The organism is Lactococcus nasutitermitis (assembly GCF_018403765.1).
Taxonomy (GTDB): Bacteria; Bacillota; Bacilli; order Lactobacillales; family Streptococcaceae; genus Lactococcus; species Lactococcus nasutitermitis.
Genome location: NZ_BOVQ01000004.1, coordinates 173,014 through 230,684, shown reverse-complemented (window position 1 = coordinate 230,684; position 57,671 = coordinate 173,014). Strand labels below are relative to the sequence as shown.

48 protein-coding genes (2 of these 48 only partly in view) are annotated in these 57,671 nt (G+C 38.5%); 41 read left to right on the top strand and 7 right to left on the bottom strand.

Features of this window, described 5'->3' with window-relative positions:
• From KJS36_RS05415 to KJS36_RS05330, 18 genes are all read left to right on the top strand, one after another.
• A protein-coding gene (locus tag KJS36_RS05415; protein ID WP_213535103.1) for an EF2685/EF0750 family sortase-dependent surface protein crosses the window boundary here: on the top strand, positions 1–130 show its 3' portion. Its footprint begins 227 nt before the window's first position; only the last 130 of its 357 coding nucleotides appear in the window; its start codon lies off the left edge, out of view; its stop codon occupies positions 128–130.
• Between the two features lie 35 nt (positions 131–165).
• Positions 166–1,014, top strand: a complete 849-nt coding sequence (locus KJS36_RS05410) for a WxL domain-containing protein (protein WP_213535101.1) — start codon at positions 166–168, stop codon at positions 1,012–1,014.
• Positions 1,015–1,041: 27 nt separating this feature from the next.
• The gene (locus KJS36_RS05405; protein WP_213535094.1) at positions 1,042–1,797 is read left to right on the top strand and encodes a WxL domain-containing protein; all 756 of its coding nucleotides are present in this window, start codon (positions 1,042–1,044) and stop codon (positions 1,795–1,797) included.
• A gap of 50 nt (positions 1,798–1,847) precedes the next feature.
• Positions 1,848–2,585 (top strand): WxL domain-containing protein, encoded by a 738-nt coding sequence (locus KJS36_RS05400; RefSeq protein WP_213535090.1) that lies wholly within the window; start codon positions 1,848–1,850, stop codon positions 2,583–2,585.
• A 39-nt stretch (positions 2,586–2,624) separates the two neighbouring features.
• Positions 2,625–7,490, top strand: coding sequence for a beta strand repeat-containing protein (locus KJS36_RS05395; RefSeq protein ID WP_213535088.1), 4,866 nt, complete (start codon positions 2,625–2,627; stop codon positions 7,488–7,490).
• Positions 7,491–7,692: 202 nt separating this feature from the next.
• The gene (locus KJS36_RS05390) at positions 7,693–9,027 is read left to right on the top strand and encodes a citrate/2-methylcitrate synthase (protein ID WP_244842720.1); all 1,335 of its coding nucleotides are present in this window, start codon (positions 7,693–7,695) and stop codon (positions 9,025–9,027) included.
• The gene (gene acnA, locus KJS36_RS05385; protein WP_213535084.1) at positions 9,024–11,573 is read left to right on the top strand and encodes an aconitate hydratase AcnA; all 2,550 of its coding nucleotides are present in this window, start codon (positions 9,024–9,026) and stop codon (positions 11,571–11,573) included. Before KJS36_RS05390 ends, acnA begins: the two co-directional genes overlap by 4 nt.
• 3 nt (positions 11,574–11,576) lie before the next feature.
• Positions 11,577–12,806, top strand: a complete 1,230-nt coding sequence (icd, locus tag KJS36_RS05380) for an NADP-dependent isocitrate dehydrogenase (protein WP_213535082.1) — start codon at positions 11,577–11,579, stop codon at positions 12,804–12,806.
• Positions 12,807–12,833: 27 nt separating this feature from the next.
• A complete protein-coding gene (locus KJS36_RS05375) occupies positions 12,834–13,367 on the top strand; it encodes an rRNA large subunit pseudouridine synthase E (RefSeq protein WP_213535079.1) in 534 nt (177 codons plus the stop codon).
• A 212-nt stretch (positions 13,368–13,579) separates the two neighbouring features.
• A complete protein-coding gene (locus KJS36_RS05370; protein ID WP_213535077.1) occupies positions 13,580–14,371 on the top strand; it encodes a dihydroorotate dehydrogenase electron transfer subunit in 792 nt (263 codons plus the stop codon).
• A complete protein-coding gene (locus KJS36_RS05365; protein WP_213535075.1) occupies positions 14,368–15,300 on the top strand; it encodes a dihydroorotate dehydrogenase in 933 nt (310 codons plus the stop codon). The genes KJS36_RS05370 and KJS36_RS05365 overlap by 4 nt, the downstream gene beginning before the upstream one ends.
• A gap of 138 nt (positions 15,301–15,438) precedes the next feature.
• Positions 15,439–16,242, top strand: coding sequence for a hypothetical protein (locus KJS36_RS05360; RefSeq protein WP_213535073.1), 804 nt, complete (start codon positions 15,439–15,441; stop codon positions 16,240–16,242).
• A gap of 111 nt (positions 16,243–16,353) precedes the next feature.
• On the top strand, positions 16,354–17,001 hold the full coding sequence (locus KJS36_RS05355) for an HAD hydrolase-like protein (RefSeq protein WP_213535622.1): 648 nt from the start codon (positions 16,354–16,356) through the stop codon (positions 16,999–17,001).
• A gap of 90 nt (positions 17,002–17,091) precedes the next feature.
• Entirely contained in the window at positions 17,092–17,592 is a 501-nt protein-coding gene (locus KJS36_RS05350) for a GNAT family N-acetyltransferase (protein ID WP_213535071.1), read from the top strand.
• An 8-nt stretch (positions 17,593–17,600) separates the two neighbouring features.
• Positions 17,601–18,176: a hypothetical protein gene (locus KJS36_RS05345; RefSeq protein WP_213535069.1), complete on the top strand. Its 576-nt coding sequence runs from the start codon at positions 17,601–17,603 to the stop codon at positions 18,174–18,176.
• A gap of 24 nt (positions 18,177–18,200) precedes the next feature.
• Complete coding sequence (gene pyrF, locus KJS36_RS05340) at positions 18,201–18,920, top strand: orotidine-5'-phosphate decarboxylase (protein ID WP_244842718.1); 720 nt, start codon at positions 18,201–18,203, stop codon at positions 18,918–18,920.
• A 195-nt stretch (positions 18,921–19,115) separates the two neighbouring features.
• Positions 19,116–19,733 carry a hypothetical protein gene (locus KJS36_RS05335; RefSeq protein WP_213535064.1) on the top strand — a complete coding sequence of 206 codons (618 nt, stop codon included), beginning with the start codon at positions 19,116–19,118 and terminating at the stop codon, positions 19,731–19,733.
• 213 nt (positions 19,734–19,946) lie between these two features.
• A complete protein-coding gene (locus tag KJS36_RS05330; protein ID WP_213535062.1) occupies positions 19,947–20,885 on the top strand; it encodes a Rossmann-fold NAD(P)-binding domain-containing protein in 939 nt (312 codons plus the stop codon).
• 1,029 nt (positions 20,886–21,914) lie between these two features.
• Here the strand turns inward: KJS36_RS05330 and rsmG are convergent.
• Genes rsmG through KJS36_RS05310 form a run of 4 tightly spaced genes read right to left on the bottom strand, consistent with a single transcriptional unit; the run spans position 21,915 to position 24,491 of the window.
• Complete coding sequence (rsmG, locus tag KJS36_RS05325) at positions 21,915–22,631, bottom strand: 16S rRNA (guanine(527)-N(7))-methyltransferase RsmG (protein WP_213535060.1); 717 nt, start codon at positions 22,629–22,631, stop codon at positions 21,915–21,917.
• Positions 22,628–23,587 carry a polyprenyl synthetase family protein gene (locus tag KJS36_RS05320; protein WP_213535058.1) on the bottom strand — a complete coding sequence of 320 codons (960 nt, stop codon included), beginning with the start codon at positions 23,585–23,587 and terminating at the stop codon, positions 22,628–22,630. The genes rsmG and KJS36_RS05320 overlap by 4 nt, the downstream gene beginning before the upstream one ends.
• A complete protein-coding gene (locus KJS36_RS05315) occupies positions 23,578–24,108 on the bottom strand; it encodes a Gx transporter family protein (protein WP_213535056.1) in 531 nt (176 codons plus the stop codon). The genes KJS36_RS05320 and KJS36_RS05315 overlap by 10 nt, the downstream gene beginning before the upstream one ends.
• On the bottom strand, positions 24,105–24,491 hold the full coding sequence (locus tag KJS36_RS05310) for a NusG domain II-containing protein (protein WP_244842710.1): 387 nt from the start codon (positions 24,489–24,491) through the stop codon (positions 24,105–24,107). The genes KJS36_RS05315 and KJS36_RS05310 overlap by 4 nt, the downstream gene beginning before the upstream one ends.
• A gap of 262 nt (positions 24,492–24,753) precedes the next feature.
• Here KJS36_RS05310 and KJS36_RS05305 point away from each other — a divergent pair, with 262 nt between their 5' ends.
• From KJS36_RS05305 to KJS36_RS05290, 4 genes are all read left to right on the top strand, one after another.
• Positions 24,754–25,119: an EF2685/EF0750 family sortase-dependent surface protein gene (locus KJS36_RS05305; RefSeq protein ID WP_213535054.1), complete on the top strand. Its 366-nt coding sequence runs from the start codon at positions 24,754–24,756 to the stop codon at positions 25,117–25,119.
• 35 nt (positions 25,120–25,154) lie between these two features.
• Complete coding sequence (locus KJS36_RS05300) at positions 25,155–25,967, top strand: WxL domain-containing protein (protein ID WP_213535052.1); 813 nt, start codon at positions 25,155–25,157, stop codon at positions 25,965–25,967.
• A 62-nt stretch (positions 25,968–26,029) separates the two neighbouring features.
• Positions 26,030–28,780 carry a MucBP domain-containing protein gene (locus KJS36_RS05295; protein ID WP_213535050.1) on the top strand — a complete coding sequence of 917 codons (2,751 nt, stop codon included), beginning with the start codon at positions 26,030–26,032 and terminating at the stop codon, positions 28,778–28,780.
• Positions 28,781–28,923: 143 nt separating this feature from the next.
• A complete protein-coding gene (locus KJS36_RS05290) occupies positions 28,924–30,093 on the top strand; it encodes a WxLIP family cell surface protein (RefSeq protein ID WP_213535049.1) in 1,170 nt (389 codons plus the stop codon).
• Between the two features lie 26 nt (positions 30,094–30,119).
• Here KJS36_RS05290 and galU read toward each other — a convergent pair whose 3' ends face one another.
• On the bottom strand, positions 30,120–31,034 hold the full coding sequence (gene galU, locus KJS36_RS05285) for a UTP--glucose-1-phosphate uridylyltransferase GalU (protein ID WP_213535048.1): 915 nt from the start codon (positions 31,032–31,034) through the stop codon (positions 30,120–30,122).
• 63 nt (positions 31,035–31,097) lie between these two features.
• Positions 31,098–32,117, bottom strand: coding sequence for an NAD(P)H-dependent glycerol-3-phosphate dehydrogenase (locus KJS36_RS05280; RefSeq protein ID WP_213535047.1), 1,020 nt, complete (start codon positions 32,115–32,117; stop codon positions 31,098–31,100).
• Positions 32,118–32,342: 225 nt separating this feature from the next.
• Here KJS36_RS05280 and KJS36_RS05275 point away from each other — a divergent pair, with 225 nt between their 5' ends.
• The 6 genes from KJS36_RS05275 to pyk all read left to right on the top strand — a co-directional run bounded on the left by KJS36_RS05275 (position 32,343) and on the right by pyk (position 39,312).
• On the top strand, positions 32,343–33,128 hold the full coding sequence (locus KJS36_RS05275) for a hypothetical protein (RefSeq protein WP_213535046.1): 786 nt from the start codon (positions 32,343–32,345) through the stop codon (positions 33,126–33,128).
• A gap of 192 nt (positions 33,129–33,320) precedes the next feature.
• Positions 33,321–33,923, top strand: a complete 603-nt coding sequence (locus KJS36_RS05270; protein ID WP_213535045.1) for a 5-bromo-4-chloroindolyl phosphate hydrolysis family protein — start codon at positions 33,321–33,323, stop codon at positions 33,921–33,923.
• A 39-nt stretch (positions 33,924–33,962) separates the two neighbouring features.
• Positions 33,963–35,132, top strand: a complete 1,170-nt coding sequence (locus tag KJS36_RS05265; protein ID WP_213535044.1) for a toxic anion resistance protein — start codon at positions 33,963–33,965, stop codon at positions 35,130–35,132.
• Positions 35,133–35,271: 139 nt separating this feature from the next.
• The gene (nagA, locus tag KJS36_RS05260; protein ID WP_213535043.1) at positions 35,272–36,423 is read left to right on the top strand and encodes an N-acetylglucosamine-6-phosphate deacetylase; all 1,152 of its coding nucleotides are present in this window, start codon (positions 35,272–35,274) and stop codon (positions 36,421–36,423) included.
• Positions 36,424–36,707: 284 nt separating this feature from the next.
• Entirely contained in the window at positions 36,708–37,724 is a 1,017-nt protein-coding gene (gene pfkA / locus KJS36_RS05255) for a 6-phosphofructokinase (RefSeq protein ID WP_213535040.1), read from the top strand.
• 82 nt (positions 37,725–37,806) lie between these two features.
• A complete protein-coding gene (gene pyk, locus KJS36_RS05250; protein WP_213535038.1) occupies positions 37,807–39,312 on the top strand; it encodes a pyruvate kinase in 1,506 nt (501 codons plus the stop codon).
• Positions 39,313–39,494: 182 nt separating this feature from the next.
• On the opposite strand, the gene KJS36_RS05245 is transcribed toward pyk, so the two are convergent.
• Positions 39,495–40,442: an AraC family transcriptional regulator gene (locus tag KJS36_RS05245; protein WP_213535036.1), complete on the bottom strand. Its 948-nt coding sequence runs from the start codon at positions 40,440–40,442 to the stop codon at positions 39,495–39,497.
• Positions 40,443–40,553: 111 nt separating this feature from the next.
• Here KJS36_RS05245 and xylA point away from each other — a divergent pair, with 111 nt between their 5' ends.
• The 13 genes from xylA to KJS36_RS05180 all read left to right on the top strand — a co-directional run.
• Complete coding sequence (gene xylA, locus KJS36_RS05240) at positions 40,554–41,870, top strand: xylose isomerase (protein WP_213535034.1); 1,317 nt, start codon at positions 40,554–40,556, stop codon at positions 41,868–41,870.
• Positions 41,871–42,075: 205 nt separating this feature from the next.
• Positions 42,076–43,380 (top strand): ABC transporter substrate-binding protein, encoded by a 1,305-nt coding sequence (locus KJS36_RS05235; RefSeq protein WP_213535033.1) that lies wholly within the window; start codon positions 42,076–42,078, stop codon positions 43,378–43,380.
• Positions 43,381–43,448: 68 nt separating this feature from the next.
• Positions 43,449–44,405: a carbohydrate ABC transporter permease gene (locus KJS36_RS05230; RefSeq protein ID WP_213535032.1), complete on the top strand. Its 957-nt coding sequence runs from the start codon at positions 43,449–43,451 to the stop codon at positions 44,403–44,405.
• An 11-nt stretch (positions 44,406–44,416) separates the two neighbouring features.
• Positions 44,417–45,259 carry a carbohydrate ABC transporter permease gene (locus tag KJS36_RS05225; protein WP_213535595.1) on the top strand — a complete coding sequence of 281 codons (843 nt, stop codon included), beginning with the start codon at positions 44,417–44,419 and terminating at the stop codon, positions 45,257–45,259.
• 50 nt (positions 45,260–45,309) lie between these two features.
• A complete protein-coding gene (locus KJS36_RS05220) occupies positions 45,310–45,954 on the top strand; it encodes a polysaccharide deacetylase family protein (RefSeq protein WP_244842696.1) in 645 nt (214 codons plus the stop codon).
• Positions 45,954–47,459, top strand: a complete 1,506-nt coding sequence (gene xylB, locus KJS36_RS05215) for a xylulokinase (RefSeq protein ID WP_213535031.1) — start codon at positions 45,954–45,956, stop codon at positions 47,457–47,459. The genes KJS36_RS05220 and xylB overlap by 1 nt, the downstream gene beginning before the upstream one ends.
• On the top strand, positions 47,446–48,468 hold the full coding sequence (locus KJS36_RS05210; protein WP_244842694.1) for an aldose epimerase family protein: 1,023 nt from the start codon (positions 47,446–47,448) through the stop codon (positions 48,466–48,468). Before xylB ends, KJS36_RS05210 begins: the two co-directional genes overlap by 14 nt.
• A gap of 103 nt (positions 48,469–48,571) precedes the next feature.
• The gene (locus KJS36_RS05205) at positions 48,572–50,254 is read left to right on the top strand and encodes a glycoside hydrolase family 43 protein (protein WP_213535029.1); all 1,683 of its coding nucleotides are present in this window, start codon (positions 48,572–48,574) and stop codon (positions 50,252–50,254) included.
• Between the two features lie 150 nt (positions 50,255–50,404).
• Positions 50,405–51,511, top strand: coding sequence for a substrate-binding domain-containing protein (locus KJS36_RS05200; protein ID WP_213535028.1), 1,107 nt, complete (start codon positions 50,405–50,407; stop codon positions 51,509–51,511).
• A 78-nt stretch (positions 51,512–51,589) separates the two neighbouring features.
• Positions 51,590–53,164: an ATP-binding cassette domain-containing protein gene (locus KJS36_RS05195; protein ID WP_213535026.1), complete on the top strand. Its 1,575-nt coding sequence runs from the start codon at positions 51,590–51,592 to the stop codon at positions 53,162–53,164.
• Between the two features lie 37 nt (positions 53,165–53,201).
• Positions 53,202–54,443 (top strand): multiple monosaccharide ABC transporter permease, encoded by a 1,242-nt coding sequence (gene mmsB / locus KJS36_RS05190; protein ID WP_213535024.1) that lies wholly within the window; start codon positions 53,202–53,204, stop codon positions 54,441–54,443.
• 179 nt (positions 54,444–54,622) lie between these two features.
• Positions 54,623–57,091, top strand: a complete 2,469-nt coding sequence (locus tag KJS36_RS05185; RefSeq protein ID WP_213535022.1) for a phosphoketolase family protein — start codon at positions 54,623–54,625, stop codon at positions 57,089–57,091.
• 160 nt (positions 57,092–57,251) lie between these two features.
• A protein-coding gene (locus KJS36_RS05180) for an L-lactate dehydrogenase (protein ID WP_213535020.1) crosses the window boundary here: on the top strand, positions 57,252–57,671 show its 5' end (the start). 555 nt of this gene lie beyond the right edge of the window; only the first 420 of its 975 coding nucleotides appear in the window; it begins with the start codon at positions 57,252–57,254; its stop codon lies beyond the right edge, outside the window.

Here is a 57,671-nt window from a genome sequence, read left to right as displayed (position 1 = left end):
CCCAGCCATTCCAAGTGCTGGCGACTCAAATAACACGATTTATCTTATTCTATCTAGCGGATTAGTTGTCTTAGCTTTACTAGTCACAGCGAAGTTTGTGAAAGATAAAAAAATGTTAAAAACTATCTAATCATATTGATTAAAAATCACTAAGGAGAAACACAAATGAACAAACTCATTTTGAAATCTGCTACAGTTTTGACAGCAGCACTCATCATTGCCCCAACTTTGGCAACAACAGTAAGCGCAGATACAGCAGCTAGCTATAATTCAAGCGCTAACGTTACATTTGCTGCAGGAACTGCAAGCACAACACCAGTTGACCCAACAGACCCATCAACACCAGCAACACCTACAAACCCTGATGGAACAGACCCAGAACCAGGTACTGCAGGTCCATTATCTATTGACTTTGCATCAAGCCTCAGCTTTGGTACACAAGTCATCTCAGCATCAGACCAAACTTATTATGCTCATGCTCAAACATTGACAGACAGCACAACAGGTCCAAACTATGTTCAAGTTACAGATACACGTGGTACACTTTCAGGTTGGTCATTATCTGTGAATACAGATGCACAACTCCATTTGGCTACAGTTGACCCTACATCAACACCAGAAACTAGTGATACAACACCAGGAGATTACTTGACAGGTGCAACAATTTCATTTAGTGGTGGTTATGTTGCTGGTACTGCAACAACTGGTACACCTACTGGAACAACAGGCACTTATACTGTTGGAGCAGATGCAACAACAATCATGAATGCAGCAGCTAATCAAGGTGCAGGAACATGGGTTTATGGTTTAGGTGCTGGTGTTAGCGGTACAACAAATGATGTACTTGGTGCAAATAATGCAGCTTATCAAGAAAATGGTGGCGCACCATTGGCAAATAGCGATGTTTCTACAGCTTCTCCAATTACATTGAGCGTCCCAGGAACAACAGCTAAAAAAGCTGCTGCTTACACAACAGACCTCATCTGGACACTTTCTGATACACCAGCTAACTAATAGAGGGTGATGATTAAGGAGAAAATAATGCGTAAACCATTGCTATTGAGCATGGCTTTCGTCTTGACAGCGTCCGTAGCTTTCCCAGTGATTGCTCATGCGGATACGACTTATGACTCCAACGGAACAATCGGTTTTGTTCCAGGAACAGGTGTCACTCCTCCGGTCAATCCAGAAAATCCAGATCCCAACTCACCTGTCAGTCCCATCAATCCTGATGGAACGACACCACAACCTGGAACACCAGGGCCACTTTCTATTGATTTTGCCTCAAGTTTTGACTTTGGAACACATCCAATTTCCAATAAAGACCAAACTTATAATGCGAAAGCACAAAGTTACTCAGGCACAACAGTAGAAACACCTAATTATGTTCAAGTCACAGATAATCGTGGCACAAACGCAGGTTGGATACTTAAAGTTGAAGAAAACGGACAATTCACAGAGACGACTAAAGGTGTGAATCCAGAATTAAAAGGGGCAATGATCTCATTGAAAAATCCCTTACCTAATTCTAACGGGGATGCGACAGCTCCTAATGCACAAGCTGCCTTCAATATAACACCAGGGCAAGAAACAGTCATAGCGACTGCAGCAGAAGGAACGGGAGCAGGCACTTGGACAATCCACTGGGGAACAACCTCAGATTTGACACAAGGAAGTGATAATGAAGGGACAGTCAGTCCTGACGTTCAACTCTTTGTACCGGGCAGCACTGTCAAAGACGCAGCTACTTATACAACAACACTTAATTGGATTTTAGCCCAATTACCAACAAATTAAAAAATAGAAATAAGAATGTGTCCACAGGACACAATTAAGGAGAATTACTCATGACTAAAGCAGCAATCAAATTGGTTTCATTTGCAACACTCGGCTTACTTGCAGCTTCTACAACTGCAACAATCGCTAACGCAGACGGTGCAACATACAATTCAACAGGTACAATTACTTATCAAGCATCTACAGCAGTTACTCCACCAGTTGACCCATCTGACCCAACAACACCAGTAACACCTACAAACCCAGATGGCAGTGATTTGACTCCAGACCAAGCTGGTACAGCAGGACCTTTATCTATTGACTTTGCATCAAGCTTCGACTTTGGTACACAAGATATCACTTCTTCAAATATGACTTACTATGCTGCTGCACAAAAACTTAGCGATGGCTCAACACGTGATAACTATGTCCAAGTGACAGATAACCGCGGAACACTTACAGGTTGGTCACTTTCAGTTGAACAAGGCGACTTTGAAACTTCAGCTGGAGATGTCTTGAAAGGTGCACAAATCACACTTGGAGATGGCGCTATCGCTTCAGCTTCAGAAACACCAGCAGACGTATCAGCAGCTACAACAACATTGACACCAGGAACAGCTTCAGGCACAATCCTTGGCGCAACAGATGGTAATGGCGCAGGTACTAACCTTCTTAACTTTGGGGATGCAGACGGTACAACTAACTCAGATACAGCTGTTTCTCTCTTTGTTCCAGGTTCATCAACAAAATTGGCACAAACATACACTGCAGACTTGACTTGGACACTTTCTGATACACCTGCTCAATAATAATTGAAAGTGGTGAAAAAAATATAGAAAGGGAGGCTCATGAAAAAAAAGTTTGGTTTTAAGGTCATGACGCTTGCAATGGTTGTTACTTTATTGCCCTTTGCGAACCTGGGCAGTTTAGTTCAGGCTGTTAGCACGGGGAATGTAACTTCTACGACCCTTAAGAAGACGTTATCACCTCAAACAATTTCGGCAGCAGATACAACACCAACAGACGGTTCAGCAGATATCACGCAAAGCGATGTCCCTACTGCTAGTGCTTTTTCAGGACAATCTATTGCACAGCCAAGTCGTCCTGACTTGCCTACAAAATCAGTAACGAATGCTACTAATCCAAGTACATTTGGCTATCAAGCTAGTATTGCTGGCTTGCCTAATGTTGCTTCAGGTCAGATTGCGGTTATTCAAGGAGGAAGTACAGTCTTTAATGCTTCAACTGTTTCTGATGCAAATGTTCAAGCAGCACTGAGCTGGATTAATAGCAATGGTAGTAGCTCTAATGACTATGTTCTCTTTATCGGAGGAACAGTCACACTAAGCACTACAACGACAGCAAATTCTGGCGCAGCAGGTTCATTCTCAGGATTATCTGGCAAGGCAAAGTCTTTAACTATTGTCTCTGCACCAACAGATAGTTTGACAAGTTCTAATACTGCAGCAGCTACTGGCGCAGCAACGATTACTACTCCAACAAATAATTATTTTACTATCCCTACGGTTTTTCGTAATATAACTGTAGCAGGAAGTAATGATAATTTCTACGCTCAAGGAAATGCTTTTGCGACAACTAATGGTTCTTGGGTAACTGGTGGTCCTAATATTTATGGCGGTACAGACTCAACGACTTTGTCAGTAGCAAGTACTAACATCTATATTGGTTCTGGAGGGACGGGAACATGGAATATCTATGGCGGTGACCCTTCAAGTAATCAAGGAACAATTTCTGGAGATACTCATGTAACGATTGCAGCAGGTCCTAATTCAGGAATGACAGTTGGTACTCTTTCAGCAGGTAATGCTGTAGGAGGTACAATTACTGGTAATACTAATCTTTCTGTTACAGGTTCCGGAGCTACTTTTAGCGATATATATGGTGGAGGAGTTGGAACAAGTGCTGCTCCTATCACTGTTGGCGGCGATGTTATCAATAACTTTAACGTAACAACTGCAGGTTCTATACCAAGTTATAATGCTATCTTTGGCGGTGCAGCTTATGGAACAATCAAAGGTGCAGTTTATAATACTCTTGCAGGAAATGGTCAATGGGCTGGAGGAGCATCTTATGCAGGAGCTGGTTTTCAAACGAATGTTGGTATATCTACTAACACAGGAATAGCAGTTTCTAATAGCTTTGATTGCTCACACTTCACTTCAGGAAATACCTATTTTGCTGGCGGAGTTGATAGTCGCAATATAACTGGCACAGCTTCTGGTAAAATTTACGGTAACATTATTAATTATGCTCGTGCAGGGTTCAATAATAATGGTTATATCAATACCTTTTCAGGTGCAAATGGTACAGGAACAGGTAATGTAAACGTTAGTGCAATCTCAAATATAAGTGGTACAGTAGATTCTACAACTGCTTCATCAATTAACAATACTCTATATTCAACAGCAGCTACGGCCGTCTTTGGTAATGTTTATAGTTGGGCGCAAGGTGGGATATTCAACTCAGCAAGTGCCAACAATAACTGGATGCGTGGTGGTGGTTACGGTTATATTGATGGGGACACAACTTTAGATATTGGTGATGCAAGTACTGCACCAGGTGGTACAACAACTGGCGAAAACAATGTTTCCGACGGTAGTCGTTCATCTTCTGGAAGAACTGGTATTGGTGGTGCTGGTATGGTAACTACAAGTGGTGCTGCAGGTCAAAGTGCTTCAGCAACTACTTCAATTTCTTATTCTAGCTCAACATCTGCCGCTTATAATACTGGCTTTGATATTGTTGGCGGTGGTGGTACTATTAGCTCAAACAATGATTATTGGCAAACTGGTAATAGTACAACTATCCAAAATAACGATTTGGCACGTTGGACATATGGTTCTAGTTTTGGTGGATATACCTATGGAAATTCTTATAATTTCCTAAATGGTGGTATGGTTGATACCCTAGAAGGTGCCGGATATAATGATGGAGCTGTTATTGGTAACTCTAACACTCAAGTTAATAACGGTCAAGTAAACTGGTTCCTGTCTGGAGGTGGTTGGAATACCGTTCTTATCACAGGTAGTATGACAACTGTTGTTTACAATGGTGTAATCAATGCAATTACTGGTGGAAACTATGGATTAGGTTCCAATGTAACGCAAGGAGACTCAAATGTCTATGTTTATGGAGGAGATTTCTCAGGAAGCCCACGTACAGGAACGAAACAACTTTGTGGTGGTAACTTTTATGACGGTCCTACTTCCATATATGGTAACAGCCAATTAACACTTGATTTAACCGGTCCAACAGGTTCGACCTTCAAGTTTCCAAAGGGAAATACTTACCTTTCTGGTGGTTCAGGATATGGTAATAGTTCCAACTATACTGGAAGTAGCGCAAGCAACACTATAGGTTTAACTATAAAAGCCAATGCTACAACCGCTACGATGCTATCTTCAGCAATCTTATATGGAGATGGAACAACTGGTTCTCGCACAAAAGCAGGGACAATAAATATTAATATTGATGCGGACGGAGCAACTGTTGGTAGTGTTTATGCAACAAATTATGCAAATGGCTCTACCTCAAATGGTTTGGCGCGCAATGTTAATATAAACGTTAGTGATGGTGTTACTATCGGAGGCTCTGTTTATGGTGGAGGTTCTTCTGATAATTATACTAATGCAATTACCAAAGTAGGAACTAATACTTCGAATGTGACATTAGGAGATAATAGTAGTGGTAATCCTATTCTGATTTCTGGAACATTGGGGAACTTTACAAGCGCTTATATCTCTAAAGGTGTTACTGTTAATGTTCAAGGTAAATTCTTGAATGGTGCCGGAGCTACAGCAGCTAACCATGCGGCGACTTATTCGACTTTTGGTAATCTCAAAATGGATGATGGCTCAACCTTACAAACAACAGGTTCAGCGTCTGGTACAGTCTCAATAGGTAAACTAACTGTTGGTAAAAATTGTCAAATTTCTACTCCATATCTTCAGACAGCGGGAGTTATTAACCTCTCAGATTTGGATATGAGTAATGGGAATTTGTTCTGGATACCAACTGGAACAGCAGTGAGTCCTACGACGAGCTACACAGGAGCATATTGGGGAACACAAAATGGCTTCCCAGTATTGACTTTCAATGGTGGTTCGGCAGCGACAGATTCAGGAGCTACAAATATCACGCCCGGTAATTTCACTGGTATAGATGCGACAAATAATTATGCTTTCTTGGGTGATTATACGATGGCTTCAGGTTCAACACCAACAAGCCCAACATGGGTAGGTTATGTTGTTCCTGGTCAAGTTCGTGTTTATAATGTTACTGGTGATTCAGGTTCTGGATACTGGCAACAACATTTGGCAGGTACAGGTATTTCAACTGGAACTCCTACACCAGGTACAGCAATGAGTGCTTGGGCTTCTGTTGATGCTGATACAAATGCGACAACAATTCAAGTTATGTACACGATGAGTTACAAGCCTACGACAACAAATCCGTTCTCTTTTGCAACAACGGGAGATTATTATGTTAAAAGTCGGACAGCTTCTGCCTATAATGGCAGTGTGTTGAATAACTATCCAACAACAAGTCCTAACTTTGATGTCAATGGTACTACAACAGGTGCAACGAGAAGCTTTGATACGAGTGACTACTTTACTGGTAATCAGCAAAATGGTAGTCAAAGTACAACAAATCCAACATTTGGCAGCTATATCATTCAAAATGTTGTCACTGATGACACACAAAGTTTGAATACAAACAACATTATCATTTCAAATAGTACTGCGCAAAGTTTAACACAAACACAACTGGAGCAGTTAGTTAAAATGACTGGTGTTGGTGTGTTGAGTGATGTTACTTTACCTTCTGATGTACTTACGGAAGCGAATGCTGGTTTGTCTTCTGGACAACAAGAACTCACAATTCCAATTACTTGGACAAATGGAAGTGCAACATCAAGCTCAACGTTGGTTATTGTTCCAGACCATGCAATGATTGCAAGTGATGGACAAACAGCTTTAGATGCTTATGATGCAACTTTAACTGGAGATGAAGCAAATGCGATTACATCTGATGAAAATTCAAACACACCAGATGAAGGAGCAACACCTCCAGTCTTTGCAAATGGTGTAAATTATTACACAAATCCTATGGCTGTTGATGCAGCAGGAAATGTGACAACACCAACGTTGACAAATGCAAGTACGTTGATTCCTACACTTCAAACAATGACAGATAGTGGTACACAAACAGCGAATTATTCTTATGGTTCATTGTCTATGAATGTGACACTTACAGTGAATGTTGGCTACTTAGACTTTACACAAGCACCAACGAATGCTGATTTTGGAACACTCAATGTGTCTGCTCAGACAGTTGTTGCTTACCCAACTTATGATAAGAATCTTGTTGTAACGGATTCACGTACAGGTTCACAAGCTTCACCTTGGCAGTTGACAGTGGCACAAAGTTCTCCACTTGTTAGTGGAAACGGAACGTCATTGGCAAACTATCTGATGTTTAGCGATGGAACAAATTCAACGGTTTTATCAAGTGCAGAAACAATTGTACACGATGAAACAAGTAATCAGGTTGGAACTTACACAATCAATCAAAATTGGGGTAACTCAAGCAAAGAAGGTGTTTATCTGGATGTTCCAGTAAGTGCTCAACGTGCAGGAAGTTATCAAGGTCAATTAACTTGGACACTTTCTGAAACACCAGGAAATGACTGAGAATAAGGACTAACATATTTTGAATAACTCTTTCTAAAATAGATATATTTTTAGAAAGAGTTTTTTTATATCTAATAAAAATTTGACAGAAGAATAATTTTCAAATATTAAACAATGAGAATAAAAATAATTGTAAGAAAAGATGACATTTTTCAGAAAATAATATATAATAAATACTATATAATTAAAAATGGAGGAAGATATGAAGCAAATCTTAGAAAAATATCAGAAAAAGATTATGAAAAATTCTGTGATTCCGACAGAATTTTATCAGCAGTACGATGTAAAAAAAGGGCTTCGGGATATCAATGGAAAAGGTGTACTTGCAGGATTAACAAATATTTCTGCTATTCATTCTTTTGATACTAATGGAAAGCAAATTCCGGGTATTCTTGAATATCGTGCTTATAATATCAAAGATATTGTGGGTAATTTGCGTGCTGAAAATCGTTTTGGTTTTGAAGAAAATGCTTATCTCTTACTCTTTGGAGAACTTCCAACAAGAAATGAACTTAAAGATTTTCAAGAACTTTTGGCAAAAAAGCGGACATTGCCAGAATATTTTGTACGGGAAAATGTTCTAGCAAATCCGACAAGTGATATTATTAATTCGATGAGTCGTTGTTTGCTGACCCTTGCTAGTTATGACCCGAAAGCAAGTGATATTTCGATTGAAAATGTGCTAGACCAGTCACTGAATATTATTGCTAATTTTCCGCTACTTGCGATTTATGCTTATCAAGCTTATAATCACTATCGACAAGGAGCAAGTCTTTATATTCATTATCCTGATACAAAGCTTACGACAGCAGAAAATATTTTAAGAATGCTTCGTCCAGATAAAAAATATACGGATACGGAAGCAAAAGTCCTTGATATTGCACTTATTTTGCATATGGAACATGGTGGTGGGAATAACTCGACTTTTACGACGCACGTTGTGACGTCTTCTGGAACGGATACTTATGCAACAATCGCAGCAGCATTATCAAGTCTTAAAGGGCCAAAACATGGTGGTGCTAATATTAAAGCGGCAAAAATGCTTGAAAATATCAAAGAGAATATTCAGAATTATGAAGATGAAGAAGAAATAGAAGCTTATCTTTATAAAATTTTGAATAAGGAAGCCTTTGACTGTCAAGGGCTGATTTATGGGATTGGACACGCAATTTATAGTGTGAGTGACCCACGTTTTGAAGTCTTTAAAGCTTATGTTGCCGCACTTGCTAAAGAAAAAGGACTTGAAGAAGAATTTGAACTCTATGAAAAAGTGACAAAGCTTGCGCCACAAGTGATTACAAACTATAGAAAGACTTATAAGACAATTTCTCCTAATATTGACTTTTATTCAGGATTTGTCTATCGGGTACTGGGGATTCCGCAAGAACTTTATACACCACTTTTTGCGATTGCACGTATTATTGGCTGGTCAGCACACCGTATTGAAGAACTAATCAATATGAATAAAATTATTCGTCCTGCCTATGAAAGTGTGTTGCCATCAAAAACTTATGAGAAAATTGAGGAGAGAAAATGAAAAATCTAACTGTCAATGATAAAAATTATCGCTATTATGATATTTCTGAGATAGCAGATATTGAAAAATATCCTTATAGTTTGAGAATGTTACTTGAAAGTTTGCTTCGTCAGACTAATGGAAAGACGATTACAGAGGAGCATATTGCAAATGTTCAGGCTTATTTACAAGGGAAAACAGGGACTGAAACAGTCTTCTTACCTAGTCGTGTCGTATTGCAAGATTTCACTGGTGTTCCTGCTTTGGTGGATTTGGCAGCTATGCGTGATGCGATGGTTAAACTGGGAAAAAATCCGAAGTTAATCAATCCGGAAATTCCTGTGGATTTGGTTATTGACCATTCTGTGCAAGTAGATGTACAGGGAAGTGAACAAGCGCTGATGTTGAATTCAGAAAAGGAATTTGAGAGAAATCGTGAGCGTTATGAATTTTTGAAATGGGCAGAGAGAAGTTTTGAAAATTTTCGAGTTGTACCGCCTGCTACAGGGATTATTCATCAAGTTAATATTGAATTTTTGAGTGATGTTATTCATGAAAAAGATGGACTTTTATATCCTGATAGTGTTTTTGGTACGGATAGTCATACGACGATGATTAATGGTTTAGGTGTTTTGGGCTGGGGAGTTGGTGGCATTGAAGCTGAGGCTGTCATGCTAGGAGAGCCAAGTTCTATTCCTGTCCCAGAGGTTATTGGAGTAAAATTTATCGGAAAACTAGGACTTTTTGCTACAGCTACAGACTTAGCATTAACGATTACAAAACGTTTGCGTGAAGCGAAAGTTGTTGGCAAATTTGTTGAATTTTTTGGTGAAGGTTTGGCTAAATTATCATTGGCAGATAGAGCAACTATTAGTAATATGGCGCCAGAATATGGGGCAACGTGTGGTTATTTTCCGATTGATGAAGAAAGTTTACATTATCTGAGAGCTACAAATCGCTCAGAAGAACAAGTGGCGCGCGTTGAAGCTTATACGAAAGCAAATAAATTGTTTTATGATAAGGAAAATGAACCCGAATATAGTCAAGTGATTACGATTGATTTGAGCAAGATTTCTACTCGTTTATCAGGACCTGCGCGTCCACAAGATAGTATTGAACTTGATGATATGTCTGAAAAATTTGAGGAATTTGTGGAAGATAAACGCCCACTCAAAACAGATGATGGAAAAATTGCGATTGCAGCTATTACGAGTTGTACAAATACGAGTAATCCTCATGTGATGATTATGGCTGGTCTTCTGGCAAAAAATGCTGTTGAACTTGGGTTGGAAGTTCCTACTTATGTGAAAACTTCCTTGGCTCCAGGTTCTAAAGTTGTCACAGCTTATCTTGAAAAAGCTGGATTGTTGCCTTATTTGGAGAAATTAGGATTTAATATCGTTGGTTATGGTTGTACGACTTGTATTGGAAATTCTGGTCCACTTTTGCCTGAGATGGAAGATGAAGTGACAGAAAAAGATTTACTTGTAACAAGTGTTTTGAGTGGAAATCGGAATTTTGAGGGACGCATTCATCCGCTTGTCAAGGCAAATTATCTAGCGAGTCCGCCATTAGTTGTGGCTTATGCTCTTGCAGGGACAGTGAGGAAAAATCTTGCAGAGCAGGCTTTAGGAAAAACTAAAGATGGGAAAGATGTTTATTTAAAAGATATTTTGCCTGATGCGAAAGCAGTAGATGCTATTGTTAAAGAAGTTGTGACAGCTGAGCTTTATGCAGAATGTTATAGTAAGGTTTTTGATGAAAATGAAGCTTGGAATGCGATTAAGACAAGTCAAAGTGAAGTTTATGATTGGAAAGATGATTCAACTTATATTTCCAATCCTCCTTATTTTGATAGCTTGACGGTTGATTTTCCAGAGCGGACAGGTTTGTCTAAATTACGTGTGTTGACAAAATTTGGACATTCTATAACGACAGATCACATCAGTCCTGCTGGTAATATTCCTTTGAAATCTCCTGCTGGAAAGTATTTGAGTGCGGCTGGAGTGGAATACAAGGATTTTAATTCCTATGGTTCACGACGGGGAAATGATAAGGTAATGACGCGCGGGACATTTGCAAATATTCGGATTAAAAATCAGTTGGCAGATGGGCAAGAAGGTGGTTATTCTAAGTTTCAGGATGAGATTTTGCCGATTTATGATGTTGCTTTGAAATATAAGGCGGAAAATACGGGATTGATTGTATTGGCTGGTAAGGATTACGGTATGGGGTCTAGTCGTGATTGGGCGGCGAAAGGAACGAAATTGCTTGGCGTTGAGGCGATTATTGCTGAGAGTTTTGAGCGTATTCATCGGAGTAATCTGGTAATGATGGGTGTTTTACCTTTGCAGTTTTTGGAGGGGGAAAGTGCGGAAAGTTTGGGTTTGACGGGCTACGAGACTTTTAGTATTGATTTGCCTGAAAAACCACAAAGTCATGAGAAGATTACTGTACATGCAGATGAGAAAACTTTTGAAGTGATTTTACGATTTGATTCGCAGGTGGATTTGGATTATTATGAAAATGATGGTATTATGCCTTATGTCATTCGTAAGAAAGGATAAAAAATGAAGAGTGAGATGATTGATGGGAAACTTTTTGTGCCAGATGAGCCAGTAATTTCCTATATTTCTGGAGATGGTGTGGGGCAAGATATTTTTCCAGTGGCAAAAAATATTTTTGATGTTGCTGTTGAGAAAATTTATAAAGGTCAGAAAAAAATTGTTTGGGAAAAGTTGCTGGCAGGTGGTGAAGCTTTTGAAAAAACGGGAGATTATTTACCTGAAGAAACCTTGAAGGCAATTTCGGAAAATTTGATTGCGATAAAAGGACCTTTGATGACTCCTATTGGAGAAGGCTTTCGCTCAATCAATGTGACATTGCGTCAAAAATTAGATTTGTATGCTTGCGTGCGACCTGTGGAATATTTTGCTGGGATTGAAGCACCTGTGAAACGTCCTGAAAAAGTTGATATGACGATATTTCGGGAGAATACGGAAGATATTTATGCTGGGATTGAATTTGCCAGTGGAACGGCGGAAGTTCGGAAATTGATTGATTTTTTGGAAAAGGAGCTGGATGTGCATAAAATTCGTTTTCCTGAGACGTCGGCGATTGGTGTGAAACCTGTTAGTTCTGAGGGGACAAAACGTTTGGTTAAATCGGCTTTTGACTATGCTCTAAGTCATGGGAAAAAACGGGTGACTTTCGTTCATAAAGGAAATATCATGAAGTTTACAGAAGGTGGTTTTCGGAAATGGGCTTATGAAGTCGCTAAGGATTATCCAACTTTTACGCAACTTGAGTATTTGAAAATTAAAGCTGAAGATGGTGCTGAGAAAGCTGAGGAAGCTAAAAAAAATGCTCTTTCAGATGGAAAAATCTTTGTGGATGATGTGATTGCGGATAATTTTTTGCAACAAATCGTTATAAATCCTCAGAATTTTGATGTGGTTGCGACTTTGAATTTGAATGGAGATTATGTGTCGGATGCACTGGCTGCGCAGGTTGGTGGAATTGGAATTGCACCAGGTGCAAATATTAATTATCAGACGGGGCATGCGATTTTTGAGGCAACACATGGAACGGCGCCTGATATTGCTGGGAAAAATCTGGCAAACCCATCGAGTTTGCTCTTGTCTGGCGTGATGATGTTTGAATATCTCGGTTGGCAGGAAGTAGCTGAGGCGATAAAAACTGCTTTGGCTAAGGCTTTGCGGGCTGGGAAATTTACTGCTGATTTGGGTGGGAAACTTTCTACGAGTGAATTTGCTGAGGAAATTATTAAAAATATTTGAGAAATTCTTTTGTGTTATAATTTAATTATGATTATTTTATTTAATAAGCCTTTTGGTGTTTTGACGAAGTTTACGGATGATGAGGGGCGAAAAACTCTGAAAGATTTTATTGATGTTCCTAATGTTTATGCGGCTGGACGGTTGGATAAGGATAGTGAAGGGCTACTTTTATTGACGGATGATGGCAAGCTTAATCATCGATTGACGGACCCAAAAACGAAGGAATTTAAGACTTATGTGGTGCAGGTAGAGGGTGAATTTTCTGAGGAGGCTATTCGTCAGCTGGAACAAGGTATTTTGCTGAAAGATGGAAAAACTTTGCCGGCTAAGGTTGCGAAAATTGCTGAGCCTGATTGGCTCTGGGAACGCACACCTGCGATACGTGTACGAAAAAATATTCCCACGAGCTGGGTTGAGATTTCAATTCGTGAGGGACGCAATCGGCAGGTAAGACGAATGACGGCTCATGTTGGTTTTCCTACTTTGCGTTTGATTCGGACAAGTATTGGGAAATATCATTTGGAAAATATAGTTTCTGGTCATTATGAGATTATAAAATAGTAAAATACGTCTTGAAATTTGTTCTAAAAAAAGTTATAATATAGAAAACCTTTAAACAGGTCCAGAGAGGCTTGCAAGGATACGAAAAATTGACTTTTGACGATTTTGTCATTTTTGACAGAACTGTCAAAAAACTTTGAGTACACTTGCGGTCTTCTGTAAGTGTTTTTTTGTCAAATTTGGAAGTTTCTTATCATTGAAAAGGAGAAAAGATGGCATTATTGCAAGAAGAGATGAGGATTGTTAGTCAACGTGAAGTGGCGCGTGACATTTTTGAGTTGGTATTGTCGGGAAAGCTTGTGCAAGATATGGCTGTGACTGGGCAATTTTTAAATATCAAAGTGCCATCAGAAAGTATGCTTTTACGTCGTCCAATTTCGATTTCTAGTTGGAACAAGGAAGATGAAACTTGTACACTGTTGTATCGGACTGGTGATGAAACGAGTGGTACAAGGATTTTGTCGGAATGTGTAGTTGGACAAAGTTTAGATGTGATGGGGCCGTTGGGAACGGGTTTTGATATTGAGAAAGTTCAAGCTGAGGAACATATTGTGCTTGTTGGTGGTGGAATTGGTGTGCCACCACTTTATGAACTAGCAAAGCAACTTAATAAAATAGACTGCCAAATCACGGTAATACTGGGATTTGCATCTGCTGATGTCAAGATTTTAGAGAGTGAATTTTCTGATTTGGAAAATGTTGAGTTACAGATTATGACAGATGATGGAAGTTATGGGAAAAGTGGTCATGTGGGATTGGCTATGGAAGTACTTGGTTTCATACCTGATGCTGTGTTTGCTTGTGGTCCTGCGGTCATGCTCAAGTCTGTCTATGCAAACTTTGCTGATTCTGTAGTTAATGTTCAGCTTTCGCTTGAAGCGCGCATGGCTTGTGGAATTGGTGCTTGTTACGCTTGTGTTGTTCCTGATAAAAATGATGAAAATCATGCTTACAAAGTTTGTGAAGATGGGCCTGTTTTTCAGGCGGAAAAGGTGGTACTATGAGTAATCGTTTAGCTGTTAGTCTTCCAGGTCTTGACCTGAAAAATCCAATTATTCCTGCGTCAGGTTGTTTTGGTTTTGGGCAGGAATATGCGAAGTATTTTGATTTGAATAAATTGGGTTCGATTATGATTAAAGCAACCACTGAGCAGCCGCGCTATGGCAATCCAACACCGCGTGTCGCTGAGACACCTAGTGGAATGCTGAATGCGATTGGCTTGCAAAATCCGGGCTTGGAGGCAGTTATGGCTGAGAAATTGCCTTGGCTGGCTGAGCATTTTCCAGACTTGCCAATTATTGCGAATGTTGCAGGTTCTGAGGAAGCGGATTATGTTGCAGTTTGTGCAAAAATTGGCGATGCACCCAATGTTAAAGCGATTGAGCTGAATATTTCTTGTCCAAATGTGAAACATGGTGGGCAGGCTTTTGGTACGGTGCCAGAAGTGGCTTATGAATTGGTGAAAGCGTGTAAGACGGTTTCGAGTGTACCTGTTTATCCAAAATTGTCCCCTAATGTGACGGATATTGTGCCGATTGCACAAGCAGTTGAGGCGGCAGGTGCGGATGGGATTACGATGATTAATACGCTGATGGGCGTGCGTTATGATTTGAAGACGCGCCAGCCGATTTTGGCGAATATTACTGGTGGTTTGTCTGGTCCTGCGATTAAGCCTGTGGCGCTGAAGCTCATTCATCAGGTGGCTGAGGTGGTTGATTTGCCGATTATTGGAATGGGTGGTGTGATGACAGCAGAAGATGTGCTGGAGTTTTATATGGCTGGTGCGAGTGCTGTGGCTGTTGGCACGGCGAATTTTGCTAATCCGCGTGTTTGTCCTGAAATTATTGAAAAATTACCAGAAGTCATGGACAGGTACGGAATTGAGAGCTTGGAGAAATTGAGAAATAGTGTCATTAGAGAAAAAAAGAGCTGAGATGCTCTTTTAATTTTTAAAGTTGTGTAAAAGTTTATTTTTTGTTACTATGATTACATAAGAATTTCTAAAAATTCTTTTATGCTAGTATAAAAGAGTCTTCCTTGACAGGAAGATTCAATATGGTAGGAGAAAACGATGAAAAAATTTTTAACTTTTACAGTCTTATTGTTGTCTGTAGCAACGTTGACAGCATGTAGTAGTAAGGCAAAAACGGCGCATCATGAATTATCAGGCGAATTTTACGGTTCAAAAACGGATACAACTTTGGATTTTGAAAAGGGGAAAGATTGGTTGATTTATCAAACGGAGCTTCCGACGGGAAATGGAACGGTTACCTTGACGGGAAATTTTGATTATACAATGTCTGGCGACAAGATTACCATCAAATGGGGCAATAAATACGATAAAAAATATGGTTTTAAGCCGGGGGAAGTGTTGGGCGAAGGCAGGATTTCAAAGGATAATCAGACCATCACAATCACGAAAGATAAGTCTGATAAAAATACGCGTCATGCACAATATTATGATTTTTTAGACCCAAGTTTTGGTAAAAACAATCAGGCGGCGAAAAAAGCAAAGACGGAATCTTCGTCAAGCAAGGCAGCGGAGAATAAATGGAAAACAGAGGCGCAAGATTTTATTGACAAAACGGTCAAAACGAATGAAAATGCGGCGTTTACCTTTAGCAAGGCGGATTATGATGCGCTGTTTGCGGATGATTATTATGGGGCGACAAAAGGAGCTAAGGGAACAAACATTACAGATGTGCTGGCAAAATATCCGACAGTAAATACAGCAATGCCGGGATTTTCTGAGGATGGACAACTGATTCTTGGCTATGGTAAAAGTGATTCTAGTCGTTTTGTGCAACTTGAATTTGTGCGGCAAAATAATGGGAGCTACACATTGGTTGAGAAAACTGAATCTGGCTTAAAATAAAAGGGCGGCTGTCTATCAAAAGTGGTTTTGTGACCGCTTTTTTGCTAAAATAAGATGAGAAAGTTTTTTGACAATTCTGTCAAAAAATTTGAAGATAAGAAGGGGCGGAAAATGGAATTTGACACGATTTTGTTTGATTTGGACGGGACGCTGACGGAGCCTAGCGAGGGAATTGTGAATGCGTTGTTGTTTGCGCTTGCAAAGTTTGATATTTCTGCGGAACGCCAGGACTTATTGAAATTTATTGGACCTCCTTTGGCGGATTCTTTTCGGGAATTTTATAGATTTTCAGAGGAGAAAACTGCGCTTGCGATTGGCTATTATCGGGACTATTTTTCTCGGAAAGGAATGTACGAAAATCAGCTTTATGACGGGATTTTTGAACTTCTTTCTGACTTAAAAAATGCTGGGAAATCCTTGATTGTGGCGACGTCAAAGCCTGAAACATTTGCAATTGAAATTTTGAAATATTTGCAGATTGCAGACTTTTTCGACTTTGTGGCAGGTGCGACGTTGAATGAATCACGCAGCCAAAAAGCGGATGTGATTGCTTATGCGCTGTGCTCTTGCAGAATTTCGCCTGCTCGTGCACTGATGGTTGGCGACCGAAAATTTGATGTTTTGGGAGCGCAGGAAAATGGTTTGGCAACGATTGGTGTGCTGTACGGATTTGGTGGATGCAAGGAACTTGAAAATGCAGGTGCCGACTGGATTGCGGAAGATGTGACGGCACTTCGTCAGTTACTTTTTAGTGAATAATGATTTTTGACAGAATTGTCAAAAAAATTGAAGTCTAAATAGGCTAGAAAAATTTTTGACAGAACTGTCAAAAATTTATGGGGATAAAAAATGAGGAAAATTGATTTACGGGAGATTACAGAAGCAGATGTGGCACTGCTTTACAGACTTTATCAGGATAAAAGTTCCATGCGCTATTTTGGACGTGCGCCGTCACAATCGGAACAGGAAGTTGCTGACGTGATTGCGGAAAATTTGAATTGGCGGACAGAAAAAATCGGCGTGCGTTATCTGGCTTTTGACGGCGTGCATTTTCTGGGATTTATTTCGCTGAAACGCTATGATACGCGATTCCAACGAGCAGAGATTGATTATATCATTGCACCTGAAGTGCGACAGCAGGGCTTTGGAACACGGATTTTACAGGCGTTTTTGCAAAGAGCTTTTGTAGAATGGCGCTTGGCACGATTGAGCGCTTATGTCAATCCTGAAAATCTGCCCTCGCAAAAGCTCTTGGAAAAATGTGGTTTTCAGCGTGAAGGATTGCTGAAAAACTGGGATGGGATTGATGGAGACTGCTATATTTATGGATTTACTAAAGAAAGTAAATGAGGTAGAAAATGACGAAAATAAAATTTGACAGCCCAATGTTTTACGCAGGATTTCCAGTATTTATTGCTTTGACAAAGCTGTCAAAAACGGGCGAAATCCTCGCGACGACTTACAGCTCGTCTTACATGCTGAATGACCGACTTGTCATGGGAATTGGCGCAGACGGACAAACGGCGTCAGAGCTGACAGAAGGGACGAAACTGTCTATCAATTATTTGTCAGAAAATGACGGACTTTTGTCTGATATTGCGGGGCTTGTGAGCCGTCGGACAAAGCTGTCAAATTTGACAGAGCAGGGGGCGATTTTGACAGAGATTGACGATGTGCCAATCCTTGAAAATGGCTTGCTGAGCATCATTGGCAAGATTGACAAAATCCTCGAAATAGACGGTGTGAAGCACCTTTTTGTCAAAATTACCGAGCGCTATATTTCTGACAGTCTTGTCAAAAATGATAACATTGACTGGGGGAATTTTGACAGCTTAGAGTACTTCGGTGCAGGCAAAGAACGGATTTACAAGTCTGTCAAATCAGATATTACAGCAAAAGGAGGCTTTTTGAAAGCCTCGCGAAAACGAAAATGAATGTTAAAAATAAAGGAGATTTATATGACTTATGAACCTAGACCAATCATCGCACTTGATTTTCCGACCTTTGATGATGTCAAAAATTTTCTTGCCAAATTTGACGAAAATGAAAAACTCTATGTAAAAATCGGAATGGAGTTGTATTATAGTGCAGGACCTGCCGTTGTTGAATACGTCAAAGCACAAGGACATAGTGTTTTCCTTGACCTGAAACTTCACGACATTCCAAATACTGTCCAGTCAGCGATGAAAGTGCTGGCAGATCTGGGTGTTGACATGACAAATGTGCATGCAGCAGGTGGACGCGAGATGATGGCAGCCGCGCGTGAAGGACTTACTATGGGAACTCCCGCAGGAAAAGCAGTTCCGAAGTTGATTGCCGTGACCCAACTTACCTCAACGAGCGAAGCAATCATGCAGCGTGACCAAAATATCCAGACGAGTTTGCAAGAATCCGTTGTTCATTATGCACAGCTGACGGCTGAAGCGGGACTTGACGGTGTCGTCTGTAGTGCACAAGAAGTGGCGCTCATCAAATCAGCGACCAATCAAGACTTTATCTGCTTAACACCAGGCATACGTCCAGCTGGAAGTGCCGTTGGCGACCAAAAACGCGTCATGACACCAAGCGCCGCACGAGAAATTGGCTCTGACTACATTGTTGTCGGACGTCCGATTACACAGGCAGAAAATCCAGTTATCGCCTATCAAAACATCAAAAATGAATGGCAAAGGAAATAAAAGAAAGCACATTATATTGTGACTTAATGAGTAAAAAAATAATCCGCAAAATTATTGCAGATTATTTTTTTATAATAGGCAAAGAGAAATAAATTTATAAAAGTTTCATTTATTAACAAAAAAGTATTATTTTGATATAATTTTGATATAAGCAAGTATCATTTTGCTTGAATATGAAAAAGTGAGAAGGCATAAATGAGTAATAAACAGGTAGATAATCCGATTATTATTAGTAAAAAACATAAAAAATCAAGAACTGGGAAAACGCATTCAGGACGTATTTCCGTAATTTTTATTTTTTTTATCCTTGTAATAAGTCTAATAATGGTAGGAGCTATTGAACTCGTTGCAGGACATTTTGGCTATGAATTAGGCGGGACTAGGCAAGGATTTGTAAAGATACCTGCAAGTAGTGCTGTTAGTCCTTTATTTGACGCACATCCTCATGCAGCTGGTAAGACCACGGTAAAATTGGGAACAATGGTGACCTTTAATAAGGGATATAAAGTAGGTGTTCTATCAATTACCCAAGGGAAAGCTGATAAATTTGGAGCGACTGAAAATGTCTCTATCAAAATAACTGCTTCAAAAAAACGAGCACTCGACTTTCAAAGTATGTATGACTTGTTTTCATTTTCAGATAAGTATGGAAACGAACTCAGCAATGGTGATAGCACAACACCTGATATCTTAACGAATGCTGAGCCAATTAAAGCAGGAGAAACAATTATTTATCATGTGAATTATCCCTCTTATGGAGGAGCACCTTATTTTTTGAAATATGGGAATGTAAAATGGGGGAATGTTAAATAATTAGACATAAATTAATGTCGTTCAACATATATTTATTTTTGGAGATATTTCGCCCTTCGGGGTGTTTTATTTTTATTCTATAAACGACAAACTCAACTATTTCAAGGGTGAATTTGCCTTATAGTTGGAAAAGTGTTATAACAAGGAAGGGAAAGCCTTTCATTATGTTAATGTTTGGTACTATATCCCAAATAAAAAAGGAGGATTATCAAAATGATTTTAGGATTCGTTAAATCTGATTTTCCAGATGAAAAACGTGTTGCGTTGCTACCTGAGGACATTAAAAACTTTGAAAATAAGTTGTATATTGAATCGGGCTTTGGAAAACAGTTGGATATTCCTGACAGTGATTATGAAAAAGCAGGCTGTCAGATTGTATCAAGGAAAGAAGTCTATGAACATTCTGAAGGTATTTTTTCGTTAAAGCTGATTCAGCCAGCTGATTATGATTTTATTCGACCAGGGCAGATGATTATTGGCTGGATTCATCCCTACGGTTCAGGAAAATCTTTCATGAAAACACAAGCTTATCCTAAAAATTTAATTGTTGTTGATTTAGATAGTCAATCTCCACAAGTATTTTACAAAAATAAGAATTTTCCTGCTAAAAATATTCCTAGAGATATGCTTTTTAGAAATAGCTTTTTTGCAGGACTTTCGGGTACATTCCACGCTTTTCAAAATTTTGGTATTATTCCTGATGATACTACGCACATTGCAGTCTTGGGCTCAGGGAATGTTTCTCAGGGAGCTTTTCAGGCAGTTTCAAAGTTTTCTTCAAATCTACGAATGTTTTATCGCCGAACATTACCATTGTTTAAGGAAACAATGGCGGATTATGATGTTATTATCAATGGTATAGAAGTAGGAGATAATGGAGAACCTATAATTTCTTTGATAGAGCAGAGTAAACTCAAAAAAGGGACTTTCATTATTGATATTGCGGCGGATGCAGGAAACGCCATCCAAGGAAATCATACGATGTCTATCAGTCATCCCATCTATCAAGAACATGGAGTTTACCATTATGTCGTTCCGAATACACCTTCTCTTGCTTATCGAAATGTTAGCAAAATACTAAGTAAACAGTTTAGTCAACACGTATTTAAGCAAGACATCACTATCTTTAAAGAAATGATAGAACCATCTTAATTATATTTACAATTTAATTTGACAAGTTATGTTATTAGTGTTAGGATAAGAATGTAGGTTTTGTCATGAGTTAACTGTTTTAGAGGAATACACTTTTCGCAAAATGAGATTTACAATTTTGTGAAAGGAAGAATAGAAATGTCTAAAAACACAGAAACGCTTATTAAAATTAATGGTTATCTTTTTCATCTTAATCAGAGAACAATGAAATTAACAATGATTTATAAAAAGTAAGATTATAATGCTCCCCATAACTTGGATTAAAATCCAGAAATATGGGGAGTTTTATTATGGTTAAATCAAAGTAACAGTTACTTAGATGGAAAAATTGAGAGAAGAGAAAATCAAATTTTAAAGTCTATCATTTAAAATAGAGTTGAATTATAAGCCAAAATAGGTAAAGACGTAGGTGAGATTTATCTTGACAGCGATACTTTCGACATCTACCAATGGGATGGTTCAAACTGGAATAAGATTGGTAACATCAAGGGTGCCACAGGCGCAACTGGAGCTACTGATTTAAGTAACAACCGTGGTAAAACTAATGTTTCTTTAAACACTCCGGCTACTTTTGGGGGAGATGCTTCTAAGAGTGCACTTCTGTACTATGTACCAGCAAATTCCAATGTTAGTAAAGTAAGTACAAATTTACCTGTTACTGGAGATTCTGAAAGTAATAATGAAGCAATAGAAGCAGGATTTGCTTTGATTGCTGGAGCTACACTTCTTGGAATCCTTACACTCAGTTTACGTAGACGTAAAGAATTTGAAGGCATTTAATTTTAGCCACTTGATTTGAAAAATAATACAAAAACCGTAAATATCACTTTACGGTTTTTGTTTGTGCTTTTTAAAGAGTTCTTTTTGATTTAAAAAAGAAAACTTTTAGATTCACTGTGATATGAAGGCTGTGATAAAAGAAGTAGTACAATCTGCTTTCCAGATTATATCGAACATTTATTCGATTTCTGTCCTTGTTTCCAATCTGACAAAAAAATGGCAAATAAAAAAACGATTTTTAAATCGTTTTTAATGAATTGGTTGTTTATTCGGTGTACCCGCTTTTCGCGGGTATTTTTTTGGTGTTTCTTTTTTCTTTGTGATGACGGCGATGTGTCGCTCGTCGCCATTTGGCAATTCGTAAGCAATTTCGCGGTCGAATTTTGCCCCGAGCACAGCAATCGCCCGTTTTGCATCTGACAATTCTTCCTCAAATTGACTGGCTTTGAGTGAGAGAAGTTGTCCATTTTTTTTCAAGAATGGAAGTGTCAATTCAGATAAAACAGAAAGTCGTGCCACAGCACGTGCCGTTACGAGGTCAAATTGTTCACGATAAAGTGGATTTTGACCAAAATCTTCCGCCCGTCCATGCAAAAGTGTCACATTTTCCAGCCCCAACATTTTTGACAGTTCTGTCAAAAAAATAATTCGCTTGTTGAGCGAGTCAATAATTGTCACCTGCAAATCCGGAAATAAAATTTTCATTGGCAAACTCGGAAAACCAGCACCGGCGCCGATATCAAGAATTTTGACAGAACTATCAAAAACACAACCATACAAAATCGGCGCCACAGAATCGTAAAAATGTTTCAAATAAACCTCAGATTTCTCCGTAATGGCTGTCAAATTTATCTTTTCATTCCAGTCAACCAACAGCTCAAAATAGCGCTCAAATTGAGCTTTTTGCAAGTCTGTTAAAAAAATATTAAAGCTCGCAAGCTCCTTGTAAAATTCCTCAGCTGTCATAAAGTTCGCTCCAAAAGTTGTCGGGTAATCTCAGAAATCATTTCTCTATTTTCACCCTTTGGTAATTTGTCAATTAAGCTTAAAGCCGTATCAGTATAGGATTTTGCCAGCTTTTTCGTCTCTGTCAAAGCCTCAGAATTTTTGACAAAACTGTAAAAATCATCAAAACGCTCTGTCAAAAGCATTTCGCTTACCAATTCTCGATTTTCCTGCAAAGCAAAGAGTACTGGTGCGGAATAAATTCCCTGACGTACATCTTCCAGCACAGGTTTTCCCAAAATTTCCGCATCACTTGCATAATCCAGATAATCGTCCATGATTTGAAAAGCAATCCCAATCGCCATTCCAATCTTATAGGCACTGTTCGCCAATCGTGGGTGATTGTCCACAAGAAGCGCTACACTTGAAGCCATCGCAAAAAGTTCGCCCGTTTTCCCAGAAATATTTTCAATGTAATCATCAAGTGTCTGCTCTAAGTCAAAATGCTTGTTCAGCTGCCCCAACTCACCACCGAGAAGTCGCTCAATTGAACCCAGATTTTTCGTCAAATTTTTCAACTCAACCGTATGTTTTGAGAGCAATTTAAAAACCGCAACAAACAAATAATCCCCAGCATAAACCGCAATTTCTGAACCATAGCGCGCCGACAAAGTTGCCACACCGCGTCTTGTATCCGCCTTGTCAATCACATCATCATGAATCAACGTCGCCGTATGTAACATTTCAACACTTGCCGCTAGCGCAATTTTTTCATTCTCAGAAAGACGAGTAAAACCAGCAAACAGCAACAAATAAGCAGGACGCAACATTTTACCACCTGCATCAAAAATATCAAAAATTGCTGATTTTATCTCATTATTTTTCACAGTAATCTGACTTTTCATCAGATGCTGTACTTTTTTCAAATTTTTATCGAGTTCTGGCACATCCGCCCAAATCATCTTTTTTACGTCCATTGTTTACTTTCTTTAATAAATAAATCGTGAATTGGTTTAATCCGTGTAATCAGCTGATTTCCCCCAATCCCAATCGCAAAACCAGCGAGCATACCGAAAAATGCCAACCAAGGCAAATAAAGCATGACCGAAGTCGCTTTCGCAAGAAGCGCTGCTACCGCAAGTTGCCCAAGATTATGGAAAAATCCCCCAACAATCGAAACACCAATCAATGAAACTAACTTTGGACCAAAGCGTTTCATCACATACATCATCAAAAGAGATAAAATTCCGCCCGCTGCCGAATAAATAAAAACAGAAAAACCTGTAAAAAGTGCCGTAATCAGCAAGCGTAAAATCTCCATTGCCCAAACTTTTCGCCAATTCAACGTAAAAATCGCAATCAGCATCACTAAATTTGCCAGTCCAATCTTCGCCCCCGGAGCAAAAGCAAAAAACGGTGGCAACCAACTCTCAAAAATCCCCATGACAACAGCAACAGCAGTCAAAAGCGAGACATACACATATTCTTTCACATTCATGCGTTGTAATCCACCTCATTATTTTTATGTCCGCTCATCACCTGAATGACTAAGCTATGTGGCAAGCACACGATTGTTTGACCAACCTTAGAAATAAAACCCTGCTTCACATCAATCTGGTCCCGACAATTCGCCTTAATCACCGCAATTTTGCCATTTCTCACTTCAATTTTATTATAATCGCCATCTTTTGCTCGATAAGTCCAAATCTGATTTTTATTCAAATCAAAATCGCGAACCACTTTACCATGTACCCGAAGTTGCGCCATCGCACCAGCTTTCTGACTTGGCAAAAAAGCCAGCACAGAAAAAGAAGCCAGAAAAAGCACAACAACAACCACAAAATCGAAAGGCTTAATTCTTATATCTCTAAGAAATTTCATTATTATCATCATAGCATATTTTGCGAAATTTTTCATATATATAGGCAATCAAAATGATTATCAGATAGATAATATAAAAAAACATTAATATTCTCACAAATTACTTTTATCTAACAATGTACTCTTTTAACTACAAATGTCTTGTAATAGCTTTCATGACGTGCTAAAATATATTGTGTGGAGAATGAGAACAGTTCTTATTTTTCACAAAATGAAAACAATTTTCATTTTTAATAAAAACTTAATAGAAAGGAAGACGCAGATGAAAAAAGCTTTCATTGTATTCGCTCTATTTTTTATCGTAGCTCCTCCAGTTCGAGCAGATGCCGAAGTATCAGGAGAAATATCTCATGGAAGCATTGGATTTGTTGGTAAATACGAACCAGTAAACCCACCCCAAAATTCACAAAATGATGATACGGACGAATCGCTCACAACAAAAAATCAAGAAAAAAATGTTTCACTCTCCAATTCACATGAAAGAATTTCAAACTCAAAAAAATTATTACCCAAGACAGGACAAACACCTTCCAGTTTTGAACAGTTTGGCATCCTTTCACTCTTAGCCGCACTTGCTTTATTAACTTTAAAAAGTAAGAAAAACAAAATATCATTTCTATTTTATTGATATTAGCACATTATTTTTTCTAGGAAAGGAAAAAAATGAAAAAAACAATCACAATCAGCTCAGCTCTACTTACAGCTCTCACATTCACGACAGCTCTTGCACCTCTCGCACACGCAGAAATCAATGACTCAACCCCAGCTGGAACATATGGTTCCACAGGCACGGTTAAATTTCAGTCAAGTGATACAACAACACCACCAGTAAATCCGGAAAATCCAGACCCATCAAATCCTGTACTTCCATCAAATCCAGATGGTACAGACCCACAACCTGGAACAAACGGTCCTCTCTCGATTGATTTTGCATCATCATTGACTTTTGGGACACAAGATATTTCAAGCTCTGATAAAACTTATTATGCAGCAGCTCAAGGATTAAAAAATGCAGACAATAGTCTTAGTTATGTTCCCGACTACGTACAAGTTTCTGATAATCGTGGAACATTTGCAGGTTGGAGTCTTTATGTAAATTGGGATGGACAATTCCGCCGTCAAGGTGCTGATGCTTCATCAACAAAAGCAGGAGATGTTCTAACAGGAGCAGAATTAACTTTCAATAGTGGCGCAGCAAATAATCTAGCAACGAGTATCACTCCGACAGCCGTATCAAGCTACACATTGGGAGAGACTACAGGTGCCAATGAACAACTTGTCATGAATGCAACCCAAGGGAGAGGAATGGGAACATCTGTTGTAGAATATGGTGCATCGAGTGACTATGATGGCACTTATACTTCAACTGGAAGTAAAAGTCCGATAACTTTGAGTGTACCGGGTTCTACAGTAAAAGCAGCAGATACTTATACCACCAATCTTACATGGACACTCTCAAGTACTCCTGACTTATAAAAATATATGTGGAGGGCAAAAATACAACTTGCCTTACTTATCCAACTTTAAAGGTACACAAGATGACAAAACAAAAAAACTTACTAAAAAAACTGAATAATTGTTGTGCAACAACCTTACTTTTAGTAAGCACCTTGTTGCCCACACTTGGAATACTCTCTATCTCAAATGTTATTGCTGATACAAAAGATAATGTAGGAACAAGTATAGATACGCCGGGAAATCAAACGGCAAATACTGCAAATACAGGAAACACCCCAGATTATGGCACAATTGGAAATGATAACGGTTATAATGGAGGTTTTCTTAGCGCTTCAACGAATTATATCTTTAATGCTGGAAAGACTAATGAATATACAACAGGAAATATTGCATATTCTACAGGAAGTGTTTGGGGATTAAAGCAACAAAAACCAAGCTTTTCTGGCAATACAGCAATTTTAGCAACGACAGATAATCCAGCAGGTTATACAATCAATTCATCGATTAATGATATCAATACATCCACGCAACCAACTTATGGTGGAGGAGCAGAAATTTTAGCATCTTCTATAGATTGGAAATCAAACTTTAGTATGTCGTATAGTATTGCTGGAGGAAATGCCTATGCCAATTCTGGTACAGGGCTGATGTTTACTCCCCTAGCACCAATGGACCTTGAGAGCTATATGAATGGTGAAGCTGTCAATTATCCTCTCAAGGGAGCGGGAGCAACAGTACAAGCAAATTATCCAAGTTATTTGCAAAATTTGCCAATTAATGGCTTGAATAATTCTTTCGGTATATTTGCTAAAGGTTCAAATATGGGATTGATTTATACAAATAGCTCAGGTGCGCTTAGTACATACAATAATACATCTATTACGATGACAAATCCAACAAGTGCTGGTTCGACATTCACTTGGAGTTCTGCTGCGAGTATTTATACACATATGGGAGCATTTACTGCCACTACAGCACCAGCTGACTTTACAAATGCTTATTACAAGTTAAGCTATACGGCAAGTACCCGAGCATTGACAGTCACGCGCTATACCAACAGTAGTTATACAACAGTCCTCCCTATAACGAGTGATGGAAATTATACCGTCTATTCTGGAACAACTAATACTCAACCTGCAAATGGAAGTACTTTTTTACCAAGCTTTACCACAACAATTCCAGCACAACTTGTAGGTCAAACATACTCACTTGCATTTTCTCGGACTCTTTATAATGCAGTCGCCATTGGAACAGGAACTTGGCTCAATAATAGCACATCCAGTCCTAACAATTATACGGGAATGCCGTTGACGACCTCTGTGACGATGAATGCTTATAGTTTTACAACACCAACGTCAAGCTTGACAATCAACTATCAAGACGAGGAAGGTAATACTGTCAAACCGTCTACAACTCTTGGAGCAAATGTTGGAGCAACAATTGGTATCAATGGTTTATCTCCTAATGCAATGGAAGATGCTTGGAGTTATGACCCAGCAAGTATAGCAGGTTATCAAGCAATAAGCGCCAATGACACAACGGTCACGTCTAACGCTTCTAATAATCAATTGACAATCATCTATAAACAAGCAGCGCTTCCTGCCGTTACAACTTTTCATTTTCAAAATGTTTTTGGAAACTCTATTAGTGGACTAAATGATATTTCACAATCTGGTTCTATAAACGTAACGACGATTGTTGACCCTTCAGATATGATTGTTTGGCCGAGTGGTTATGCCTTATCGAGTATTGCAAATGTTGTAGGACCAGATAATCAGTCCTATCCCACGATTGCAGCAGCAGTTACTGCCAATCCAATAATGAGTACTGTGAGTAGTAATTTTACTATAACAGTTAATCAAGAGGCAACAACAACATTTGCCTTTCAATATACGACAGATGCACAAAATACACCCGCTATTCCTCAAAGTCTTATACAAGAAGGAAACCTTGGAGCAACAATTACTAATCCTGATTTGTCCACTTTAATTCCAGCAGGTTATACGATTGAAAGTGTCATGACACCCAATAATCAACAAAATAATGATATTGCGGGTGCTTTGAGCAGTTATCCGACAATGGCGCAGACAGATAATCTTTTTCTGGTTACTTTAGCACCTGAGGATAGTACCGTTCATGTAAATTTTGCCTTATATGACGAAAGTCAAAGTATCGCTCTTCCGTCCTCTCTTTCTTATACGGGCTTAACAGGCGAAGGTATAGGAGCAGAGCTTTCAAGTGATGTTGAAAAGATATTGTCAGAAAATACAGTTGTAAAAGCTGTTACAGGACCAGATGGAAAATCATATGATACGATGTCTCAAGCACAAACAGCTTGTCCAAATTATGAAAGTGGAGCAAACTTTACCGTTTATTTATTAGATAAAGGGACTTTGACATTGCAAACACCGGATACCATAGATTTTGGAACAAACAATGTAAGCTCTCTCACTCAAAAATTATCAGGAAAACTTGACAAAACTTTGCAAGTGACAGATAGTCGAACAACAGATTATCTGACGGATTGGACACTATATGTTGCACAAACATCACCAATACAAGAAGTAGATTTACAAGGAAATCCAATGAGTGGTGGTATTTCTTTTGATGGGGATTTGATTTACAATGATGGAACAAATGATATAATACTATCAAATAATCAAGTAGGTATATTTAATCAAGAAAATCCAGTAAGTGGTGTAACCAATATTTCTAATGGTTGGACAGGAAAACAAGGTTTTTGGCTGAATACACCGATAACAACACAAAAAGTGGATACAACTTTTGAAGGGACTTTGACATGGACACTTGTCTTAGCTCCAACCACTTAAATAAAAAAATAAGGAAACGTCAGTCTATGCTGACTGACGCTTTTCTATTATTATGATGATGCGAAATACTCATTTGAGCAAAGAATCTTTGAAGTAAAGGTTCTTTGGTGAAATGAGAAAATAACATAAAAAAGGAATACATGATGGGCAAAATAAAAAAGATAGTTTTTATATTTATTCTAGTCTTTACGGTATGTTTAGGGACAAAAAAAGTAGCAGCAAATGAATTTAATTTTTCGGTAACTCCAGTTATTCCAAGTAATCAAATTCAAGAGGGACTCTCTTATTTTAATTTATCACTAAAAGCAGGACAAAAACAGACACTTCAACTTGTAGTGGCTAATAGCACGAACAAAGAAGTAACTGTTAATATTGGCATAGCAAGCAGCACAACAAATGTAAATGGAGTTGTTGAATACAGTCCGAATGACATCAAAGCAGATAAAAGTTTGAAATATAATTTGAGTGATTATGTGAAAGCACCTAAAAAAATTCTTCTTTCTCCTCAAAGTAAGCAAAACATTTCAGTAGAAGTCCAAATGCCCAAGAATAATTTTGATGGTATTATGGCAGGTGGGTTAACTTTTAAAGAAGAAGTAGCCTCACCAAGTCAAGCATCAAAAACAAAGGGCGTCACTATTAATAACCAATATCGATTTGTTATAGCCTTGTTAATGCAACAAAACACTAAAAATTTAGCTCCTATACTAAATATGAATAACGTGACAGCAAGTCAAGCCAATTCGCGTAATGCTGTTTATGCTAATTTTGAAAATTCTGCAGCTACTTTTTTGAGAAATATGGTAGTAGATGCCAAAGTAACCAAAAATAATAGCTCAACGGTACTCTACAGTCTTCAAAAAGAAATGATGAGTATGGCGCCCAACTCTAACTTTAGTCTTCCAATGTCTTTGAATGGTAAAAAATTTCAAGCGGGAACTTATCATTATGAGGCAGATGTATATAGTCTGAAATCTGCAAATGGAGATTATATTTATGGGAAAGATGCGGATGGAAAACCTCAGCATTATGTCTATAAATGGCACTTTGATAAGAATTTTATAATTAGTCCTCAAAGTGCAAGCCATTTGAATGCGACAGACGTTTCTATCAAATCAGAACATTTTTCTTTCTTATGGTTAATTGTTGGAGTTATCTTTGTTATTCTTGCTTTGTTGATACTTATTTTCATTCTTTTAAAACGCCGAAAAGAAAAGGAACACGAGAAAACAATAGCGATGGCAACAGAATTAGAGACTGTTAAAGCAGAATTGGAAGCTAAAAAGGCAGAAGAGAATAGAAAGACATTATAAAAAATAAGCTATTCTTTAAGAGTAACTTATTTTTTATTTTCAGAAAGTTCCTTAGCTTTTTCAATGATATACTTACGTAGATTATCTTTAATCTGTGGGTGTTGCAAACCATACTCAATAGATGTTTCCATAAAGCCAAATTTATCACCGACATCGTAACGTTTCCCAGTAAATTCATGAGCAAACACACGTTGCGTTTTATTCAAAGTTTCAATCGCATCCGTCAGCTGAATTTCATTGCCCGCACCAGGTGTTTGATGTTCCAAAATTCCAAAAATCTCAGGTGTCAACAAGTAACGACCAATAATTGCCAAATCAGACGGCGCATCTTCAACAGCAGGTTTTTCAACAAATTGTGCAACATTATATAATCCTTTAGAAACTTCGCCCTCAGGATTAATCACACCATATTTATCTACATCTTCATGAGGAACCTTCATCACGGCAATCGTTGAAGCGTGCGTTTTTTCATAATCATCAATCAGTTGCTTAGTTAATGGCACACATTTTTTATCCATAATATCCATCAAATCATCGCCCAGCATGACCACAAAAGGTTCATCACCAACAAAAGCTTTTGCCTGCAAAACCGCATGACCCAAACCATTTGGGTGGCTCTGACGAATGAAATGCAAATTGATATCCGTTGTTTCCTCAACCAATTTTAAAAGATCTGTTTTCCCTTTTTCTTTCAGGTTTTGTTCCAATTCAATATTTGAATCAAAATGGTCTTCGATTGGACGTTTTGCCTTTCCAGTGACAATCAAAATATCCTCAATCCCTGATTTTAATGCTTCCTCAACGATAAACTGAATAGTTGGTTTATCAACGATTGGTAACATTTCCTTAGCAATCGCTTTAGTAGCAGGCAAAAAACGTGTTCCTAAACCCGCAGCAGGAATAACCGCTTTGCGTACTTTCTTTTTTTCATCTGTATCCATAACACTCTCCTTATTCATAATAACGCATACAAATTGTAGCACAAGTCAAAAAAACTTGCAAGATTAGTTAGAAAATTCATTCTCCTCACGTGTTTCACGACGCATGATATCAAGAATTCCTGCACGCGCATCCATTCCTTCATAAAGAACTTTATAAATCGTTTCTGTGATTGGCATATCAATGTGAAGCTGTTGTGCAAGTTCATAAGCAACTTTCGTTGTAGAAACACCTTCAATAATCATTCCCATATTCCGCTCAACATCTTCGAGTTTTTCGCCACGCCCTAGAGCATCTCCAGCTCGCCAATTTCGAGAATGAACAGAAGTTCCAGTAACAATCAAATCACCAACACCAGATAAACCACTGTAAGTCAAAGGTTTTGCTCCCATTGCGACACCAAGTCGTGTGATTTCAGTTAAACCACGCGTAATAATCGCCGCTTTTGCATTGTCGCCAAATCCCAAACCATGCAAAGCGCCAGCACCGACAGCAATGATATTTTTCAAAGCGCCAGCAGTTTCAACACCAATCACATCAGTATTACTATAAAGTCGGAAATAGTCGTTACTCAGAAGCTGCTGCGCATACTTTGCTTCATCATGATTGTTAGAAGCAGCAGAGATCAATGTAATATCACGAACAATTGTCTCCTCAGCATGAGAAGGGCCAGAAACAACAACGATTTCATCACGATATTCTGCAGGGATTTCCTCTTCCAAGATACATGAAATACGCTCATGCGTTCCTTGTTCCAAGCCTTTTGAAGCGTGCAAAACATGAACTTTATGTTTTAAAACTTGCGCCACTTGTTTTGCCACCAAACGTGTCACTTTTGTTGGAACAACAAATAAAATAGCGTTAACATTTGCTAAAGCATCTTCCAAATCATCATAAGCTTTGATTTTCTCGTCAAGAACAACTTCTTTGAAATAACGTGTATTAGTGTGTTTTTCATTGATTTCTGCAATTTGTTCAGGATTATTTCCCCAAATACGAACATCATGACCATTGTCATTGAGCACCTGAGACAACGCAGTTCCCCAAGAACCAGGACCGAGTACAGCAATTTTTTGTGGATTCATATGAGTCCCCTTTATTTTTATGATTATATAAGAAATATAAAATCAAATTCTTATCCTATTTTCATTTTAACATAATGCAAAATAAAAATCATACCAAAGTATGTAAAAGACTAAAAAAGCTTTAAATATTAGAGAGTATGAGCTGGAATAGATGTTTTTTTGAGTAACAAAATGTTATAATAGTCGTAGGAATAAATAAAATGAGCTTTTTTAGGAGAAAATCTTATGTTTAAACATTTTAAAATTCTATCACTGATTGTTGCAGGTATTTTACTAAGTACGGGATATTTTTCAGCGAATGCTGCGACGAAAGTGTCAGGCATTCCAATTAGCCGTCTTTATAATGCCAATACGGGAGAACACTTTTATACTGGAAGTAGTGCTGAAACCAATTCACTTTTGAAGGCTGGTTGGCATTTTGAAGGAGCAGGATGGGACGCACCCACAACGGGTACACCTGTGTATCGTTTGTACAATCCAAATGTGCAAGGAGGTGACCACTATTATACAAAAAGTCATGGAGAGGCAGAAGTGCTTGCTCAGCTTGGTTGGAGATGGGATAATAATGCGAAAGCTGTCTTTTATTCAGCGGGAAATGTAAATGTCTATGTCGCTTACAATCCGAATGCTTATTCTGGTGCACATAATTATACTGTGAGTCAGACAGAGCAAAATGGTCTGGTTCATGCAGGCTGGAAATATGGTGCGATTGCTTGGCAAGGATTTCACGCTGGACACGCATTGCCAGAGAGTTTGTTAGCAGGGGCAAACGCGATAATGGACACGAGTAGCTTGATGAAAGTGAGAGTTCTTGCTGTTTATTATAGTGAGACAGATGGTTTGCAATATTTACTACAAAATGGAAATTCAGTATATAAGGCAGACTGGTCAATGTATGATGGTCAAAAATTTGTAACGGTATCGAGCGGTGCTTACTTTAAGGGACCAGAACTTGTCGGTACGATAAATAGTGGTGTTGTGCAGACAATTCTTCGTTCATGGGGCTATTGAACGCTAAAAAAAGTAATAACATAAAAAATGAAAGTCTGATGAATGTCAGGCTTTTTTATCTTGTATAAAAAATCATACCAAAGTATGATTTAGCTCTAAAATTTTGTGATAAAATAGAGGTATAGCCTGATAAAGGTTGCGAATTTGATTTTAGAAACTTGCGATAACAGGACGCAAGTTGGAGGAAAGAATATGAACATGTACATGATGAACCATACGGGGGGGCATTTGGGATTTGTTAATCTCATTTTAGGGATAATTTTTGTTGTTCTAGTTATCAAAATTATTGTTGGTGTCACTGTCATGCACCGAGAAAACAAAAGCGGTGAAACATATAAAGACAAAAATATCAACAAAAAAGAAAATATTGAACGTTATCATGATGCTGGACTTTCTGACAGTGATATCAAAATTTTCCGTGAAAATTTAGCAGAAGCAAAATCAAATATTGAGACTTGGGAAAAAAATCTCAAGAAAAACGATGATTTGCAAGTTGTTGAGTCAGTTACAGGTGGACTTGATGCAAGTAAACATACTTTCAAATATATCGTACAAAATCCGCAAGAACTCACGAAACAAAACGATTTTCTCTACAAAGATTTGCCAAATATGGTAAAGTTAACAGATAAGTATTTAGAAATGAAAAAACAATCTGTCAAAACAGAAGATATTGAACGTGATTTAGATGAAACTTTACTTTTGATAAAAACTTTATCTAGTCATATCTCAAAAAATTATCATGAGATTTTGATGGACGATGTCAATATCATCAAACACGAAGTCACTTTTGATTGATTTTGATAAAATAATATAAGAAAAGTAGAAGGAAAAACGATGGCAAATCCAGTCTTAGACGAACTCATCAATGGAGATAATGAAGTCCAAACAGAGCAACATTTGAAAGAAACTCAAAAAGCTGAAATCGTAGAAATGCGTCAAAATGCTGGTTTGCGAGCAGTTGATACTTTAAACGCTGAAGATTTAGAAACGGCGCGCGGTCTTTCGCAACAGCTTGATGAAAATAGTTCACAATCTGTGATTACTTATGGTGCCAAAGCGCAAGATAAGATTTCAGCATTTTCACAAAGTGTTCTAAATAAAGTACAAGCACAAGATTTGGGAGAAGTTGGTGGTAGCCTGACGGATTTGATGTACAATCTCCAACAAGCAAATCCAGCAGAGTTGACGACAGACAATAAAGGCGTTTTCCAAAAAATGTTTGGAAAAGTCAAAAAATCAATTTTTGAAGTCACTCAAAAATACCAAAAAATTGGCGCTGGCATTGACAAAATTTCTGCAAAACTCAACAATGAACAACAAGGGCTTTTGCAAGACAATGAAATGCTTGATAAGCTTTATGATGAAAATCTGAACTATTTCAAAGCCTTAAACGTCTATATTGCTGGTGCAGAACTAAAAGTTGACGAGTTGAACAATGACGTTTTGCCACAAGCACGTTTGGAAGCACAAAATTCAACAGATAATGCGCTTGCTGTACAAAAAGTCAATGATTTAGAATCCTACAAAAATAGATTAGAAAAACGAGCGCACGATTTACGATTGGCACGCCAGTTGACCATCCAACAAGCACCGCAAATTCGTCTTATTCAAAATACAAACCAAGAATTAGCTGAAAAAATCCAAACCTCTATCAACACGGCTATTCCACTTTGGAAAAATCAAGTCGCGATTGCTTTGACTTTGCTCAAGCAAAAAGATGCGTTAACTTCACAAAGAATTGTATCCGAAACAACGAATGATTTACTCAAGAAAAATTCAGAAATGTTGAAAAACTCAACAATTGAAGCAGCACAAGAAAATGAACGTGGTTTGATTGATGTTGAAACCCTCAAACTTACACAGCAAAATCTCGTCGATACCATTCAAGAAACCTTGCGTATTCAGTCAGAAGGACGACAAAAACGTCAACAAGGAGAAGTTGAACTTGCAAAAATGGAAGATGAAATCAAACAAAAACTCTTACAACTTTCAGATAACAAGTAAAAGTCGTCATTTGACGGCTTTTTTCATACAAAAATATTTTTGACAGTTCTGTCAAAAAAATAAATTGGTATATACAGAATAATTGACCTTTTTCCAATAAAATGCTAAAATAAATAAAAAAAAGAACAGGAGAAAACAAATGACATATTACATCAAAGCAGACCAATTTTTCTATCCTTATGAGACAAAAAAAGGAGGCTATCTTGCCATCACAGACGAGGGAAAATTCGGCGATTGGCAAGCAGAAAAACCTGAAAAAGCTAATATTCTGGATTATACAGGGCGATCGATTGCCCCAGGACTTGTTGAAACGCACATTCACGGTTTTGGTGGAGCAGATGTACAAGATGCAGATGTCGAAGGAATTATGGGAACGATGAGTGAAGGCTTACTCTCAGCAGGTGTAACAAGTTGGCTTCCAAGTCCACTTACGGCAGATCACGAGCAACTTCAGCAAATCTGCGCGGTTATTAGCGAACATCATCAAGAAGCTCGCGGTGCAAAAATTCGTGGCATTTTCTTTGAAGGACCATTTTTCACCGAAGAACATAAAGGCGCCCAAAATCCAAAATATATGCGTGATGCCAAAATGTGGGAATTAGAAGACTGGCAAGAAGCAGCGCATGGCTTACTCAAAAAACTCGCGATAGCACCAGAACGCGAAGGTTCAGAAGACTTTATCCGCAAAGCTACAGAATCAGGAGTTGTCATCGCCCTCGGACATTCAAATGCAACCTACAATCAAGCCGTGGCAGGTGTAGAAGCAGGCGCTACGATGTGGGTACATACTTACAATGGAATGAGTGGCTTGAACCATCGTGAGCCAGGAATGGTCGGCGCTGCGCTCAATACACCAAATACTTACGCTGAACTGATTTGTGATGGCTATCATGTCCGTCCAGAAGCCGCTCAGATTGTCATCAAAGCAAAAGGTGCCGACCATGTAGTGATGATTACCGATAGTATGCGCGCCGCTGGTTTACAAGACGGCAGCTATACCTTAGGTGAATACACAGTAGAAGTCCGTGACGGCGCCGCTTGGCTCCCTACAGGCAATCTTGCAGCCTCGATTTTACGTCTCAAAGATGCGATGAAGAATGTTGTAAATTGGGGAATTGCAACGCCAGAACAGGCTGTCATGATGACCTCACTCACACCTGCCAAGTCTGTCCATATTGACAATGTCTGCGGACAAATCAAAACAGGACTTGATGCAGATTTCATCGTCCTAGATGAACATTTAGAACTTGTAGCAACTTACTTAGATGGCGAAAAACGTTTTGAAGCATAATCATAATAAAAAATAAAAGAATGTGAGCCAAAAATAGGACTTCACGTTCTTTTATTTTATTCAGACTTTTTCATAAAAAAGAAAAAATCAGATGAAAACGATTTACGCTGTTTCAAAGGAGATTTTTTTTAGAATACGTGATATAATAAACATGAAATAAAAAAAGAGCTTTGGCTATAAAGATTGATAAAAGCAGGAAAATTTGCAGTTATTATCAGCTGAGAATAGGCACTGTGAGATTGATTTTAAAGCGAGAGTATCAATATATTGGAGGAAGATTTTTAATGAAACGCATTGCGGTTTTAACTTCTGGCGGTGATGCCCCAGGAATGAACGCAGCGATCCGCGCTGTCTTTAAAAAAGCTGTTGCCGAAGGTATTGAGGTTTACGGTATCAACCATGGCTATGCAGGTATGGTTGCGGGAGATATTTTCCCACTTGACTTCAAAGCAGTTGGTGATACAGTAAGACGTGGTGGTACGTTCTTGTATTCAGCCCGTTACCCTGAGTTCGCTGAACTTGAAGGGCAACTTAAAGGTATCGAACAATTAAAGAAAAAAGGAATAGAGGGTGTTGTTGTCATTGGTGGAGATGGTTCTTACCATGGCGCTATGCGTTTGACAGAACATGGCTATCCTGCAGTTGGTCTTCCAGGAACGATTGACAATGATATCGTTGGAACAGACTATACGATTGGATTTGATACAGCTGTAACAACTGTTGTTGAAGCTGTTGATAAAATTCGTGATACATCTACTTCACACCATCGTACATTTATCGTTGAAGTCATGGGACGTGGCGCAGGAGACATTGCTCTTTGGTCAGGTATCGCTTCAGGAGCTGACGAAATCATCATTCCTGAAAAAGACTTCAAGTTTGAAGATGTTGTGAAAAATATTCAAGAAGGATATGAAAATGGACGTAATCACCATATCATTATCCTCGCCGAAGGTGTTATGTCAGGCGCTGAATTTGCTGAGAAACTGAAAGAAGCAGGAGATCGTTCAGATTTGCGTGTTTCTGTTCTTGGGCATATTCAACGTGGAGGTTCTCCAACGGTTCGTGACCGCGTTCTTGCTTCTCGTATGGGCGCTCGTGCGGTTGAGTTATTACGTGATGGTATTGGCGGAGTTGCCGTTGGTATTCACAATGAAGAACTTGTTGAAAGTCCAATTCTTGGAAAAGAAGAAGAAGGTGCTTTGTTCAGCTTGACTGAAAAAGGAGAAATAGTTGTCAATAATCCTCACAAAGCAGATTTGAATCTTTATAATCTCAATGTTGACTTGAATAAGTTTGAATAACTTAAAAGTCAAAATAACTATTGTTCACTAAATCTTGTTTTCATAACAAGAAAATAAATAAAATTTTGGAGAAAAAAGCAAAATGAATAAACGTGTAAAAATCGTATCAACACTTGGACCAGCCGTAGAAACTCGCGGTGGTAAAAAATTCGGAGAAGATGGTTATTGGGCAGGCTCATTGGATGTTGAAACTTCAGCACAAACAATCGCATCATTGATTGAAGCAGGCGCTAATGTTTTCCGCTTTAACTTCTCTCATGGAGATTATGAAGAACACGCAGCACGTATGGCTTGTGTGCGTCGTGCAGAAGAAATTGCTGGGCAAAAAGTTGGTTTCTTGCTTGATACAAAAGGACCTGAAATCCGTACAGAATTGTTTGCTGATGATAATGTAAAACAAGAACAATATCACACAGGAGATACATTCCGTGTATCAACAAAACAAGGTGCAAAATCAACTAAAGAAGTTATCGCTTTGAACGTTGCTGGCGGACTTGATATTTTCGATGATGTAGAAATCGGACAACGTATCTTGGTTGATGATGGTAAACTTGGTTTGACTATCACTGGCAAAGATGCTGCAACACGTGAATTTCTTGTTGAAGCTGAAAATGATGAAGTCATTGCAAAACAAAAAGGTGTGAATATTCCTAATACGAAAATTCCTTTCCCTACACTTGCTGAACGTGACGAAGCAGATATTCGTTTTGGTTTGAAACAAGGTATCAACTTTATTTCTATTTCATTTGTACGTACTGCAAACGATGTTCATGCTATCCGTAAAATCATGGAAGAAACTGGTAACACACACGTTCAACTCTTCCCTAAAATTGAAAATCAACAAGGTATTGACAATATCGACTCTATCATCGAAGCTGCTGACGGTATCATGGTAGCGCGTGGTGATATGGGGATTGAGGTACCATTTGAAATGGTTCCAGTTTACCAAAAAATGATTATCACAAAATGCGCTAAAGCAGGTAAGCCAGTTATCACTGCAACAAATATGTTGGAATCAATGACTGAACACCCACGTGCAACACGTTCTGAAATCTCTGATGTCTTCAATGCTGTTATTGACGGTACTGATGCTACAATGCTTTCAGGCGAATCCGCAAATGGTAAATATCCACGTCAAGCCGTTGAAACAATGGCAACTGTTGACAAAAACGCTCAAGGACTTTTGAAAGAATACGGACGTCTTCGTTTCAGCGAATATGACCGTTCTAACGTGACAGAAGTTGTCGCTTCATCTGTTCGTGATGCTACACGTTCAATGGACATCAAATTGATTGTTGCCTTGACTGAATCAGGAAATACAGCACGTTTGGTATCTAAATACCGTCCGGATGCTGATATCTTGGCAGTAACGTTCTCAGATAAGACAGAACGTGCTTTGATGATTAACTGGGGAGTTATCCCAATGTTGACTGAAAAACCAGCATCAACAGATGATATGTTTGAAGTTGCTGAAGAAGCGGCCCTTAAATCAGGTCTTGTTGAATCAGGCGATAATATCATCATCGTTGCTGGAGTACCAGTTGGTAGCGGACGTACAAACACAATGCGTATCCGTACTGTAAAATAAAAGTACAAAACCAGTAATACGAAAAATCGTATATTAACGTTAATATACAAAAAGCCAGAATAATCTGGCTTTTTTTGTTATTTGCAATAATAAGATAACGTTTCCAATAAAAAATAGCAAGCTTTGTAAGAAAACGCGTTCAGAAAGCGATATCATAGTCTTGTAAGAAAAAAAGAGCAGTATTAACGAACGCTACTCTTTAAATAAATATTTTCTTCAAATTGCTTAATCAATTCATAACTTGCTTCATTGCTATAAAAAGTTTGATTGTCAATCTCGTCTTGATTGTAGGAAGTGCTACGAGAAGCACGCCAAGCTAAATCACTGTTACGATAGTCTTTAGGTAATAATCCATAATATTTTGCAAAGGAATTATTTAAAGTTCTAATATCGGCAAAACCACAAGCATAAGAAATAGATAATAAATTTTCTTTTGTAGTAGCTAACAGTGTTGCAGCATTTTCACAACGTAGAGTATTGACATAATCTTTGAAAGTTACACCGAAGTTATTTTTGAAAAAATGACTAAAGTAGGTGCGAGAAAAACCTTCACGAGAAGCCAAATCATCAAGAGAAATCTTATCAGTATAGTTTTCGTGAATGTATGTAGCAATGTGCTGAATGCGGTCTTGTAAATCCATTAATTTATTCTGCTCTGTTTCTTTAAGAATAGTGTAGTGACAAACTTTAAGTAAACTATCCAAAAGAAGTGAAATGAAACCATAAGTTTGAAGCGGAGAATAATTTTCTTGGAAATAACATTTTGCTGTTTTAAGCAGAAGTTGGAGAATGTCAGGTTTGTCAAAAAGATTGACTGCTTGACTTTCAAAATAAGTTTTATCAAGTTGTGGAAAAACAAGTTCAAAAATGTTTGTACTAAATTGCAAAATGAGAAGTTTCATTCCTACTTGTGATGACAGCTCATGAACTTGACAACTGTTAAAGATAATAACTTGTCCTTCATGGAGTTTGATTTCTTTGTCTTGAGTTTGGGCAATACCACTTCCTTCAAGTACGAAGGCAACTTCCATATCAAAGTGAAGGTGGGGCTTCCGATAGGAAATATCCACCAGCAGGAAGTTAAGATTGTTCATTTTTAAATGATGAATATTTTCTAGTTCGTTTTTCATATTGTCTAAATCCTCTCTCGCTCATTATACTATCATCTATCTAGATATGTCAAATGAGTTAAGTGAAGAGTAGAAATTTATAAAAATATATTTTAAGGAGGAGCTACTAAAATGGCTTACTTTAACAACATCCCTACTGTGAAATACGAAGGCACAGACACAAAAAATTTGTTTGCATTTCGTCACTACAACCCAGAAGAAGTAGTTTTGGGAAAAACGATGAAAGAACATTTACATTTTGCACTTGCTTTCTGGCACACGATTACAATGGACGGTTCTGATCCATTTGGTTATGCAACAATGCAACGTGATTTTGATGATAGTGATGATGAAATGGTACGTGCACATCACCGTGTCGATGCTTTCTTTGAGATTATGCAAAAACTTGGGATGGAATATTTCTGTTTCCATGATGTAGATATTGCTCCTCAAGGAAATTCTTTGACAGAATTTTATGCAAATCTTGATGAAATCACCGACCATATCAAAGAAAAAATGGATGAAACTGGAATTAAACTTCTTTGGAACACAGCAAATATGTTCTCTCATCCTCGCTATATGAATGGTGTTGCCTCATCAAATAGTGCGGAAGTTTTCGCTTACGGTGCTGCTCAAGTTAAAAAAGGTTTGGACTTAAATAAGAAACTCAATGGTGCGAACTATGTTTTCTGGGGTGGTCGTGAAGGTTATGAATCACTTTTAAATACTGATTTAATTCTTGAAAATGATAATATGGGACGTTTCTTCCATATGGCAGTTGATTATGCAAAATCTATTGACCATTTGCCACAATTCTTGATTGAACCAAAACCTAAAGAACCAATGAAACATCAATATGACTTTGATGCTGCAACAGCTATGGCATTCTTGCAAAAATATGATTTGACAGATTACTTCAAATTAAATTTGGAAACAAACCATGCTTGGCTTGCTGGTCATACATTTGACCATGAGTTGAATGTTGCACGTTCTTACAATGCTTTGGGTTCTATTGATGCTAACCAAGGAGATTACTTGCTTGGTTGGGATACTGATGAATTTCCAACATTGGTTGTAGATATCACACTTGCAATGTATCAAATCCTTAAAAATGGTGGTTTGAACCCTGGCGGTATCAACTTTGATGCGAAAGTTCGTCGTACATCATTTGAAATGGATGATTTGATTTTGGCACATATTGCTGGTATGGATACTTATGCGCGCGCTTTGAAAGGTGCAGCAGCAATGATTGAGGATAAATTCCTTGAAGATATTGTTGAAGAACGCTATGCAAGCTATAAAAATACTGAAGTAGGACGTTCAATCCTTGATGGAACAGCAACACTTGCAGGTCTTGCTGAACACGCTCTTAAAGAAGGCGATAAAATTGAACTCAAGTCTAACCACCTTGAGCACATTAAATCTGTCTTGAATGATTATCTTGTATAAGTAAACTTAAATATTTCTCTTTATTTTTCATGATGGTAATAAAAGTATATAAGATTATAATAAAAAATCCAGGTGAAATAATTACTTTTGCATAATATTTATCTTTTAATTAAAAAGAAAGTATAATAAAGAAAGTATAATTAAGAAAAGGCTTACTTAAACTTATACTAAAAAATATAATATTCATAATAGGAGTGGATATCGAATGAATAAAATAACAAAAATTGCCCTAGGGGCAGTTACTATTGCGAGTGCTGCAGTCCTTCTTGCAGGCTGTGGAAGTTCTACGAGTGCTTCTAAAGCACCAAAAGCAAAAGACAAAAACATTAATCTTTGGACATTTGCGGATATGAAACCACAAATCAAAGAGTACGAGAAAGAAGTTCCTAAAGGTTATAAGATTAAAGAAACTGTTATTCCTTATGCTGATTTCCAGACAAAACTGGATAAAGTTCTCGGAACAAGTAAAGCACCTGACATGGTTGCACTTGATGCTGGCTTTGTCAGTAAATATGTAGATTCTGGAATGCTTGCTGACCTTGCACCTTATGGTGTGAAGAAAGCAACAAAAGATAGTTTCCCTTATACTCTTGATATTGGTAAAAACCCTAGTGGTCAACAAGTTGCTATTTCTTATCAAGCAGCTCCGGGTGCCGTTTACTATCGAAGTGATTTATTGCAAAAATATCTAGGAATCGCACCAGATGACCAAACAGCAGCACAAGAAGCATTTTCAAGTTGGTCGGCAGTTGAAAAAACTGCTGAAACAATCAAAGAAAAATCTGGCGGAAAAGCTTATCTATTCTCATCTTTGCAAGATATGTATATGCCTGCAATCGGTGGACGTACTGAAGGTTGGGTAAAAGGCAATAAATTGCAGATTGACCCATCTTTGATTACTAATCTCAATATGATGAAAACTTTTGTACAACAAGGTTTGACACAAAATACTGTTGGACAAAACTCTGATTGGTTCTCTGGTATGTCTTCTAATAATGTTGTAGCTTATTCTCTTCCTTCTTGGGGCTTGTTCTATTGGTTACAAGACTATGCAAAAGGAACAGCTGGTTCATGGCGTGTTATTCAAGGTCCTCAAAGTTATTCATGGGGTGGTACTTGGTTTGGCGCTGTGAAAGGAACAAAAGATGAAGCGAATGCAGCTAAATTAGCGATTTACTGGTCAACAAATAAGAAATTCCAAACATGGCAAGCGACTGCCAATGCTGACTTTGTCGATATTCAATCTGTTGATAAAACGGTAGGTGATAATTTTGATGGAAGTAAGGTAAAGGGAAATCCTTTAGGAACTCAAAATCCTTACCCAGTCTTCTCGAAAGCGGCTACTAAAATTAATGGTAAGATTATTACCAAGTATGACCAAAATATCCAACAGCTCTGGATAAATGATGTCATCAATACTTACTGTAACGGTAAAGAATCTGAAGCTAAAGCTATTGCGACATTTAAAGCAGATGTTAAGAGCGCTTATCCTAACTTGACTACCGACTAATTCAGTGGTTCAAATGTTAATCAAAAGAACCGAAGTTAAATTTCGGTTCTTATTTTATGGAGGATGATATGGACAACTCAAAAAAGAAATCACGAAAAAAATTGAAATTTGAGAAGTATAATCGTTATGGTTATTATTTCCTAATTCCATTTTTCATTGGTTTTCTTCTTTTTCAACTTTATCCGATTATTTATACGTTTAGGATTGCCTTTACGAGTATGAATGGTTGGCAAACGCTATCTACGGCGACAAATGTAGGTTTTGGGAATTTTGTGACCTTGCTTACAAAAACTCCTTTGTTTATCACAAGTTTGCAAAATACGATACTTTTGTGGGTGATGAACTTTATTCCGCAGCTTCTTGTAGCTTTGATTTTGGCTGCTTGGTGGACCAATCGAAAATTGGCTTTGAAAGGTTCTAGTTTCTTTAAAACAGTGTTTTATTTGCCTAATATGATTATGGCAGCTTCTGTTGCAGCGCTGTTTATGATTTTATTTTCTTATCCAAATGGACCAGCAAATCAGATGTTAATGAATTTACATTTGATAAGTCATCCTTTTAACTTTTTGCAATCGGCTTGGGGAACACGTGGGATTGTACTGTTCTTGCAGTTTTGGATGTGGTATGGACAGACTTCTATCGTGTTTGTAGCAGCGATTTCTTCGATTGATGAATCTTTGTTTGAGGCGGCTCGGATTGATGGGGCTTCTGATGGACAGATTTATCGTCGAATTACAATGCCTTTGATGCGTCCGATTATCATGTACACTTTTGTCACTTCTTTTGTTGGTGGTTTGCAAGTGTTTGATATTCCTTATTTGTTGACGCAAGGTTCTGGTGGACCTATGAATTCGGTTTATACGTTGGCTATCTTTATTTACAATCAAGCTTTCCAATATCGAAATTATGGGATTGCGGCGGCAGCTTCAATTATTCTATTGTTGATTGCAGCGATTGTGTCTCTCATTATGTTTAGATTCTTTAGAGAAAGAACGACGAGTACAGCTGTTGGAGGTAAAAAATGAAAAATGAGAGTATGAGTAAAGCTTTGCGGACACGCCGAATATTGATTTATATTGTGTTTGTTTTGCTGACAATTATTAGTATTTTGCCATTGGTTATGATGTTTATTAATTCGACACGTTCGGTGGTACAAATCAATACAGGTGTTTCTTTAATTCCTGGGGCGTCGTTGATTCATAATGTTAAAGTACTTTTCCAATATGGATTTAATATGGCACAAGGTGTGGGGAATTCTTTCTTCGTGGCTGCTGGCTCAACGATTATTTCGGTTTATTTTTCAGCGATGGGAGCTTATGCTTTGGTTGCTTATGATTTTAAAGCGAAAAAGTTGGTTTATGGCTTTATCGTGGCGCTCATCATGATACCAAGTCAAGTTTCGATGATTGGTTTTTATGAATTTATGATTCGCTTGAATTTGCTGGATAACTTTTTGCCTTTGATTTTGCCTGGTATGGCGGCTCCTGCAACGGTATTTTTCCTTGTAGAGTATATGTCAACGGTTTACAACAAGGATTATGCGGATTCGGCGCGTCTTGATGGGGCAAGTGAATTGACAATTTTCCATCGGGTGATGTTGCCAATGATGAAACCAGGTCTTGCGACAATGGCAATCTTTAGTTTTGTCTTTTCTTGGAACAATTTCTTGATGCCTTTGATTTTGATTTCTAAACAGAGTATGTACACTTTGCCAATGATTGTGCAGACAATTACAGCGATGGGTGCTGGTGGTCACACAGTTGAGTGGGGAGCTATTTATGTTGGGCTTTCTGTAACGGTGGTACCAATCATTATCGTTTATCTGCTCTTGTCTCGCTTTATTGTTGGTGGCGGTACTGACGGTGGTGTCAAGGGTTAAGAAGGTTCATTATTTGTGAATTGATTTTTAGCAGATATTAGAAAAGAGAAATGATGTCGAAAAAAGAGATTGCTTTGACTTTTGATGATGGGCCTTGGGGGGAAACGACTTCGAGGATTTTGGATGAATTGATTGCGCGTAAGATTCCTGCGACTTTTATGATTTGGGGAGAACACGTCTTGCAATATCCTGAGCTTTTGGAAAAAGCGGCTAAGAGTGGTTTATTTGCTTTTGGGAATCATACTTTTCATCATCTTTCTTTGCTTGATTTGACGGCGGAGGAGATAAAAGAGGAGCTTGAACTTACTGACAGACTTGTCAAAAAATATACAGGGATTGTACCAGCTTTTGTTCGTCCACCTTTTGGAGATGCGGATGCTGAAATTTTGAAAATTATACATCGTCCGATTATTTGCTGGTCGTTGGATACACGTTCTTGGGAACATCATGATGCAACATTGGTTTTGCAAGAGATACAATCTGCGCAGGATGGTGATATTGTACTGATGCACGATTTTCAAGAAGCGGATGCGAATGCTTTGCCTGCAGTACTGGATTTTTTGGAGGCTGAAAATTTTGTGTTTAAGACGGTACCTGATTTGTTAGGTGAGCAACTTGATGATGAAGCTTATATTTATTATTCGCAAAATCGACGAGATAAAGTTGGTTTTGAAAATGAGAAAGGTAAAAAATAATGAAATATGTATTGGGAATAGATCTTGGAACTTCAAGTCTTAAAGGGATTTTGATGACTTCTGATGGAAATGTTGTTCTGACAAAAAGTGCAAGTTACGGGATTGATAATCCAAAGCAGGGATTTTCTGAACAACGTCCAGAAATTTGGACAAATGCGCTCGAAAAAGTTCTGACAGAACTGTCAAAAAATGTAACAGACTTTGGGACAGCACTTGCAGGGATTAGTTTTTCTGGACAGATGCACTCACTTGTGGTTTTGGACGAAAATAATCTGCCAGTTTATCCAGCGATTTTATGGAATGATGTGCGGACAAGCGCGCAGTGTAAAGAAATCATGGATAAAATGGGAAGTCGTTTGCTTGAAATCACAGGAAATATTGCACTTGAAGGATTTACTTTGCCAAAAATTCTCTGGTTGCAAGAAAATGAGCCAGAAGTTTGGACAAAGGTAAAGAAAATCATGCTACCAAAAGATTATTTGGGCTTGTATTTGACGGGAAATGTGCATACAGAGTATTCTGATGCTGCTGGAACATTACTTTTGGATATTGAAAAACATGAATGGTCCAAAGAGATTGCGAAAACCTTTAATGTGTCAATGGAAATCTTACCTGAATTGACAGAATCTGTCGGACAAATTGGTGTGTTGACAGAAGAAGTGAAGGCGAAATTTGGAATTACAACGGAAGTCAAAGTTTTTGCTGGCGGTGCAGACAATGCAGCTGCAGCACTTGGTGTCGGTCTTATCAATGAGGAAGTTGGTTTGATTTCGATGGGAACATCTGGTGTGGTATCAAGTTTTGAACCTAAAATTGCGGATTATAAAGGGAAACTTCATTTCTTTAATCATACGGTGCCGGGCGCTTATTATTCAATGGGAGTGACGTTGGCAGCGGGAAATTCGTTGAATTGGTACAAGGAAACGTTTGGTCATGGTTTGGATTTTGCGGAACTTTTGGCGGATGTTGGCTCGGTGGCTGTGGGGTCTGATGGTTTGCTGTTCACACCTTATATTGTTGGGGAGCGGACACCACATTTTGACTCGAAAATTCGGGGCGCTTTTCTGGGAATTTCGGCTGTTCATGAGCAAAGTCATTTTTCACGGAGCGTATTGGAAGGGATTACATTTTCATTGCGTGACAGCAAGGATATCATGGAGGCAACGAAGGCTAAGAAATTTAAGCGCTTGATTTCTGTTGGTGGAGGGGCGCAAAATCCTGATATTATGCAGATGCAGGCAGATATTTTTGATAGTGAAATGATACGATTGACAGTTGAGCAAGGGCCTGGACTTGGTGCTTGTATGATTGCAGCTTTTGGGTGTGGTTTTTATGAGAATTTAGAAGAATTGACAGCTACTTTCGTTCATTATCAGTCAGAAACTTTCACACCGATTGCTGAAAATGTTGCTAAATATGAAAAGGTCTATCAGATTTGGAAGCAGGCTTATCAAGCAACAGCAGGAATTTCGCACCAGTTGGTTGACTTGAATGACGAGGCATAAAATGACAGGACAGATTGTTGAGAAAGAAATTCCTTTAGTTTCAGGTGGAAAAATACGAGAAATGACTCTATCAAATGGTTATTTGACGCTTGTTGTGCATGATTTTGGTGCACGTTGTCACAAGATTTTTACGCCTGACCGTAACGGTGTTTTTGAAAATATTCTCTTGTCACGCGATGAACCGGATTCTTATGCAGTTGACGGCGGTTATTATGGTTTGATTTGTGGGCCTGTAGCTGGCAGAATTGCTGGTGCAGCTTATGATGATCTCAGATTTGAAGCAAATGAAAATGGAAATTTATTGCATTCTGGGGAGAAATCGTGGGAACGTCAATTTTGGACAATGTGTCCTTTTCAGACAGAAAATTCTGTTGGAGTGACTTTGACACTAGAAGATGAGATTTCCGGATTTCTTGGCCCAATCAAAGCGACTGTGACTTACGAATTGATAAAAAATCAGCTCAAAGTATTTTTGACAGCTTTGTCAAAAAAAGACACAGTGTTCAATCCAGCTTTTCACCCCTATTTTAATCTGTCAGCAGACCATGAAAACACGCTCAATCATCTTTTGACAGTTCCCGCAGACCGTCTGGTCGAAGTTGACTCGGAAAATATTCCCACAGGATTTTTGACAGAACTGTCAAAAAGTTCCTACGACTTGCGAAGGGCGCGGAGTATTTCCGATATTCAAAAACAGCTTCCTGATGGACTTGACAACTGTTTTGTTTATCCAGAAAATTTGACAGAAAAAACCTTGACACTTTATTCGCCAAATTCTGGACGAAAATTAAGCTGTCAAACAGATAGGCAAGCTGTCGTCATCTATACAGCAACGCATCCAGAGCAAAACTCAACCATTGCTGGAAAACGCATGACGCCAAATCGCGGAATTGCTATTGAATTTCAAGAATTACCTGACATGGTACATCATCCAGAATGGGGCAGTATCGCGCTTCCCGCAAATACAGAAAAAACATTTTGTAGCAGTTATACATTTTCAACAGAGTAGTTCAATTTTAGACACATTGCACAAAACAGTGCATTGACAGCTTTAAAAAGTTTTTTGATGAAACTGTCAAAAAAATATTCACTCATAAAGGAGAATTTACCACATGACAAAACTTCAAAATCCAGTTCTTCCAGGTTTTAATGCTGACCCATCTATGATTCGCGTGGGAGATACTTATTACATTGCCAATTCTACATTTGAATGGTTTCCCGGTGTACGATTGCACGCATCAAAAGACCTCGCGCATTGGCAGCAGCTTCCAAGCCCGCTTTCGACAAAAACTTTACTCGATATGAAAGGAAATCCTGCATCAGGAGGTATCTGGGCACCCGACCTTTCCTATGCTGATGGAAAATTCTGGCTAGTCTATACTGATGTAAAAATCGTTGAAGGCGCCTTTAAAGATATGACAAATTATTTGACAGTTTCGTCAAAAATTGAAGGACCATGGTCAGAGCCAATCAAACTCAATGGTGTAGGTTTTGACGCCTCACTTTTTCATGACGAAGACGGCAGAAAATACCTCGTCCAACAAACTTGGGACCATCGTGAATATCATCATCCTTTTGACGGCATCACCCTGACCGAATTTGACACAACAACCATGAAACTTCAACCAAAAACAGCTCGTACAATTTATACAGGTACAGAAGTAAAACTTGTTGAAGGCCCACATCTCTACAAAATTAACGGATATTACTACCTTTTTGCCGCTCAAGGTGGAACCGTCTTTACTCACCAAGAAGTCGTTGCCCGCTCAAAAACACTAGAAGCACTTAGCTTTGAAACAGAGCCGGGCGACCCATTCATCACAAACTTTGATACACCTGACAATTATGTCCAAAAACAAGGACACGGCGCACTCGTAGAAACACCAAGTGGCGAGTGGTATTACGCTTCACTCATGGCACGTCCGTGGAATCATGTCAATGAATCCAGTACAGACCCACGAGGTTGGTCAACTCTAGGACGCGAAACTTCCATCCAAAAAGTAGAATGGGATGAAGCAGGCTGGCCACGTATTGTTGGCGGACACGGAGGAACAACTTTCGTCGATTTACCAAAAGATGCGATTGAAACAACAGCTCCTGCCCACCATTCTCAACACGATGACTTTACAAGCCCAGAACTAGACACCCTCAACTGGAACACCTTGCGCATTCCATTCACAAGCGAAATGGGAACAACAGGCGATGGCAAATTAACCCTTATTGGCAAAGGTTCTCTCGCCAATACACACGATTTGTCCCTCATCGCCAGACGTTGGCAAGCTTTCTATTTTGATGCGACCGTCAAAGTTAAATTTGAACCATTTAGCTATCAGCAAATGGCTGGCATGACAAATTTCTATAACGACCGCCACTGGAGTTTTGCCTTTATCACATGGAATGAAATCAACGGTCATGTCATTGAAATTGGTGAAAACAATCGCGGAAACTACACATCATATCTGAAAGATGATGCGATTAAAATCCCTACAGATACTGAATATGTCTGGTTCCGCACAAAAGCACGTAAAGAAAGTTATAGCTATGAATACAGCTTTGACGGTGAAAATTTCAAAGAAATTCCAGTCACACTTGATGCAGCTATCTTGTCAGATGATTACATCCTGCAAAGTTACGGCGGTTTCTTCACAGGAGCTTTCGTAGGCTTAGCAGCAGTTGACTATTCAGGTTATCAACTCAAAGCAGAATTCAGAGATTTCGACTACAAAGAACTTGGAGATAAATTGCTTCCCGATGGCTCATATAGCTGGCAAGCAAGTGAATCAAGATTTGACTAATAAAAAACACTAACAAATATCCGATAAAAAAATTATTCCCATTGGGAATAGTTTTAAAGAAAATATGAAAGCGCTTTAAAATACGCAACACAATCAGTTAAAAAATTGATGACATTGTCATCCCTATAAATCTAAATGGAGGATTTAATCATGAATAAACCAAAAAAGATATTTTTGGGAACAGCAGTCCTAATGGGAGCTGCCTTAACACTCGCGGGTTGTAGTACAAGTAGCCGTTCAGGTTCCTCGGGCGCTACTAATTCAAAAAATATTACAGTCGGTATTTCAATGCCAGACAAAGCTTTGCAACGCTGGCCTTCAGCTGCTCAGGATTTGAAAAAAGATCTTGAAGCAAAAGGCTACAAAACAGATATTCAATATGCTAATTCTTCAACTTCCACTCAGTCTCAACAAGTCCAAAATATGGCAAATAAAGGCGATAAATATATCGTCATTGCGGCACAAGATGGCACAACTCTTGGCCCAGCAGTAGCAGCAGCGAATAAAAATGGCGCCAAAGTTATCGCTTATGACCGGCTTATCATGAACACGAAAAACGTTGATTACTATGCGACATATAATCTTCAAGGTGTTGGTAAATTGCAAGCACAAGCCATTGTTCAAAAACTAGGTATTGATAAAGGTGCTAAAGGACCATTTAATATTGAACTTCTTGGTGGTTCACCAACAGATAATAATGCACCGCAATTCTTCAAAGGTGCAATGAGTGTCTTAGACTCTTACTTTAAATCTGGTGTTTTAGTTTCTCCATCCAAAAAAGGTGTCGATGATAATTTTCAACAAGTTGCGATTGATTGGACACAAAAAGCAGCTCAAACTGAAATGCAGACACGCTTGAACTCTTTCTACACAGGAGGGAAGAAACTTGATGCTGTCCTAGCTCCAAATGATGCGCAAGCTTTTGGAGTCATTTCAGCACTTAAAGCTTCAGGAATTGACCCATCAAAAGTTGTTATTACAGGTCAAGACTGTGAAACACAAAATATACCATTGATTGTTAAAGGCGAGCAATATATGTCCGTCTATAAATCAGATAAGAAGCTTGCAGACACAGTTACTTCCATCATTTATGACACAGTGAAGGGCAAAACACCAAAAACAGACTCAACATCTTCTAATGGACAAAAAGAAGTTCCAACTGTTCAGTTAACACCTCAAGTTGTGACAAAAGATAATGTAAAATCTGTTCTTGTTGATACAGGCTACATCACAGCTAAAGAAGCTGGATTAAATTAAAAAATCATAAAAAAGCGTGTGTAGTGTGCAGACCTGACTATCTGCACACGCATTCTTTAATTAAAAAAGGAGGCAAGAATGGCTGAAAAGAGCAATCCAGATATTATTCTGGAGATGAAACATATTGTCAAAAAATTTGGTCCAGTCACAGCACTCAAAGATATTACAATGTCTGTCAGGCGCGGAGAAATCTTTTCGATTTGTGGTGAAAACGGAGCTGGAAAATCTACGATGATGAATGTCCTATCAGGTGTTTATCCACATGGCACTTATGAAGGAGATATTGTTTATAACGGAAAAATCTGTGAATTCAAAAACATTCGCGATTCCGAAGAAGAAGGCATCGTCATTATTCACCAAGAGTTAGCACTTGTTCCCTATATGAGCATTTCAGATAATATTTTTCTTGGCAATTCAATCAAAAAAGGGATTGCAATAGATGATGAAGCCCAACGAAAAATGACACGCGATGTATTAGCACAAGTTGGATTAGACGAGGACCCTGAAACATTGATTTCAAGTATAGGTGTTGGTAAACAGCAACTTGTTGAAATTGCGAAAGCACTGACAAAAGATTTGAAGTTGATTATATTGGACGAGCCAACAGCCGCTCTCAATGATGAAGATTCTTTTCATTTACTGGGAATTATTGATAATCTCAGAAAAACAAAAGGAATTACAGCAATCATCATCTCTCATAAACTCAATGAAATAGCAGCTTCAGCAGATTCTGTACAAGTCATTCGTGATGGGACGACAATTTCTCATATTGAAATTACAGAAGAAAAACCGCTTAATGAAGCAGACCTTATTCGTGATATGGTAGGACGACCACTTGATTCGCGCTATCCAGAACACACACCAAAATTAGGTAATGAACTTTTCCGTGTTGAAAAATGGAAAATGCACCATCCGCTTGATACCAATCGTCTTGTCGCAAAAGAAGTCAGTTTCAATGTTCGAGCTGGTGAAATCATTGGCTTTGCAGGTTTAGTAGGCTCAGGACGAACAGAAACCGCAATGTCGATTTTTGGAAAACAGTATGGAAGTAACGCATCAGGGAAAATTTTTCTTGATGGAAAAGAAATTGAGTTTCCAAATGTTCGCTCAGCAGTCGATGCTGGCGTAGCTTATGCAACAGAAGATAGAAAAACTTATGGTTTAAATCTCATTGCTAGCATTCGAGAAAATACTTCACTTGCAAGTCTATTGACCCTCTCAAAGCATGGTGTGATTGATCAAGATGTTGAAATAAAAGTAGCTGAAAAATTTAGAAAGGACTTTCGTACCAAAGCACCAACGATTGAAATGCCAGCTGGCAATCTTTCAGGAGGCAATCAACAAAAAGTAGTTCTATCTAAATGGGTTTCTACAAGCCCTCGTGTCCTCATTTTAGATGAGCCAACTCGCGGAATTGACGTCGGAGCAAAGTTCGATATTTATGAAATTATTGATAAGCTCGCGGATGTTGGTTCAGCAGTTGTCGTTATTTCTTCAGAACTTCCAGAACTTTTAGGAATTTGTGATCGGATTTACACGATGAACGCGGGTATCATCACAGCTTGTCTCGATGCGAAAGCAACCAATCAAGAAGAACTCATGAGATACATGACTTCAACAACACCTATTGCTCCTGAAAATGTCTATGTATAAAGGGAAGTAAACTAAAAAATATAAGAAAGGTACATTTATGTCTCAATCTCAAAAACAAACAGCTCCTAAGCCAGATGCTGCGACTACTTCAAATAATTCTCAGTCACTTAAAGATTATCTTGTTGCTAATGCGCGTCAATATGGTATTTATCTGGCTTTAGTAGTCATCGTTCTCCTCTTTCAATTTTTAACTGGAGGTGCTTTATTAAAACCCAATAACTTTGTAGCTTTGTTCCAACAAAATGCTTATGTTATGATTTTAGCGGTAGGTATGCTCATCGTCATCATCGGAACGCATATTGACTTATCTGTTGGCTCAGTTGTTGCTTTTATAGGTGGTATTGGTGCCTATGTCATGCAAAGTTGGCATCTTAACTGGATTTTATCAATCATTGTTATGCTTGCTATTGGTTTGCTTGTTGGTCTTTGGCAAGGATTCTGGGTCGCTTATATTGGAGTTCCAGCCTTTGTCACAACACTTGGAGGAATGTTGATTTTCCGTGGATTGGCTACGCATATTGCAGGTCAGTCTATTCCGGTCAATCCTAATAGTCCCTTTGTTGCGATTTCTTCAAATTATCTGCCAAATATTTTAGGCTTTTGGGGACCATTTGATGGACTCTCAATTGTCATTGGACTCCTTGCTATTGTTGCATTTGTATTTTTACAAATTCGCAAACAACGGCACAATCTTCGTGAAGGATTACAAACTGATTCATCTGCTTGGATGCTTATTAAATTGATTATTGGTGTGCTTGTTATTGGCTATGCAACGTATTTGTTTGCATCATCAGGAAATGCGCAAGTAGGCGGAATTCCAATTATCTTAGTTGTTATCGCTGTTGTTGTCGGTGCTTATATGTTTGTACTAAACCGTATGGTTTTGGGACGCGAAATTTATGCAGTCGGTGGAAATCGGAAAGCAGCTATTTTATCAGGAATTAATTCAAAAGCTGTTGACATGAAAATTTTCCTAAATATGGGATTACTTGCAGGGATTGCAGGAATTGTTGATTTGTCTCGTTTTGCATCGGCTTCTGCGCAGGCGGGTACTGGTTATGAGCTAGATGCGATTGCTGCTTGTTTCATTGGCGGTGCAGCTGTTGCAGGAGGTGTCGGAAAAATTCCAGGAGCACTTGTTGGTGCATTGATTATGGGCGTATTGAATATGGGACTCTCAATTTTAGGAGTTAGTTCTGATATCGTTTCTATCATCAAAGGGCTTGTTGTCATCGTTGCGGTTGCTTATGATTTGATTTCAAAACGTCGCAAGGCTTAATGAATAAAGAGAGCTATCTGTACGGTAGCTCTTGATTTGATTCGGAAAAATTAAATTATAATATATTGTGAAAAAGACAACATTTCCTACTGATTTTAAGAAGAAAAGATAGTACAAAATAATTTTTTATATTATAATGAATACATAATAAATAGCTTTTCAAACTAAAGGAGAGAGCAGTGGTAGATTACAATTCAGCAGAGTATTTAGAAACTCTTGACAAATGGTGGCGAGCAGCGACATACATGGGAGCAGGGATGATTTTTCTCAAATCAAATCCGCTCTTTACAGTTACAAAAACACCACTTACATCAGACGACATCAAAGCAAATCCAATCGGACATTGGGGAACAGTATCAGGTCAAACATTCCTCTATGCTCATGCCAATCGTCTGATTAACAAGTACAATCTCAATATGTTTTATCTTGGTGGCCCAGGTCACGGCGGACAAGCAATGGTTGTTCCAGCTTATTTAGATGGTACTTACACAGAAGATTATCCAGAAATCACACAAGACCTTGAAGGAATGACGCGACTTTACAAACGTTTTAGTTTTCCTGGTGGCATTGGATCACACATGACAGCGCAAACTCCAGGTTCACTTCATGAAGGTGGAGAGCTTGGTTATACACTTTCTCATGCGACAGGTGCTGTCCTTGACCAACCGGAACAAATTGCTTTTGCTGTCGTGGGCGATGGTGAATCAGAAACAGGCCCATTGATGACAGGTTGGCATATGAATAAATTCATCAATCCCAAAACGGACGGTGCAGTTTTACCAATCTTGGATTTGAATGGCTTCAAAATCTCTAATCCAACATTATTTGCTCGTACTTCTGATGTAGATATTCGTAAATTCTTTGAAGGATTAGGATATTCTCCTCGTTTTATTGAAAATGAAGATATTCATGATTATGCTCGTTATCATCAGATTGCATCTGAAACTTTTGATAAAGCTATCGAAGATATCCAGCAAATCCAGACAGATGCGCGTGAACACGATCGTTATCAAAACGGAGAAGTGCCAGCTTGGCCAGTCATCATTGCCAGATTACCAAAAGGTTGGGGCGGTCCACGTTTCAACGATTGGTCAGGGCCTAAGTTTGATGGGAAGGGAATGCCGATTGAGCATAGTTTTCGTGCGCATCAAGTACCATTACCATTATCCTCAAAAAATCTGCAAACTCTTCCCGAATTTATCGACTGGATGAATTCTTATAAACCTGAAGAATTGTTCAATGCAGATGGAACAATCAAAGAAGAAATCAAAGCTTTCTCGCCAAAAGGAACAAAGCGCATGGCAGCCAATCCAGTTGCCAATGGAGGTATTGATGGTTCCAATCTCACATTGCCAGATTGGAAAAACTACATCAATCCTATAACTGCAGAAAATCGTGGGCAACTTTTACCAGATACCAATGAAAATATGGATATGAATATCTTGTCGCGCTATTTCGCGGAAATCGTTCGATTAAATCCAACACGTTTTCGTCTTTTTGGCCCTGATGAAACGATGTCCAATCGCCTCTGGGAACTTTTCAAAGTCACGAAACGCCAATTTATGCAGACGATTAAAAATCCAAATGATGAATTTTTAGCTCCTGAAGGACGCATTATTGATTCACAACTTTCTGAACACCAAGCAGAAGGTTGGTTAGAAGGCTACACATTGACAGGACGTACAGGTGTCTTTGTTTCTTATGAATCTTTCTTGCGCGTGGTTGACTCAATGCTGACACAGCATTTCAAATGGATTCGCCAAGCTTCTGCTCAAAAATGGCGCAATGATTATCCATCATTGAACTTGATTTCGACTTCAACAGTTTTCCAACAAGACCACAATGGTTATACGCATCAAGACCCAGGATTACTCACACATTTATCTGAGAAAAAATCAGACTTTATCCGTCAATATCTCCCTGCAGATGCAAATACCTTACTTGCCGTCTTTAATCGTGCTTTCCAAGATCGGAGTAAAATCAATCACATTGTCGCTTCTAAACAGCCACGACAACAATGGTTTACAGTAGAAGAAGCGCAGACATTGGCAACAGACGGTTTGGCAACGATTGATTGGGCTTCCACAGCCAAAGAAGATGAAAAAGTAGATTTAATTTTTGCTTCAGCAGGTTCTGAACCAACGATTGAAACTTTGGCAGCTTTGGACTTGGTCAATGATGCTTTCCCAGAAGTGAAATTCCGTTATGTCAATGTTGTTGAACTTGGACGCTTGCAAAAGAAAACGGGCGCACTCAATCAAGAACGTGAATTATCTGATGAAGCATTCACAAGATACTTTGGAGAGTCTGGGACACCCGTTATCTTTGGGTTCCACGGCTATGAAAACCTCCTTGAAGCAATCTTCTATGAGCGTCAACATCTCGGACTTCATGCACATGGTTATCGTGAGGACGGTGATATCACTACAACTTATGATATGCGTGTTTATTCTGAAATGGATCGTTTCCATCAAGCGATTGATGCGATAAAGATTTTGCACGATAGAAGAAGTGTAAATGAAGCAAAAGCAGTCGCCTTTATTGAAACAATGGAGCGTATTATTGCAAAACACTTTGAAGTAACACGTAATGAAGGTGTAGATATCTCAGAATTTACAGACTGGAAATGGTCAGCTTTGAAGAAATAACTTATGAAAAATAGAATTTCATTGTGAAATTCTATTTTTTATTATCTGATGAGAAGTGTTCGTATTTCTAAATATATTTTGTGATAAGCAAAGCAATAAATGGTATAATATGTATGTGAAAAGTTTCATATTTATTATACTGAAAGGACTGTGATAGAACATGGCAGAAAATCGTAAAAAAGTTATCCTCGTTGGAGATGGAGCAGTAGGTTCTTCATATGCTTTTGCTCTTGTCAATCAAGGCATTGCACAAGAACTGGGGATTGTTGATATATTTAAAGATAAAACTCAAGGAGACGCAGAAGATTTAAGTTCTGCTTTAGCATTTACAGCACCTAAGAAGATTTATGCTGCTGATTATTCGGACGCGACAGATGCTGATTTGGTCGTTTTGACTTCTGGCGCACCACAAAAACCGGGAGAAACACGACTTGACCTTGTTGAGAAAAATTTGCGTATCACAAAAGATGTGGTAACGAAGATTGTGGATTCAGGTTTTCAAGGACTTTTCCTTGTTGCCGCTAATCCCGTTGATATTTTGACTTATGCCACTTGGAAATTTTCTGGTTTTCCTAAAAAT

Bases quoted from the DNA above. Each gene is read 5' to 3' on its own strand.
- KJS36_RS05210 (WP_244842694.1), top strand. From the start codon at position 47,446: ATGACGAGGCATAAAATGACAGGACAGATTGTTGAGAAAGAAATTCCT.
- KJS36_RS05335 (WP_213535064.1), top strand. From the start codon at position 19,116: ATGAGTAATAAACAGGTAGATAATCCGATTATTATTAGTAAAAAACAT.
- xylB (WP_213535031.1), top strand. From the start codon at position 45,954: ATGAAATATGTATTGGGAATAGATCTTGGAACTTCAAGTCTTAAAGGG.
- rsmG (WP_213535060.1), bottom strand. From the start codon at position 22,631: ATGACAGCTGAGGAATTTTACAAGGAGCTTGCGAGCTTTAATATTTTT.
- pyk (WP_213535038.1), top strand. From the start codon at position 37,807: ATGAATAAACGTGTAAAAATCGTATCAACACTTGGACCAGCCGTAGAA.
- pfkA (WP_213535040.1), top strand. From the start codon at position 36,708: ATGAAACGCATTGCGGTTTTAACTTCTGGCGGTGATGCCCCAGGAATG.
- KJS36_RS05290 (WP_213535049.1), top strand. From the start codon at position 28,924: ATGGGCAAAATAAAAAAGATAGTTTTTATATTTATTCTAGTCTTTACG.
- KJS36_RS05395 (WP_213535088.1), top strand. From the start codon at position 2,625: ATGAAAAAAAAGTTTGGTTTTAAGGTCATGACGCTTGCAATGGTTGTT.
- KJS36_RS05265 (WP_213535044.1), top strand. From the start codon at position 33,963: ATGGCAAATCCAGTCTTAGACGAACTCATCAATGGAGATAATGAAGTC.
- nagA (WP_213535043.1), top strand. From the start codon at position 35,272: ATGACATATTACATCAAAGCAGACCAATTTTTCTATCCTTATGAGACA.
- KJS36_RS05310 (WP_244842710.1), bottom strand. From the start codon at position 24,491: ATGAAATTTCTTAGAGATATAAGAATTAAGCCTTTCGATTTTGTGGTT.
- acnA (WP_213535084.1), top strand. From the start codon at position 9,024: ATGAAAAATCTAACTGTCAATGATAAAAATTATCGCTATTATGATATT.
- KJS36_RS05350 (WP_213535071.1), top strand. From the start codon at position 17,092: ATGAGGAAAATTGATTTACGGGAGATTACAGAAGCAGATGTGGCACTG.
- KJS36_RS05315 (WP_213535056.1), bottom strand. From the start codon at position 24,108: ATGAATGTGAAAGAATATGTGTATGTCTCGCTTTTGACTGCTGTTGCT.
- KJS36_RS05235 (WP_213535033.1), top strand. From the start codon at position 42,076: ATGAATAAAATAACAAAAATTGCCCTAGGGGCAGTTACTATTGCGAGT.
- KJS36_RS05405 (WP_213535094.1), top strand. From the start codon at position 1,042: ATGCGTAAACCATTGCTATTGAGCATGGCTTTCGTCTTGACAGCGTCC.
- KJS36_RS05305 (WP_213535054.1), top strand. From the start codon at position 24,754: ATGAAAAAAGCTTTCATTGTATTCGCTCTATTTTTTATCGTAGCTCCT.
- KJS36_RS05300 (WP_213535052.1), top strand. From the start codon at position 25,155: ATGAAAAAAACAATCACAATCAGCTCAGCTCTACTTACAGCTCTCACA.
- icd (WP_213535082.1), top strand. From the start codon at position 11,577: ATGAAGAGTGAGATGATTGATGGGAAACTTTTTGTGCCAGATGAGCCA.
- xylA (WP_213535034.1), top strand. From the start codon at position 40,554: ATGGCTTACTTTAACAACATCCCTACTGTGAAATACGAAGGCACAGAC.
- KJS36_RS05320 (WP_213535058.1), bottom strand. From the start codon at position 23,587: ATGGACGTAAAAAAGATGATTTGGGCGGATGTGCCAGAACTCGATAAA.
- KJS36_RS05195 (WP_213535026.1), top strand. From the start codon at position 51,590: ATGGCTGAAAAGAGCAATCCAGATATTATTCTGGAGATGAAACATATT.
- KJS36_RS05230 (WP_213535032.1), top strand. From the start codon at position 43,449: ATGGACAACTCAAAAAAGAAATCACGAAAAAAATTGAAATTTGAGAAG.
- KJS36_RS05360 (WP_213535073.1), top strand. From the start codon at position 15,439: ATGAAAAAATTTTTAACTTTTACAGTCTTATTGTTGTCTGTAGCAACG.
- KJS36_RS05330 (WP_213535062.1), top strand. From the start codon at position 19,947: ATGATTTTAGGATTCGTTAAATCTGATTTTCCAGATGAAAAACGTGTT.
- KJS36_RS05225 (WP_213535595.1), top strand. From the start codon at position 44,417: ATGAGTAAAGCTTTGCGGACACGCCGAATATTGATTTATATTGTGTTT.
- KJS36_RS05370 (WP_213535077.1), top strand. From the start codon at position 13,580: ATGGCATTATTGCAAGAAGAGATGAGGATTGTTAGTCAACGTGAAGTG.
- galU (WP_213535048.1), bottom strand. From the start codon at position 31,034: ATGGATACAGATGAAAAAAAGAAAGTACGCAAAGCGGTTATTCCTGCT.
- KJS36_RS05390 (WP_244842720.1), top strand. From the start codon at position 7,693: ATGAAGCAAATCTTAGAAAAATATCAGAAAAAGATTATGAAAAATTCT.
- KJS36_RS05205 (WP_213535029.1), top strand. From the start codon at position 48,572: ATGACAAAACTTCAAAATCCAGTTCTTCCAGGTTTTAATGCTGACCCA.
- KJS36_RS05295 (WP_213535050.1), top strand. From the start codon at position 26,030: ATGACAAAACAAAAAAACTTACTAAAAAAACTGAATAATTGTTGTGCA.
- KJS36_RS05355 (WP_213535622.1), top strand. From the start codon at position 16,354: ATGGAATTTGACACGATTTTGTTTGATTTGGACGGGACGCTGACGGAG.
- KJS36_RS05245 (WP_213535036.1), bottom strand. From the start codon at position 40,442: ATGAAAAACGAACTAGAAAATATTCATCATTTAAAAATGAACAATCTT.
- KJS36_RS05220 (WP_244842696.1), top strand. From the start codon at position 45,310: ATGATGTCGAAAAAAGAGATTGCTTTGACTTTTGATGATGGGCCTTGG.
- KJS36_RS05365 (WP_213535075.1), top strand. From the start codon at position 14,368: ATGAGTAATCGTTTAGCTGTTAGTCTTCCAGGTCTTGACCTGAAAAAT.
- KJS36_RS05270 (WP_213535045.1), top strand. From the start codon at position 33,321: ATGAACATGTACATGATGAACCATACGGGGGGGCATTTGGGATTTGTT.
- KJS36_RS05410 (WP_213535101.1), top strand. From the start codon at position 166: ATGAACAAACTCATTTTGAAATCTGCTACAGTTTTGACAGCAGCACTC.
- KJS36_RS05400 (WP_213535090.1), top strand. From the start codon at position 1,848: ATGACTAAAGCAGCAATCAAATTGGTTTCATTTGCAACACTCGGCTTA.
- mmsB (WP_213535024.1), top strand. From the start codon at position 53,202: ATGTCTCAATCTCAAAAACAAACAGCTCCTAAGCCAGATGCTGCGACT.
- KJS36_RS05375 (WP_213535079.1), top strand. From the start codon at position 12,834: ATGATTATTTTATTTAATAAGCCTTTTGGTGTTTTGACGAAGTTTACG.
- KJS36_RS05345 (WP_213535069.1), top strand. From the start codon at position 17,601: ATGACGAAAATAAAATTTGACAGCCCAATGTTTTACGCAGGATTTCCA.
- KJS36_RS05275 (WP_213535046.1), top strand. From the start codon at position 32,343: ATGTTTAAACATTTTAAAATTCTATCACTGATTGTTGCAGGTATTTTA.
- pyrF (WP_244842718.1), top strand. From the start codon at position 18,201: ATGACTTATGAACCTAGACCAATCATCGCACTTGATTTTCCGACCTTT.
- KJS36_RS05280 (WP_213535047.1), bottom strand. From the start codon at position 32,117: ATGAATCCACAAAAAATTGCTGTACTCGGTCCTGGTTCTTGGGGAACT.
- KJS36_RS05200 (WP_213535028.1), top strand. From the start codon at position 50,405: ATGAATAAACCAAAAAAGATATTTTTGGGAACAGCAGTCCTAATGGGA.